The sequence below is a fragment of the Pseudomonas sp. FW305-E2 genome (assembly GCF_058782925.1).
The window spans coordinates 50583-105731 of the sequence record NZ_JBYSYE010000009.1; the positions used below are offsets into that span (position 1 = coordinate 50583).

Here is a 55149-nt window from a genome sequence, read left to right on the forward strand (position 1 = left end):
TCTGGTTGCGGGAGCCGGATTTGAACCGACGACCTTCGGGTTATGAGCCCGACGAGCTACCAGGCTGCTCCATCCCGCGCCTGTGAGATCGAATTCTACGGATTTACGCACTGATGTCAAGCAATTGTTTTGGAAAAACCTTTTTTGTTCAAACCCTTAGCGCTTCATATCCGTGTACAGCTCAGTCACGGCGGGGCTTTCAGGCCGATTATCGTGTAGCAAAGCAGGTGAGCTGTTTCAGAGGAGGGCGCATGCGATACTATCTGTATGAATTTACAGTGCTGACGGTCGTCCATGTCCTTGCGCAAGATCATCCACGTCGACTGCGATTGTTTCTACGCTGCGATCGAGATGCGTGATGACCCGCGCCTGGCCGGTCGCCCCATGGCGGTGGGGGGCTCGCCCGACCATCGCGGGGTAATCGCCACCTGCAACTATGAAGCGCGTGCCTATGGCGTGCGCTCGGCCATGTCATCGCGGCATGCGCTGAAGCTCTGCCCCGATCTGTTGATCGTCAAGCCGCGCTTCGAGGCCTACCGTGAGGCCTCGCGGGAAATCCACACGATCTTTCGCGACTACACAGAGCTCATCGAGCCTTTGTCCCTGGACGAAGCCTATCTGGATGTAAGCGACAGCCAGTGGTATTCGGGCAGCGCAACGCGCATTGCCGAGGATATACGCCGGCGTGTTGCCCGCACCCTGCATATCACCGTGTCGGCTGGCGTGGCGCCTAACAAGTTTCTGGCCAAGATCGCCAGTGACTGGCGCAAACCCAACGGGCTGTTCGTGATTACCCCAAATGAAGTGGAAACGTTCGTTGCAGCCTTGCCGGTGGCCAGGTTGCATGGGGTGGGTAAGGTGACGGCCGACAAACTGACGCGGCTGGGCATCGAAACCTGCCTGCAGTTGCGTGAGTGGTCGCGGCTGGCATTGGTGCGCGAGTTCGGCAGTTTTGGCGAGCGGTTGTGGGGGTTGGCGCGGGGGATCGATGAGCGTGCAGTGCATAACGACAGCCGACGCCAGTCGGTGAGTGTGGAAAACACCTACGACACCGACCTGCCAGACCTGGCCAGCTGCTTGGCGCGGCTGCCAGATCTGCTGGCTAGCCTGAACGAACGCATCGCTCGAATGGACAGCAGTTACCGGCCAGACAAGCCGTTCGTCAAGGTCAAGTTCCATGACTTCAGCCAGACCACCATGGAGCAAGCCGGGGCCGGCCGGGACCTGGAGAGTTATCGGCAATTGCTGGGGCAGGCGTTCGCCCGTGGCGGCAAGCCGGTACGCTTGCTAGGGGTAGGGGTGAGGTTGCGTGACTTGCGGGGCGCACATGAACAGCTGGAGCTGTTCCCGCCTAAATGAAAGGGGCTGCAATGCAGCCCCTTCTATTAATGCACGCCTGGATCCGCCACCAACCGGCCAGTGGCCTTGGTCAGCGACTGCAGGAACTCCTGTTGCAGCTCCGGATCGTTGCGGGTCAGCTCGATCAGGCTCTGTTCCATTTCACTGGCTTCCTCTTCAAGGCCCAGTTCGGACAGGCGCTTGACCCGGTGCACCCACTGGCCGACATCATCATCTTCGAGGTCATCGAAGATCAGCTCATGGGCTTCGAGCAGCTTATTGCGCAGGGTAGCGCTGACCAACAGGCTGGCATCGCCTCGTACCGCATTGTCCTCGTCAAGTACTTGCAGGTGCAGGGTGCCGACGTGGTTGAGGTTTTGCTCGGAGAACGGGCTGTCGAGCAGGTTCAGGCGCAGCACGCCGTTGCGGTCCGTGGTCAGCTCGTGGGTCATCTTGCCGGCCTTGACCTCGACCAGGCGCTCGCTCCAGGGCAGGCTGGTGGATTCCTCTCGCTGGCCTTTCTGCACTTCGCTGATCCCGGCCAGGTTCTGCTGGGCGCGGCCGTTGGATGGCACGTTCATGAACGGATTGAGCCCATCCACGCCATAGCTGAGCCAGTCGTGGGTGATACTTTGCGGCAGGTTGCCCAAGGCGAAGACGTTGACCACATTGGCGCCGACACCCGCCACCACGGCCACTGCACCCAGCGGGATCTCGTAGATCTCCCGCCAGGGTTGGTAAGGCGTGTAGCGGTCATAGCGACGGGTCACTTCGAATTCGGTCACTTCGAAGCGCTTTTGCTCATGCACGCGCACACGTCGCTGCGGAAGCTCCATCACCTTCGGCTCGCCGACATCGATCTGCAGGGTGTGCTCGAGCAGTTTGCGCTCGACGCGCTCCTCATGGTCGCTGCGCTGGGACATCTGGTTGGCGCAGCCGCTGACGAGCAGGGCGCCGCACAGTGCGGCGCCCCCAAGGGTAAAGGTACTTCGCTTGTACATGATCACTCGTGCATTGGTTATCAGCGGCGAACGCGGGCCTGCAGGAAGGTCAGCACTTCATTGAGCGGCAACGCCTGGGCGTCCTGCTCGGTGCGGTGCTTGTACTCCAGGTTGCCTTCGGCCAGGCCGCGATCGCTGACGACGATGCGGTGTGGGATGCCAATCAGCTCCATGTCGGCAAACTTGATGCCTGGGCTGGTCTTCTTGTCGCGGTCGTCCAGCAGCACTTCGAAGCCGGCAGCAGTCAGTTCGGCGTACAGCTTGTCGGTTGCCTCACGGACCACCTCGGTTTCATAGCGCAGCGGCACCAGAGCGATCTGGAACGGGGCCAGGGCGTCGTTCCAGATGATGCCCTTGTCGTCATAGCTCTGCTCGATGGCCGCGGCGACCACGCGGGAAACGCCGATGCCGTAGCAGCCCATCGACAGAACCACCGGCTTACCGTTCTCGCCCAGTACCTGGCATTTCAATGCCTCGCTGTACTTGGTACCCAGCTGGAAGATGTGGCCCACTTCGATGCCGCGCTTGATCACCAGGGTGCCCTGGCCGTCCGGGCTTGGGTCGCCTTCGACCACGTTACGCAGGTCGGCAACCTGTGGCACCGGCAGGTCGCGTTCCCAGTTGACGCCGAAGTAGTGCTTGTCGTCGATGTTGGCGCCAATGCCGAAGTCGCTCATCAGGGCAACCGAGCGGTCGATGATGATTTCCAGTGGCAGGTTGAGCGGGCCGAGCGAGCCGGCGCCGGCGCCAATGGCGTCGCGCAGTTCGGCTTCGGTGGCCATGACCAGCGGGTCGGCAACCTGTTCCAGCTTGGTGGCCTTGATTTCGTTCAGTTCGTGGTCGCCACGGACGATCAGGGCAATCAGCTTGCCCTCTTCGGCACCGCGCACGATCAGGGTCTTGACGGTCTTTTCGATCGGCAGGCCGTGGTTTTCCACCAACTGGGCGATGGTCTTGGCATTCGGGGTGTCGACCAGGCGCAGCTCCTCGGTAGGGGCAGGGCGCACGGTTTCACGCGGGATGGCTTCGGCCTTCTCGATGTTGGCGGCGTAGTCGGAGCTGTCGCTGAAGATCACGTCGTCTTCGCCGGACTCGGCCAGTACGTGGAACTCGTGCGAGTAGCTGCCACCGATCGAGCCGGTATCGGCCTGCACTGGGCGGAAGTCCAGGCCCAGGCGGGTGAACACGTTGCTGTACGCCTGGTGCATGCGGTCGTAGGTTTCCTGCAGGGAAGCCTGGTCGGCATGGAACGAGTAGGCGTCCTTCATGATGAACTCGCGGCCACGCATCAGGCCGAAGCGCGGGCGGATTTCGTCACGGAACTTGGTCTGGATCTGGTACAGGTTGAGCGGCAGCTGTTTATAGCTGGACAGCTCGTTACGGGCCAGGTCGGTGATCACTTCTTCGTGGGTAGGGCCGACGCAGAAGTCACGCTGGTGGCGGTCTTTCAGGCGCAGCAGCTCAGGGCCGTATTGCTCCCAGCGACCGGATTCCTGCCACAGCTCGGCGGGCTGGATGCTCGGCATCAGCACCTCCAGGGCGCCGGCGGCGTTCATTTCCTCACGCACCACGGCTTCGACCTTGCGCATTACCCGCAAGCCCATCGGCAGCCAGGTGTACAGGCCGGAGGCCAGTTTGCGGATCATGCCGGCACGCAGCATGAGCTGATGGCTGATGACCACTGCGTCGGCAGGGGTTTCTTTCTGGGTGGCGAGCAAATATTGACTGGTGCGCATGGTTAGCCGTGTCGATTGCCTAAGACGTTGAAATAGCCCCGCATTGTACGGGGGGGAAACGAAGGCGTACAGGATGCCCCAGGGCGTGACACTTGTCAGCCAAGAAAAAGCCCGGCGTGATTGCCGGGCTTTTTCAGGTGCGGGGCACTGCAAGCCAGGCTTACAGGATGCTCAGCGGGTACTCCACGATCAGGCGCAGTTCGTCGATCGATGGGGAATCGTAGTAGACACCATCGGAAGAACGGTAGGTGGCTTGACGCACGCGGAAGCTCAGGTCTTTCGCCGGGCCTTCCTGCAGCACGTACTTGATGTCGACGTCGCGTTCCCATTCTTTGCCGTTGGTGGTGCCGGCGACGTTGGCGTCGGAACCGCGTACATAACGGGTCATGAAGGTCAGGCCTGGAATGCCGTATTCGGCAAAGTTCAGGTCGTAGCGAGCCTGCCAGGATTTCTCGTCTTCGGCGTTGAAGTCGGAGCGGGCCACGGAGTTGGCCAGGAAGATGGTGCCGCCACCGTCGATACCATAACCATAGTCGCCGTCGCCGGTGACTTTCTGGTAGGCCAGGGTGAAGGTGTGAGCGCCGATGTTGTAGGCGCCCGACAGGCTGAACGCGCGGTTGTCCAGCTTCTCGCCATCGAATGCGCGGTACTCGGCAGAGCCTTCGCTCTTGGTGTCATAGATGTTGAAGTCGAACACCAGGCCTTGATTGTCGGAGATTGGCAGCGCCCAGTTGACGTTGGCGTAGTATTTGCGCCAGTAGTCTTCAACCTTCGAGTAGTACAGGCTGGTGCTGAGGTTGTCGGTGAAGGCGTAGGTGCCGCCGACCACGTTGGCTTCCTTCAGGCCGAAGCTGTCGCGGTTGGTTTGTTCCTGGGCAGTCAGGCTGGTGAAGTGACCAGCGTGCAGGGTCAGCCCTTCGATCTCGTTGCTGGTGATCAGGGTGCCCTGGGCGATTTCTGGCAGCAGGCGGCTGTCATCGGTGGCGAAGACCGGCAGCGCGGTGAACTGGTCACCCACTTTCAGCACGGTGTCGGAGATGCGGAATTTGACCGCGCCGCCGCCCTTGGAGTAGTCATCCTGCGAACGGCCGTCGGAACCGGTCGGGAACAGGCCGGTACCGGCACGGCCCTTGCCGCTGTCCAGTTTCAGGCCGAGCATGCCGATGGCGTCGACACCTACACCCACGGTGCCTTGGGTGAAGCCGGACTCGAAGGTGCCGACGAAGCCCAGGCCGGTTTCTTCGCGACGGCTCTGACCGCCTTCGTTGTTGCGGAAGTCACGGCTGAAATACAGCATGCGGGTCTTGACGCTCAGCTTGCTGTCTTCGATGAAACCTTTGGACTCGTCCTGTGCCGAGGCCATTGCCAACTGCGAGGTCCCTGCCGAAACGGCCAGGGCGATCATGCTCCACTTCATCACGCGCATCGTGATTTGCTCCTTTGGTTTTTAGGAAGAGTACCGCTGCGTCCAAGTCTTTTAGTTATATGGGGCAGCTCTTTCTTGTTATGTCGGCGAAAATGTATAGCACGCAGACTGTTGTTGGCGATATGGCTATAAGCACTCTTTGCGGAACTTTTTCACCGTGTCGCTTTTAAGTATTTCCATGTCGCAAATCACGCCCCGGTGCAGGGGCCGTATAACCTCAGCGCTGTTCCTGTCACCGTAATGAATCGGTAATTGCCGATTCCGGTTGAGGAAACTCCCTGGTCACCCATGTCGCTGTTGTTATTTGTCGCGTACAGCTGCCACTGCAGATGTCGTGCCGACTTGGCGTGAAGGGAATGCAACAAGCGTGCTCAAAATTCGCAACAGTTCATGAAATTTTCACAAAACCTGCTACCGAGGGTCGGAAAGTGCCGTAAATGCGGGACGAAGGCTGCGTGAGTGTTTTTTGGGATCGAGAATCATTAAAATTTAAAAACCTGCCATTAGAGTCAAGGTGTTACCGCAACTTGTTCATCCGGCGTCGTTTGTGGGGTGGTCAGTGTGGGGAGGGCGGGCAGGTGGCCTCATTTTGGTGCGAAAAGTAGCGCTGTGTTACCGGCAGTGTGCAAGGTATCCTTGCTGGCCTGTTTTCCGCCTGAAGCGGGATGGTATTGCCTGAAGGAGATATGCCGTGTTCGTCCTCGATTCGCGTTTGCAGCAGGATTCGCTGGTGTTGGGAGAGTTTTCACTGTGCCAGTTGCTGCTGAGCAAGGATGCCAATTACCCATGGTTCATTCTGGTGCCCAAGCGCGCTGGTGTCAGTGAGCTGTTCGAGCTGGATGCGGCAGAGCAACAGCAGTTGTGGCAGGAAACCACCTTGTTGGCAGAAGCGCTGAAGGCCAGCTATGGGGCCGACAAGATGAACGTGGCTACCTTGGGCAACGTGGTCAGCCAGTTGCACATGCATGTGATTGTGCGCCAGCGCGACGACGCCGCGTGGCCGGCACCGGTATGGGGCAAGTGTGCGCCTGTGGACTACACCGATGATCAACTGCAAGCCGTTCGCCAGCGCCTGCGCGGGCTACAACTTGCTGGTTACCAAGAGGCCTGAGATGACACTGGAAATGCGGATGGTCGAACTGGAAACCCGTCAGGCGTTTCAGGATGACGCTATCCAGGCGCTGAATGACGTGGTGGTGGAGCAAGCGCGTGTGATCGAGCGGCTGCAATTGCAGATGGCCGAGCTGATCAAGCGTCATGAAGAGATGGTTGGCCAGTATGGCAGCGAAGGGGAAGAGGCCCCGCCTCCTCATTATTGAGTTGTTCCAGGCTGCTATCGCCGGCAAGCCAGCCGCCACAGGTATGATGCTGCCTTCAGGTGCAGCACGGCCCTTGTGCAGGCGGGCTTACCGTTGATAGCGTCGGCCGGTCAGCCGTTGGTCAGCGGCGGGTTACTGCAACCACGTCTTCGGCCTGCAGGCCCTTGTCGCGGTGCATCACCGAAAACTCCACGCGCTGGCCTTCGACCAGAATGCGGTGGCCCTCGCCGCGGATGGCCCGAAAGTGCACGAAAATGTCATCACCCGAGTCTCGGGAGATGAAACCAAAGCCTTTCGATGTGTTGAACCATTTGACGGTGCCGGTATCACGGTTGCCGGCATCTTGTGCCACGTGTTGACTGCCGCGTGCCTTGCGCGGGCTGCGGGCAAAGCCCACGGCCAGATGCAGGGCCACGGCCAGCGCCGCACACACCAGGGCTGCCAGGTTGCCCATTTCCGGGCGGGCCAGTAGCGTCAGGGTCTGCAGCACGACGGCGACCACCAGCAGGGCGCAGGCCAGGTGCTGCAGTTGTTGCCGCGCGCCGCGATGATACAGCGGCACGACCGGGGCCAGCACCAGATTGAGCAGGCCGAGCAGGGCCAGGTAGACCGCGTCGGGTTGTTGCAGGAAGGGTGTCGCATCGGTTTTCAGGCTGGGTATGAGCGATAGCAGCAAAGCTGCGACGCCCGTCACCAGATGGACGATCTTGAACATGGGGTTGGCTCACTGTTGATAAGGCCGATCACAGGAAGAGCTGGCAGCACGGTGCGCATGAGATATAGAGCGCGAACACGTGGCGGCCAGCCTATGCACCCGGCAATGACAGTCCGCACGGGTGGCACAGTGCCTATTTAACAGTAAAGCCGCAGCCTACTCAAACCGCGGGCCGCCCAGTGGCGATGTATTGCGCCATGTCACATGCGGGATGCGACAAGTATTGCTACAGTGGTCGGCGCCCGCTTGAGTCTCAAGCCTTATGGAAAGGGGAGCTTCATGGCAATCGATATCGGTATCAGTGAAGAAGATCGCAAGTCCATCGTCGATGGGCTGTCCCGCCTGTTGTCGGATACCTACGTGCTGTATCTGAAAACCCATAACTTTCACTGGAACGTCACCGGCCCGTCGTTCCGCACCCTGCACCTGATGTTCGAAGAGCAGTACAACGAACTGGCGCTGGCAGTCGATTCGATCGCCGAGCGCATCCGTGCCTTGGGCTTCCCGGCACCGGGCTCGTATGCATTTTATGCACGGCACTCGTCGATCAAGGAGGAGGAAGGCGTCCCCCCGGCAGACGAGATGATCCGCCAGTTGGTTCAGGGGCAGGAGGCCGTGGTACGCACTGCGCGCAGCATTTTCCCTGTGGTGGACAAGGTCAGTGACGAGCCGACCGCCGACCTGCTGACACAGCGCATGCAGGTGCACGAGAAAACCGCCTGGATGCTGCGGGTACTGCTCGACGGCGAGTAACCGTTGCTCAAGGCGGAAAGCTTGCGCAACCCCTGTGGGAGCGGGCACGCCCGCGAACACCGGCGCAGCCGGTGCCCAACCATTCATCGGCAGCCGCCTGCCAGGTGCAGTGCGTTATACCTTGGTCGACGGGCACATCTGCCACGAGGCCTGAGTAACGCCTGTGGGAGCGGCCTTGTGTCGCGATAGGGCCGCAAAGCGGCCCCAGCAATCTATGCATGATGCCGAGATCCTGGGGCCGCTGCGCGGCCCTTTCGCGACGCAAGGCCGCTCCCACAGGCTCCGCTTGGCAATCCGGTATTTGCGAAGGAACATTTTGCCGCTGCTTTAAGCTCGCCCGTCAGCGCTTCATAGGCCACCTGGTACCTGTGACGAGGAAGTGTGGCGCATGATGCAAGCGAGCAAACGTATGGCTGGCCAGGGCAGCTGGCCAGGAAAACAGTGCATCGACCCGTTCAAGGCGGACTTCGACATGTTGCAGACGCAGCCGGTGTCACGTTCCGTGCGGCTCAACGGCTTTTCTACCTGTCTGCGCCTGGAGGCTGTCTACTGGGGTATCCTTGAGCGCATTGCTGCTGCCAACCGTTGTTCGGTCAGTGCGGTGTTGTCCTACGTGGACCGTGAAGTGCACCTGCGCCAGGGCGGAGTGCGCAATTTCAGCGGGCTGATCCGGGTAATCTGCGTGGCGTGGCTGCAGGACCCGCCAAGTGTGCGCTGATCGCCAGGCGGGCTGCGCAGTGCTTGCTAACCATATATAATCCCGCTTTTTGCTGCCCCCCGGCAGCCAGCGTTATGGTTGACGAGAGACACCCATGCCCCTTTATGACTATCAATGTGCGTCCTGCGAGCACCGCATGGAAGTGCTGCAGAAGATCAGCGCCGCGCCGCTGACCGATTGCCCGGCCTGTCAGGCGCCGGCACTGAAAAAGCTGCTGTCGGTGCCAGGCTTTCGCCTGAGCGGTAACGGTTGGTACGAAACCGACTTCAAGACCGGGGCGAAAAAGAATCTGGCAGGCGGCGACAAGGCCGACTGAGTTGAATGCTGTGACCGGGTCTTGCAGTATTAGCCCTCCGGGCGGCCAAGGCCTCCACCGAATACACGAATCACGAGAAGCGAAACCACCATCATGATGCGCAGCCATTATTGCGGCCAACTGAACGAGAGCCTGGACGGCCAGGAAGTCACCCTTTGCGGCTGGGTCCATCGTCGCCGCGACCACGGCGGGGTGATCTTCCTCGACATCCGTGACCGCGAAGGCATGGCCCAGGTCGTGTTCGACCCGGATCGCGCCGAAACCTTCGCTGCTGCCGACCGTGTGCGCAGCGAATACGTCGTGCAGATCACCGGCAAGGTCCGCAAGCGTCCTGAAGGTGCAGTGAATGCCAACATGGCATCCGGTGCCATCGAGATCCTCGGCTACCAGCTGAACGTGCTCAACGAAGCGGAAACCCCGCCGTTCCCCCTGAACGAATACTCCGACGTCGGCGAGGAAACTCGCCTGCGTTATCGCTTCATCGATCTGCGTCGCCCGGAAATGGCCGACAAGCTGCGCCTGCGCTCGCGCATCACCAGCAGCATCCGTCGCTTCCTCGACGAAAACGGCTTCCTCGACGTCGAAACCCCGATCCTCACCCGAGCCACGCCGGAAGGCGCGCGCGACTACCTGGTGCCAAGCCGTACCCACGCCGGTAGCTTCTTCGCCCTGCCGCAATCGCCACAGCTGTTCAAGCAGCTGCTGATGGTCGCTGGCTTCGACCGTTACTACCAGATCGCCAAGTGCTTCCGTGACGAAGACCTGCGTGCCGACCGTCAGCCGGAATTCACCCAGATCGACATCGAGACCAGTTTCCTCGATGAAAGCGAGATCATGGGCCTGACCGAAAGCATGATCCGCAAGCTGTTCAAGGAAGTGCTCGACCTGGAATTCGGCGAATTCCCGCACATGACCTTCGAAGAGGCCATGCGCCGCTACGGCTCCGACAAGCCAGACCTGCGTATTCCGCTGGAGCTGGTTGACGTTGCCGACCAGCTGAAGGATGTCGACTTCAAGGTGTTCGCCGGCCCGGCCAACGATCCAAAGTGCCGCGTTACCGCCCTGCGTCTGCCAGGTGGTGCCAGCATGCCGCGCAGCAAAATCGACGAGTACACCAAGTTCGTCGGTATCTACGGTGCCAAGGGGCTGGCCTACATCAAGGTCAACGAGCGCGCCAAGGGCGTCGAAGGCCTGCAGTCGCCGATCGTCAAGAACATCCCTGAGGCCAACCTCAACAACATCCTCGATCGCGTTGGCGCCGTAGACGGTGACATCGTGTTCTTCGGTGCCGACAAGTTCAAGGTGGTCAGCGAAGCCCTGGGTGCGCTGCGTATTCGTCTGGGTCACGACTTCGAGCTGCTGACCTGCGAGTGGGCGCCGATGTGGGTCGTCGACTTCCCAATGTTCGAAGAGAACGAAGACGGCAGCTTCACGGCATTGCACCACCCGTTCACCGCGCCGAAGTGCACGCCGGAAGAGCTCGAGGCCAACCCGGCCACTGCCCTGTCCCGTGCCTACGACATGGTGCTGAACGGTACCGAGCTGGGTGGCGGTTCGATCCGTATCCACCGTAAAGAGATGCAACAGGCAGTATTCCGTCTGTTGGGTATCGAGGCAGAAGAACAGGAAGAGAAGTTTGGCTTCCTGCTCGACGCTCTGAAGTTCGGGGCACCGCCTCACGGTGGCCTGGCGTTCGGCCTGGACCGTCTGGTCATGCTGATGACCGGCGCTCAGTCGATCCGTGAAGTGATCGCGTTCCCGAAAACCCAGAGCGCCGCATGCGTCATGACCCAGGCCCCTGGCATGGTCGACGCCAAGGCCCTGCGCGAGCTGCACATCCGACTGCGCGAACAGACCAAGGTCGAGTAAGCAGTCCCCGGGCGCATCCACATGGATGCGCCTTTGCGTTTCGACGCAGGTATTTTCCCGTCCCGCCCCGTCATGGGGCGGGGCTGTTTGTGATTCAAAGGATTCGGAGTCGTTATGGCTGGTCATTCCAAGTGGGCGAACATCAAGCACCGCAAAGAGCGCCAGGATGCCAAGAGGGGCAAGGTCTTCACCAAGTGGATCCGCGAACTGACGGTCGCTGCCAAGCAGGGTGGCCCTGATCCGGCATCCAACCCGCGCCTTCGCCTGGCGCTGGACAAGGCGTTGGGCGCCAACATGAGCCGCGACATCATCGATCGTGCCGTGGCCCGTGGTGCTGGCACCAATGAAAGCGACAATGTCGAAGAGCTTAGCTACGAAGGTTACGGCCCGGGTGGCGTGGCGATCATGGTCGAAGCCATGACCGACAACCGCAACCGTACCGCCGCGGCCGTGCGCCATGCCTTCACCAAGTGTGGCGGCAACCTGGGTACTGACGGTTCTGTGGCCTACCTGTTCGAGCGCAAAGGCCAGATCAGCTTTGCTCCGGGCGTGGAAGAGGACGCGTTGATGGAAGCGGCAATGGAAGCCGATGCCGATGACGTGGTCGCCAACGACGACGGCTCCTTCGACGTGTTCACCTCGTTCAACAGCTTCTATGCCGTGCGTAATGCCTTGGAAGAGGCTGGCTTCAAGGCCGCTGACGCGGAAATCGTCATGCAGCCGACCACCAGCGCCGAACTCGACCAGGACGGTGCCGAAAAGGTGCTCAAGCTGATCGACATGCTCGAAGACCTGGATGACGTGCAGAACGTTTACTCCAACGCCCAGATTTCCGATGAGATCATGGAAAACCTCGGCTAAGGTGATTTGGCATTTTGTGCCAACTCTGAGCGTTTGATAGCGCCTGTGCCGGCCCTTTCGCGGGTAAACCCGCTCCTACAGGTATTACGCCCATTTCAAATGTGGTGCAGTACCTGTAGGAGCGGGTTTACCCGCGAAAGGGCCGGCGCAGTTTGTAGAGATGCATCATTTTTTTGACGGGCTTTATGACTCTCATTCTAGGTATCGACCCCGGCTCGCGCATCACCGGCTATGGCGTGGTACGCCAGACCGCCCGTGGTTGCGAGTACGTGGCGTCGGGCTGCATCCGCACCGGCAGCGGTGAGCTGCACGAGCGGCTGCAGATTGTTTTTCGTGGTGTCAGTGAAATCATTGCTCAGCACGGCCCGGTGACCATGGGCATCGAACGGGTGTTCATGGCCCGCAACGCCGATTCGGCGCTCAAGCTTGGCCAGGCACGTGGCGCGGCTATCGTCGCCGCCGCCGAGGCTGGCCTGGAGATCGCCGAGTACAGCGCCACCCAGGTCAAGCAGGCCGTGGCCGGCACGGGTGGTGCCAACAAGGAGCAGGTGATGATGATGGTCATGCACCTGCTGAAATTGACGCAAAAACCGCAGATCGACGCTTCCGATGCCCTGGCCATCGCCCTGTGCCACGCCCACACCCGCTCCAGCCTGGTGCCGCATGGCTTGAGCACAGCGCGGCGACGCGGCGGGCGCTTGCGTCTGTAAGCGCTTCATGCGCTGATACACATTTTGTTCGGGTGATGCATTCACCTGCTGCATTTGCTGATAGGGTTGAGCGGTCTTTGACCGGCTCCCCGAGAGGAAGGATCGGAACGTGATTGGACGTTTGCGCGGCACCCTGGCGGAAAAACAACCGCCTCACCTGATTATCGACGTCAACGGCGTGGGTTACGAACTGGAAGTTCCCATGACCACGCTGTACCGTCTGCCCAAAGTGGGTGAAACCGTCACGGTGCATACCCACCTGGTCGTGCGCGAAGATGCCCACTTGCTCTACGGCTTTGCCGAAAAACGTGAGCGCGAGTTGTTCCGCGAGCTGATCCGCCTGAACGGCGTAGGGCCTAAGCTGGCCCTGGCGCTGATGTCCGGGCTGGAAGTGGATGAACTGGTGCGCTGCGTGCAGGCCCAGGACACCTCAGCCCTGGTGCGCGTGCCGGGCGTCGGCAAGAAAACCGCCGAGCGCTTGCTGGTCGAGCTCAAGGACCGTTTCAAGGCCTGGGAAACCTCGCCGGCCATGTTCACCCTGGTGTCCGATGGGCCTTTGCCGGTTGCCAGCGAGTCCAGTGCCGAGGCCGATGCAGTCAGTGCCTTGGTCTCGCTGGGCTACAAGCCGCAGGAAGCCAGCAAGGCAATTGCCGCGATCAAGGACAAGGCCGGCCTGAGCAGTGAAGAGCTGATCCGCCGCAGCCTGAAAGGGATGATTTCCAAGTGATCGAAGCCGACCGCCTGATCGCCGCCAGTGGCCGCGACCGCGAAGAAGTCCAGGACCGTGCGATTCGCCCGCTGAGCCTGGACGAGTACATTGGCCAGCCGGTGGTGCGCGAGCAGATGGCGCTGTTCATCCAGGCCGCCCGCGGCCGCGGCGAATCGCTTGACCACACGCTGATCTTCGGCCCGCCCGGCCTGGGCAAGACCACCCTGGCCAACATCATCGCCCATGAAATGGGCGTGTCGGTGAAGAGCACTTCGGGGCCGATTCTCGAGCGCCCCGGCGACCTGGCAGCCATGCTGACCAACCTCGAGCCGCACGACGTGCTGTTCATCGACGAAATCCACCGGCTGTCGCCTGTGGTCGAAGAAGTGCTTTACCCGGCCATGGAGGACTTCCAGCTCGACATCATGATCGGCGAAGGCCCGGCAGCCCGTTCTATCAAGCTCGATCTGCCACCCTTCACCCTGGTGGGGGCTACTACCCGTGCCGGCATGCTGACCAACCCGCTGCGTGACCGCTTCGGTATCGTTCAGCGCCTGGAGTTCTACAACGACAAGGATCTGAGCACCATTGTCAGCCGCTCGGCCAACATCCTTGGCCTGGCCATCGAAGACCAGGGGGCCTACGAGATCGCCCGCCGTGCCCGTGGCACGCCGCGCATCGCCAACCGCCTGCTGCGCCGCGTGCGTGACTACGCCGAGGTGCGCGGCAAGGGCCAGATCACCAAGGCCGTGGCTGACATGGCGCTGAACCTGCTGGATGTCGACGAGCGTGGTTTCGACCATTCGGACCGTCGCCTGCTGCTGACCATGATCGAGAAGTTCGACGGCGGCCCGGTGGGCGTGGACAACCTGGCTGCAGCCATCAGCGAAGAGCGTCATACCATCGAAGATGTGCTTGAGCCGTACCTGATTCAGCAGGGCTACATCATGCGCACGCCACGCGGCCGCGTGGTCACCCGGCATGCCTACCTGCACTTTGGGCTGAATATTCCCGGGCGCTTGGGGGAGGGGGGCGATTTTTCCGAGCCAGGCGATGAATGACAGATCAAAAGCGACTTTTCGTGGTCCTACCGCTGGCATGCCCTGGGTGCGCTGGCAATAAGACATTAATGAAGAAAAAACAGTTGCCACAGCGGATTGGCAAGCTGAGGAGTAAGCACTAGAGTATGCGCGCGCAAAATCAGCTCGAACCGTTCGCACACCGGTGTCGCGTCTATTACGAAGATACCGATGCGGGCGGCGTGGTGTATTACGTCAACTACCTGAAATTCATGGAGCGCGCGCGCACCGAACGCCTGCGGCACCTGGGCTTTTCCCAGTCGCAGCTGGCTGAAGACAACCTGCTGTTCGTGGTCCATTCCAGCGAAGCGCGCTATCACGCGCCGGCGCGGCTGGATGACGAATTGCGGGTGACCGCGCAAGTACTTGAACTCAATCGCGCCAGCTTGCGTTTCGTACAGCAGGTCTGGCGGGAAAAGGATGAAACGCTGCTTTGCGAAGGGCAGTTCCTGGTGGCTGCCGTGCGCGCCGACACTTTCAAACCCCGAGCCCTACCCCCCCAGCTGCGCGACGCCTTTGCGGCGGACGGCTCGGGTAATCAATCGAATGCAGGAGAATAAGCGTGGAAGCTAACGTCGTCGACCATACCTCCATGTGGAGTCTGGTCAGCAATGCCAGCGTGGTGGTACAGCTGGTAATGCTGACCCTGGTGGCCGCCTCGGTCACCTCATGGATCATGATCTTCCAGCGCAGCACCATGCTGCGCGCCGGTCGTCGTGCGCTGGATGCCTTCGAAGAGCGCTTCTGGTCAGGCATCGACCTGTCCAAGCTGTACCGCCAGGCAGGCAGCAACCCAGACCCGGACTCCGGCGTGGAGCAGGTGTTCCGTGCCGGTTTCAAGGAGTTCTCGCGCCTGCGCCAGCAGCCGGGTGTTGATCCGGACGCTGTCATGGAAGGTGTTGGCCGTGCCATGCGTGTGGCCATCTCGCGCGAGGAAGAAAAACTCGAGCAGAGCTTGCCGTTCCTGGCCACCGTTGGTTCGACCAGCCCGTACATCGGCCTGTTCGGCACCGTATGGGGCATCATGAACTCCTTCCGTGGCCTGGCCAGCGCCCAGCAGGCCACCCTGGCCACCGTTGCTCCGGGCATCGCCGAAGCACTGATCGCTACCGCCATCGGCCTGTTCGCGGCAATCCCGGCTGTCATTGCCTACAACCGTTTCGCCGCGCGCAGTGAAGTACTGATCGGCCGTTACTACACCTTCGCCGACGAGTTCCAGGCGATCCTGCACCGCAAAGTGCACACCAGCGAAGAGTAATCAGGTAGAAGCCCATGGCCCGAGTTCGCCACAAACGCAAGCCCGTCGCCGAGATGAACGTGGTGCCCTACATCGACGTGATGCTGGTGCTGCTGGTCATCTTCATGGTGACGGCGCCCATGCTCAACCAGGGCGTGAAGGTCGACCTGCCCAAGGTTTCCAGCGAAGCCTTGCCGCAGGACAACAACGTCCAGATCCTCACCATCTCCATCAAGGCCGATAAAACCTATTACTGGAACCTCGGCAGTGAAGTCGATACCGACAAGCAGATGGACAAGGCCATGACCTTGCCGGCCATGACCGACGCCGTCACCAAGATCATTGCTGCCGGCCGTGACCAGGGCAAGCAGACCCAGGTGTTCATTCGTGGCGACAAGGCTGTCGACTATGGCGCGGTCATGGGTGCCATGGGCGGGTTGCAGAAGGCCGGTGTCGGTAACGTTGGCCTGATTACCGAGGCGCCCTGATGCAACAGCGAGAGCCATCCGCCTCGGAAAGCTACTTCTGGCCCAGTGTCTGGGCCATCGGCCTGCATGTGCTGGTGTTTGCCCTGCTGTTCGTCAGTTTTGCCATGACGCCTGAGCTGCCGCCTTCCAAGCCGATCGTTCAGGCTACCCTGTACCAGCTCAAGTCCAAGAGCCAGGCAACCACCCAGACCAATCAGAAGATTGCCGGGGAGGCGAAGAAAACCGCTTCGCGCCAGACCGAAGTCGAGCAGCTGGAACAGAAGAAGGTCGAGCAGGAGGCCGTGAAGGCCGCGGAACAAAAGAAAGCTGACGCCGCTCAAAAGGCCGAAGAGGCCCGCGAAGCCGCCGAGGCGAAAAAAGCTGAGGATGCTGCCAAGGCCGCCGAAGCTGCCAAGGCTGCCGAGGCCAAGAAAGCCGCCGAAGCCAAGAAAGCCGACGAGGCGAAGAAAGCCGCCGAGAAACAGCAGGCCGACATCGCCAAGAAAAAGGCTGAGGACGAAGCCAAGAAAAAAGCCGAAGAAGAGGCCAAGAAAGAGGCTGCTGAAGAGGCGAAGAAGCAAGCCGCCGAGGAAGCCAAGAAAAAGGCAGCCGAAGAGGCCAAGAAGAAAGCAGCCGAGGACGCCAAGAAGAAAGCGGCGGCCGAGGACGCGAAGAAGAAGGCAGCTGAAGAGGCCAAGAAAAAGGCCGCTGCAGATGCCCAGAAGAAGAAGGCACAGGAAGCGGCCCGCAAGGCGGCAGAAGACAAGAAAGCCCAGGCACTGGCCGAGCTGTTGTCCGATACCACCGAGCGGCAGCAAGCGCTGGCCGACGAGCAGGGTGACCAGGTGGCCGGCGACTTCGACGACCTGATCCGTATGCGCGCGGCCGAGGGCTGGGCACGTCCGCCTTCCGCGCGCAAGGGCATGACGGTGGTCCTGCAGATCAACATGTTGCCGGACGGTACCATCACCAGTGTCAGCGTGGCCCGTTCCAGTGGTGACGGCCCGTATGACAGTTCGGCGGTGGCTGCGGTGAAGAACATTGGTCGTTTGACCGAGATGCAGGGTATGAAGCCGAGCGATTTCAACCAATATCGTTCGTTCAAGATGACATTTACACCTGAGGATCTAGCGTTGTGATTAAACGTCTGAGAGGACTGCTGGTCATGCTCTGCTGCGTGGCAGGCATGGCGGTGGCAGAAGAAAAGAACATCCTGGTTACCAGCGGCAGCGACCGGGCCACGCCCATCGCGGTAGTACCGTTCGGTCTGCAGGGCGGCAGCGTGCTGCCCGAAGACATCGCCGACATCATTGGCAATGACCTGCGCAACTCTGGCTACTACTCGCCAATTCCGCGGCAGAACATGATCAGCCAGCCGTCGCAGGCCAGCGAAGTGATCTTCCGTGATTGGAAAGCGCTGGGTGCACAGTACGTGATGGTCGGCAGCATTGTGCCGTCGGGCGGTCGCCTGCAGGTGCAGTACGCGCTGTTCAACGTCGCCACCGAGCAGCAAGTGCTGACCGGCAGCGTGGCGGGCAGCACCGACCAGCTGCGCGACATGGCGCACTACATTGCCGACCAGTCGTTCGAGAAGCTCACCGGCATCAAGGGCGCGTTCTCTACGCGCATGCTGTACGTGACGGCCGAGCGTTTCTCCACCAACAACACCCGCTACACCCTCCAGCGTTCGGACTACGACGGTGCGCGTGCGGTGACCCTGCTGCAATCGCGTGAGCCGATCCTGTCGCCGCGCTTTGCGCCAGATGGCAAACGTATCGCCTACGTTTCGTTCGAGCAGAAGCGCCCACGTATCTTCGTGCAGAACATCGATACTGGCCGCCGCGAGCAGGTGACCAACTTCGAAGGCCTGAACGGTGCGCCAGCCTGGTCGCCGGACGGTTCGCGCCTGGCGTTCGTGCTGTCCAAGGACGGCAACCCGGACATCTACGTGATGAACGTGGCCTCGCGCCAGATCAGCCGTGTTACTGCAGGCCCGGGTATCAATACCGAGCCGTTCTGGGGTAAAGATGGCAACACCCTCTACTTCACTTCCGACCGTGGCGGCAAACCGCAGATCTATAAACAGTCGGTCAGTGGTGGTGGTGCCGAGCGCGTAACGTTCGTGGGTAACTACAACGCCAACCCGAAACTTTCGGCGGACGAAAAGACCCTGGTAATGATCCATCGCCAACAGGGCTTTACCAACTTCAAAGTGGCGGCACAGGACTTGCAGCGCGGAAGTGTAAAGATTCTGTCTGAAACAAGTCTTGATGAGTCTCCCACTGTTGCGCCAAACGGCACCATGCTAATCTACGCCACCCGCCAGCAGGGCCGGGGAGTCTTGATGCTCGTGTCGCTGAACGGCCGCGTGAGGCTCCCACTTCCTACCGCTCAAGGCGAAGTCAGAGAACCGTCCTGGTCCCCTTACCTGAACTGATTGCGGCGTAATACATTTTGCTTAACACACTGGGGTTTCATTAGGAGTTTCACGATGGAAATGCTGAAGTTTGGTAAATTTGCTGCGCTGGCTCTGGCCATGGCCGTAGCTGTAGGTTGCTCCTCGAAGGGCGGTGATAACGCAGGCGAAGGCGCTGCTGTAGACCCTAACGCTGGCTACGGTGCCAACACTGGCGCTGTTGACGGCTCCCTGAGCGAAGAAGCCGCCCTGCGCGCAATCACCACCTTCTACTTCGAATACGACAGCTCGGACCTGAAGCCAGAAGCCATGCGCGCTCTGGACGTTCACGCCAAGGACCTGAAAGCCAACGGCAACCGTGTTGTTCTGGAAGGTAACACCGACGAGCGCGGCACCCGCGAGTACAACATGGCTCTGGGTGAGCGTCGTGCGAAAGCCGTTCAGCGCTACCTGGTTCTGCAGGGCGTTTCCCCTGCTCAGCTGGAACTGGTTTCCTACGGCGAAGAGCGTCCAGTTGCTACCGGCAACGACGAGCAGTCCTGGGCTCAGAACCGTCGCGTAGAACTGCGTAAGTAAGTTCTTATGCGTATGTGCCGCCGTGTAGTAACCGTCCTCGCACTCAGCCTGCCGCTTGCGGCTTGGGCTGAGGTCCCTGTAGTAGATGACAACGCAGGCAGCTATCCGCCTGCGGGTTATGGCACGAGCGGCGCCTATGCCGGGTCAGGGGCTTCGGCCCCTGCCTCTGCACAGGGCCAGCTGTTCATGCAGCTGCAACAGATGCAGGATCAGCTTTCCCGCCAGCAAGGCATCATCGAAGAGCTGCAAAACGATGTGTCGCGCATGAAGCAGGAAAACCTGGAGCGTTACCAGGACCTGGACCGTCGCATCAACAGTGGCGCTGCGCCTGCCGCAACCCCTGACAATTCCTCCGGTGGTGGTGCGTCCAATGCCGCCCCCGATGCCGCAGCAGGTGCTGCTGCGCAACAACCGGCCGGCAGTAGCCAGCCCGGTGATCCGGCGAAAGAGAAGCTCTATTACGACGCAGCTTTCGACCTGATCAAACAGAAAGACTTCGACAAGGCCAGCCAGGCGTTCAGCGCCTTCCTGCGCAAGTACCCCAACAGCCAGTACGCCGGTAATGCCCAGTACTGGTTGGGTGAAGTGAACCTGGCCAAGGGTGACCTGCAAGGCGCCAGCCAGGCTTTTGCCCAGGTCAGCCAAAAGTACCCGAAGCACAGCAAGGTGCCAGATTCGCTGTACAAACTGGCTGATGTCGAGCGCCGTATGGGCCATACCGACAAGGTAAAAGGCATCCTCCAGCAGGTTGTCACCCAGTACCCCGGCACCTCTGCCGCTCAACTGGCTCAGCGTGACCTGCAGAAGCTCTAGGCGTTTTCGCTGTACCGCTCGAAAGAAACCCGCGCCAGTCGCGGGTTTTTTCGTTAGAATCACTGCCCTTTTTTCGTAAACACGCTGCTGCGGATAACGCGATGTCGAGTCCGCGACAGTGCCTGACGGAGGCGGACAGCCTGTTTAGCTGTCACGCCCGTGGCGAGCATGCAAGACACATTACGCATCACCGAAGTCTTTTACTCTTTGCAGGGTGAGACGCGAACGGCCGGGCTGCCTACGGTATTTGTGCGCCTCACCGGTTGCCCCCTGCGTTGCCAGTACTGCGACAGTGCCTATGCCTTCAGTGGCGGTACCGTTCGCACCCTTGATTCGATCCTTGAGCAAGTGGCCGGCTTCAAGCCGCGCTACGTGTGTGTCACCGGTGGCGAACCGCTGGCCCAGCCCAACGCCTTGCCGTTGCTGCAGCGGCTGTGTGATGCCGGTTACGAGGTGTCGCTGGAAACCAGCGGCGCGCTGGATATTGCCGGCACCGACACCCGCGTCAGCCGTGTGGTCGACCTGAAAACCCCAGGCTCCGAAGAGTCGCACCGTAACCGCTACGAGAACATCGAGCAGCTGACGCGCAACGACCAGGTCAAGTTCGTCATTTGTTCCCGTGAGGATTATGACTGGGCGGTATCCAAGCTGATCCAGTACAACCTGGCAGAGCGTGCCGGTGAGGTGTTGTTCTCACCCAGCCATCATCAGGTGAACGCCAGTGACCTGGCTGACTGGATCGTTGCTGACAACCTGCCCGTACGCTTCCAACTTCAGCTGCACAAGCTGCTGTGGAACGACGAGCCCGGACGTTGATTGAGGAGCACGTACACATGACAGAAAAACGCGCAGTAATCCTGTTGTCCGGCGGCCTGGACTCGGCCACCGTGGTTGCCATGGCCAAGGCCGAAGGCTACAGCTGCTACACCATGAGCTTTGACTACGGCCAGCGTCATCGCGCCGAGCTGAACGCCGCTGCCCGCGTGGCCCGCGACCTGGGTGTGGTCGAGCACAAGGTGATTGGGCTGAACCTCGACGGCATCGGCGGTTCGGCATTGACCGACAGCAGCATCGACGTGCCGGAAGCCCCGGGTGAAGGCATTCCGGTCACTTATGTGCCGGCGCGCAACACCGTGTTCCTTTCGCTGGCGCTGGGTTGGGCTGAAGTGCTGGAAGCGCGCGACATCTTCATTGGCGTCAACGCCGTCGATTACTCTGGCTACCCGGATTGCCGTCCCGAGTTCGTCGAGGCCTTCGAGCGCATGGCCAACCTGGCGACCAAGGCTGGCGTAGAAGGGCAGGGTTTCCGCATCCAGGCGCCGCTGCAGAACATGAGCAAGGCGCAGATCGTGCAGGCCGGTATGGCCCGTGGTGTGGACTACAGCCTGACCGTTTCCTGCTACCAGGCCGACGATGACGGCCGCGCCTGTGGCAAATGCGACAGCTGCCGCCTGCGCGCCGACGGTTTCAAGGCCGCCGGTATCGAAGACCCGACTCGGTATTTTTGAAAAAATCGTGATGGGGTGTTGAATTCTCGTTAGAAATCAGTATTATACGCGCCATCAAATGGGTCGTTAGCTCAGTTGGTAGAGCAGTTGGCTTTTAACCAATTGGTCGTAGGTTCGAATCCTACACGACCCACCATACGCATTACGTGAGAGCCCGCTACCAGAAATGGTCGCGGGCTTTTTCGTTTGCGCTACGGGTGTTCGGAAAAAAGGGCGCAGAGCGCCCACCAATTACTCGGCCCATTCCGGGTCGCCAGTGAACACCACGGTCAGCCAGCGGTCCGGCCCTTCGCCGCCTACCGCGTCGCCAATCTCGTTGCGCCAGGCATCCCATTCATCGATGGTCTTCGCCGCCATGGTTTTGGGCACGATGAAATACAGTTCGATCTCCCGCGAACGCCCGACCTTGGCGACATAGGCGCGGTAAGACTGCAGGCCGTGGCGAGCGACGAAGGCCTTGGCCACCTCATCTACGTGCAGCTTGAGGTCGCCAGGGGTGACCAGGAAGATTTCAGACAGCGCCTGACGCACCACCGACATCGGCAACGGCACGATCACCAGGCACACCAGCGCCAGCACCGCCGGGTCAATATAGGGTGATACCCATTCCAGCGCAGTGCCTTGCACGGCATAGCCAAAGCAGAAGGCGATCAGCAGTGCGGCCGTGATGCTGGCCGACATCACCCAGCCCTTGACGTCCATGCGCACGAAGTCTGACTTCAGTTTGCGGTTGGCGCGGGCCTCGATGACGGCGATGGTCACGCAGGTGATCACCGTCAGCGCCGCGTAGACCATGGCAATGCCGAACTCCAGGTGGCGCCCGCCTTGCAGCAGGCTGCTGACGGCATTGATCAGCGCGTAGATGGCCACGCCGCCGAGCAGAATGCCGTTGAGCGCCAGTACCATGGGCTCCAGGTGCCAGAAACCCATGGTGAAGCGCTCGCGCAGCTTGCGCGACATCTGCACGCTGGTGGTGTGCGAAGTGATCAGCTTGACCACCACCAGCGACAGCCCGCTCATGCTGGCGTCGACCAGCGAGTACACACCGTCGAAGACGATGGAGAACGAGCCGGAGGCAAGGCCGAAGGCGATGCCGATGGTGGCGATGAACAGGGTGGCGGCGATCGAGGTGCGTAAAAGCCCTTGTTCGCTGGTGATGTCGAAGAAAGTGGATCGGGTTGGATTAGGCATAAGTTGTGCTCAAGAATAACAATGGTGCGGTGCCTGTCAGGGCCTCTTCGCGGGCACGCCCGCTCCCACAGGAACTGCACAGCCCCTTAGGGTTACGCCGAACCTGTGGGAGCGGGCGTGCCCGCGAAGAGGCCCTGACAGGCTAAACGCGAAACTGCTCCATCAGCGCCTGCTGCTGGTTGGCCAGCCGGTTCAGGGCTTGGCTGATGCGTGCTGATTCATCGGCCTGCCCGGCCAGCGATTCTGTCACGTCTCGAATGCCGGCCACGTTACGGTTCACTTCCTCGGCCACCGCGCTCTGCTCTTCCGCCGCCGAGGCTATCTGCAGGTTCATGTCGCTGATCACCGCCACGGCCTCGCCAATACGCTGCAGTGCCGGTAATGCCTGCTCCATGCGTGCGGCGCTGTCCTGGGCGTGGCGTTGGCCTGCATGCATGGCCCCCACCACGTCCTGGGTGCCTTGCTGAAGGCCCTCGATGACCTGGCGAATTTCCTCTACCGAAACCTGCGTGCGCTGGGCCAGGCCGCGCACCTCATCGGCAACCACGGCGAAGCCACGCCCGGCTTCGCCTGCGCGGGCCGCTTCGATGGCGGCATTCAGTGCCAGCAGGTTGGTTTGCTCGGCAATGGTGCGGATCACTTCAAGCACCGAGCCGATTTGCCCGCTGCGGTCTTCCAGTGCACGGGCCTCGTCCATGGCAGTGTTCATGCCGGCGGCCAGGCGGTCGATGCCCTGGCGCGTGCTGTCCACCAGTTGCAAGCCTTCCTGGCTGGCCTGATCCGCGGCGCGTGCGGCCTGGGCCGCCTGCGAGGCGTTGTGGGCGACATCCAGAGCGGTGGCGCTCATTTCATTGGCCGCTGTGGCCACCTGTTCGATTTCGCGATGCTGTTGCTGCATGCCGTTGCTGGTCTGGCTGGCGATGGCGGCCGATTGGTCGGCGGTGTCGCGGGCCTCCTGCAGCGACCCTTTGACCTGGGCAATGACCGGTTGCAACTTGTCGAGGAAGCGGTTGAACCAGCCGGTGAGCAGGCCCAGTTCATCCTGGCGGGCGTAGTCCAGGCGACGGGTAAGGTCGCCTTCGCCACTGGCAATGTCTTCCAGGCGTGCCGCCACGGCCAGGATTGGCCGGCTAACGCCGCGAGCGGTCAGCCACACCAGCAGCAACCCCACGATTGCCGTGCCAAGGCCTATCAGCAGGCTGGTGAGGTTGGCATTCTGGTTATGGGCATCAAGGCGCTGGTTGAGGGCTACGGCAGGGGCCTGCAGCACGCTTTCCGGCACTTCCAGCCATACCTGCCACGGGGCTGTGTCAGGGATTGGCGTGAAGGGGTGGGCCACGCGCAGCAGACCGTCGGCTACCGCATTTGCCATGGGCTTGCCGAGCGTGCTGTCGTCGCGACTGTTGCCCGCCAGCAGGCCGGCGGCGGTGGCGATAATCACCTGGCCCTGGCCGTCGAACAGGTCGCGGCGGCCGTCCACACTCAGTTGCTGCAGGTTGGCCAGGCCGATGTCCAGGCCGACCACGCCGACTACCTTGCCGTGTTCCAGCAATGGCAGAGCGATGCTGGTCATCAGCACCTGACGGCCGTTGACCTCGTCGAGGTACGGTTCGAGCATGCAGGTCCTGGCGGTGTCCTGCGGGCAGGTCAGCCAGCGGTTCTTCGCCGCGCCGTTGCTGCCGATGCTGGTGTCGCCGAGCATCGTTTCCGGCATGGCTTCAAGTTCCAGGGTGCCGGGGCTTGGTTGGGACCAGTACAGCGAGAAACGCCCGCTCTCATTGCTGCCCAAGGCGTCCTGCCCGAGGTAGTGGCTGTCCTGCTGGTCCAGGGCATTGGGTTGGAACACCAGGTACAGGCCAATCACATCCGGGTTGCCGGCCAGGCTGGCACGCGCCTGGCGGGTCAGTTCGGCGCGCAGGTCGCTACCACCACGGTCTTTCAGCACCTGTACCAGGCGGGCAAAGCCATTGCCGTACTGGTAGGCGTCCATGAAGTAGCGCTGGATACGCAAGGCCTGGGTTTCGGCGTGGGCCTGCAGGCGCTGGCGGGCGCTGTCTTCGAGCATGGCAGTGTTGGCCTGGTTGACCAGGGCGGCGCTGCGATGGGCCTGGGTCAGCGAGGTGGCTACCAGCAAGGCGACAATGGCCAGCAGGCACAGGCCGGCGAGGAGTGTGATCTTCCACTGGATGGAGAGGCGACGCAGCGGCATGAGGGCTTTCCTTTTCGAACAAATGCAACGCCCGCGATCAGGCGCGGGCGTTGTTGGCAGCGTGGGTCATTCGGCGACGTAGTTGGGCGGTGCCGCGCGGAAGGCTTTGGTCAGCCAGCCCAGGTAGACCAGCCCGAGCGCAGCCCAGATGCCGCCAAACATCAGCGAATGTGCGTTCAGGTCCAGCCACAGCGAGACGATGATGCAGAAGCCGATGGTCGGCAGCACCAGGTACTTCAACTGGTTGCTCAGGCCTTTGCGATTGCCTTCACGCAGGTAGCAGTGGTTGATCACCGACAGGTTGACGAAGCTGAACGCGACCAGGGCGCCGAAGTTGATGATGGAAGTGGCGGTGACCAGGTCGAAGAAGATCGCCGACAGCGAAATCAGCCCTACGACTGCAATGTTCAGCACTGGCGTCTTGTAGCGCGAATGCAAACGGGCGAAGACGCTGGCCGGGATCACGTTGTCGCGGCCCATTACATACAGCAGGCGTGACACGCTGGTTTGCGAGGCCAGGCCCGAGGCGATGGTGTTGATCACGGTGCAGGCAATGAAGATCGACTGGAAGAGCTTGCCGCCAACGTACAGGGCAATTTCCGGCAGGGCTGCTTCCTGGTCGTGGAAGCGGGCCATGGTCGGGAAGTAGGCCTGGATGAAGTACGACACGGTGATGAACACCACACCGCCAATCAGTGCGGTGAGGAAGATCGCCCGGGGAATGGTCTTGGCCGGATCGCGGGTTTCCTCGGACAGGCAGGTGACCGCATCAAAGCCCAGGAACGAGAAGCACAGGATGGTTGCACCGGCGGCCAGGGCACTGAACTGGGTCTGGCTGTCGGCGAACGGTATCAGGCTCCAGGTGGTACCCAGCCCTTCGCCCTGGTCCAGGCCGCGCACGCACAGGTAGATGAACACGGCGATGATCGCCACCTGTACACCCACGAACAGCAGGTTGAAGTGGGCCACCAGGTTTACGCTGCGCATGTTGATCAGGCTGATCAGGGTGACGAAGCCGGCGACCCACATCCACTCAGGTACTTCCGGGAACATGGCCGAAAGGTACAGCTTGGCCAGTAGCGCGTTGACCATCGGCAGCAGCAGGTAGTCCAGCAGTGAAGACCAGCCCACCAGGAAGCCCACGTGCGGGTTGATCGCGCGCTGGGTGTAGGTGTAGGCCGAGCCCGACTGCGGGAAGCGTTTTACCAGGGTGCCATAGCTCACCGCGGTGAACAGGATGCCGGCCAATGCCAGGATGTAAGCGCTGGGTACATGGCCAGCGGTGATCCCGCTGACGATGCCGAAGGTGTCGAACACGGTCATCGGGGTCAGGTAAGCCAGGCCGATGATGATCACGTGCCAGAGGCGCAGGGTTTTGCGAAGTTGGCCGTTGCCGGAAGCGCTGTGGTCAGGCTGCATGCTGGCATGGCTCCTGCTGCTGGGCGTAAACGACGGGCACGGTGTATTGCGCATGCGGCAAGGGCGAGCGGGTGGGCTCCATATTGTTCACCTTTTATGTTGGAGCGGCGGAAGGCGCGGTGGGGCGCGCAAAGTGGTGAAAATAAAAAACGATGGGTAGGTGGGTGTCAAGTTAAACATGACAAGATGTTGCAAAATTGAAATATTTATCGATTAAATACGGGATTTGTTCGGTTGTTGCGCGTTTTTTTGCGATTCTGATCAATTTGAGTGTTCGTAAAAATTAACGAGTCCTTTGCTTGTTTCACCTGGCTGTCGGATGTGTCCGAAAAATGGCATTTCTCGAGCTGGGCCAGCACTCGGCCCAATCGGGGGTGGTACTCTTCGATTTCTGCGTGGCCTCTGGCCGCCTTCGAAGCCCTTACGGACAGCAATCGGTTCTATTCATGAAGAAATCAGTTGGCATCCTTTCCGGCCTGGCTATCGCCATTGCCGTCGCAACCACCGCAGGCGCCTGGTACACCGGCAAGCAGCTGCCGGCAGAGCTGGACAACGCCCTTGCACGCAGCAACGCCGAACTCAAAAAGGCCCTGGTCAGTACCGGTGGTAGCATGAGCATCGAGCGTGTGTCGCTTGAGCAGCATCTCTTCAGCAGCACTGCCCAGTACCGGCTCAAGGCTCGCGACATCAACGTGGGGCAGGGCGAGGTGATCAATTTTGACGTGGGCGTGACCGACCAGATCGAGCACGGCCCGTTTCCCTGGTCGAGGGTCAGGGCACTGAAGCTGATGCCGGTAATGGCGGTCAGCAACAGCACGCTGCAGAAGGATGAAGCCGTCGCGCCATTGTTCGCCGCTGCGGGTGAAAAGGCCCCGATCAGCGCACAGACCAGCCTGGGTTACGGCGGCAGTGTGGTCAGCCAGGTTCAGCTGGCGCCGCTCAAGTTTGACGAAGCGGATGGCAACACCTTCGACTTCTCGGGTATGCAGTTCGAAGTCAGTGGGGACAAGGAGGGCAAGGCCTCCAAGTTCCGCGGCCAGGCCGACAGGCTGGTGATGAAGCGTGTGCATGACGACCAGCCGCCGGCCACGTTCGAGCTCAAAGGGCTGACGTTTGGCGGTAACCTCGCAGCCACCGCGCACGATGCCATCTATGTCGGTAACGTCGATCTGGCGTTGGCTGAAGCCAAGGTCACACTTGGGCCGAAACAGCAGGTGCTGTTGATCAAGGGCCTGGAACAGAGCGCCTTGCAAACCCTTGAAGGCACGGACACCGTAGGTGGCCGCGCGGCGTACAAGGTCGGCGACATCAGCTGGGATGGCCGCGCGGTAGGCAAGGCGCAGATGGCGGTGAGCGTGACTTCGGTAAACGCCCCGGCGCTGCAGGCCTTGTCGAAGTGGTACCAGTCGCACTTGCCGGAGTTCGAGGCCGCCAGTGCGGCTGGCCAGCCGGTGCCGCAGATCCAGATGGACGACGCCGAAAAGGCCCGCTTCCAGGGTGACTTGCAGAAATTGCTGGCCGCCAAGCCCAAGCTGGCGGTGGAAAACCTGTCGTTCAAGACCGCCAATGGCGAGAGCCGCTTCAACCTGTCGATGGACCTCGCCGCGCCGGCCAGCTTCGACCTGCCGCCGGATCAGCTGAGCAAGCAGATCATCACGGAGGTGAAAGGCAAGCTGTCACTGTCCAAGCCGATGATCGGTGACCTGGCGACCTTGCAGGCCTTGCTGGATGGCCAGACCGATGCGCAAGCGATTGCCATGCAGTCGAGCCAGGCGGGGGAGATGGTCGGTATGATGGCGCTGCAGAGCGGCATGGCCACCGTGCAGGGCGATGATGTGGTCAGCAGCCTGCACTATGCCGATGGCATGGTCGATTTCAATGGCCGAAAAATGACCGTGGAAGAATTTGCCATGTTCATGGCGGCGCATCTGGGGGCCCTGTCGCCGCAGGGGTGATGGTTTCTCCTGTTGCGGCCTCTTCGCGGGTGAACCCGCTCCTACCAGGATTTCACAGTGTAGGAGCGGGTTTGCCCGCGAAGAGGTCAGCACAGGCAACACAAAAACCCCTTTAGTAATCGCTGGATTGTCTGTAGCCTTCGGCCTCCGATAATAATCCGCGCCCGCAGAGGGCCGTGGCGGTCACCCTGCCGTCCGGCACCCTTAGCCGATCTGCCAGGGCCGGGTGGTACACTCGATTTGACGCGCAAGCGCGCCTGCAGGTCCAGCGATCATGACCCAGATTTCCGAACGCCTTTTGGTTCAGGCCCACCTCGACGCCAAGCAGCCCAACCCGCTGACAGCCGAGCAGGAGGCCGAATACCGTGCGGCCATCGCTGCCGAGCTCAAAGCCCAGAATGCCGTGCTGGTTGCCCATTACTACTGCGACCCGGTCATCCAGGCGCTGGCTGAAGAAACCGGCGGCTGCGTGTCCGACTCGTTGGAAATGGCCCGTTTCGGCAAGAACCACCCGGCCGAAACGGTCATCGTGGCCGGTGTGCGCTTCATGGGCGAGACGGCAAAAATCCTCACCCCGGAAAAGCGCGTGCTAATGCCGACACTGGAGGCCACTTGCTCGCTCGACCTGGGCTGCCCGGTAGAAGAGTTCTCGGCCTTCTGCGACCAGCACCCTGAACGCACCGTGGTGGTCTACGCCAACACGTCCGCAGCGGTAAAGGCGCGCGCCGATTGGGTGGTGACTTCGAGCTGCGCGCTGGAAATTGTCGAAAGCCTGATGGACAACGGCGAAACCATCATCTGGGGCCCGGACCAGCACCTGGGCCGTTACATCCAGAAGCAGACCGGTGCCGACATGCTGCTGTGGGACGGTGCCTGCATCGTTCACGAAGAGTTCAAGTCGCGCCAGTTGGCTGACATGAAGGCGCTGTACCCGGATGCTGCGATCCTGGTGCACCCCGAGTCGCCGGAAGCGGTGATCGAGTTGGCCGACGCGGTGGGTTCCACCAGCCAGCTGATCAAGGCTGCCCAGACCCTGCCGAACAAAACCTTCATCGTCGCCACCGACCGCGGCATCTTCTACAAGATGCAGCAGCTGTGCCCGGACAAGGAATTCGTCGAAGCCCCCACCGCCGGTAACGGCGCGGCATGCCGCAGCTGTGCGCATTGCCCGTGGATGGCGATGAACACCCTGGAGCGGGTGCTGGATTGCCTGCGTAACGGCACCAACGAAATTTTCGTTGACCCGGCGCTGGTGCCCAAGGCGATCAAGCCGCTAAACCGTATGCTGGACTTTACCCAGGCGGCGCGGCTGAAGCTTTCCGGTAACGCTTGAGGTTGCCGGGGCCGCTTTGCGGCCCAATCGCGACACAAGGCCGCTCCCACAATGATCGGCGTATGCAGGGTCATGTGGGAGCAACTGTCTTGCTCAATTTCTAAAAGCTGGCGCGATTGAGCGGCCTTGTGTCGCGATTGGGGCGCAAAGCGCTCCCAAAATCCTCAGCGCCCCATCATTTCCTGAACCATGCGCCGTTGCTCCATGATCTCGCGCTGGCGCTGGTCAATCTGTGAGGCCAGCGGGAAATTCCCACCCGCCCGGCGCTTGGCGTAATCCAGCTGCTGGATTGCCTGATCAAAGTCGCCGACCAGCGTGAAGTACTCGGCACGCGCCCGGTGCAAGCCAATGGTATTGCCCGACAAGCCACGCACCTCGGCCATGTCGTACCACACATCCGGGTCATCCGGCCGACTCTTCACCAGCTCGTTCAACACCTTCTCGGCCTCAGCCGGCTTGTTCTGTTTCACCAGCAGGTCGGCACGCACCTGTTTCAACGGGTAGTTGCCCGGGTACAGCCCCTGCATCCGTTCGGCGCGCTGCTGGGCGTCGGCAAGACGGTTGTTGGTGATGTCCAGGTCGATCTGCGCCAGGTTGTAGGTGATGTCGTTGGGCGCCTTGGCCAGCAGCGGCTTGAGCATTTCACGGGCCTCGTTCAATTGCCCGCCCTTGATCTGTGCCAAGGCCAGGCCATAACGTGCGGCATCCAGTTTTGGGTCTTCGTCCAGCTGGGCGCGGAAGCGCTTGGCGGCAAGCCCCGGCGTGCCTTCGTAGGTCAGTGCCACCCGGGCGCGGATCAGCTGGTAGCGCATGCTGTCTTCGATACCACCCTGGGGCGCCTGATCGGCGCGGTTACGGGTGTCGGCAATACGTGATTCGGTCACCGGGTGGGTCAGCAGGAACTCCGGCGGTTTGGCGTCATAGCGATACTGGCGTGCCAGGCGCTCGAACATGGTCGGCATGTTGCGCGGATCGTAGCCGGCCTTTTCCAGGTTCTGGATACCGATGCGGTCGGCTTCCTGTTCATTCTGGCGCGAGAAGCGCCGTTGCTCCTGAATGGCCGCCGCCTGGGTGCCGGCAATCATGCCGATGCCCGCATCGCCGGCGCCACCTGCGGCCAGCACGATGCCGGCCAGCAGCGCCGCCATCATCGGCAACTGCATACGCTGCTGGGCCTCGACACCCCGCGCGAAGTGGCGTTGCGACAAGTGCGCCAGTTCGTGGGCCAGTACCGAGGCATATTCACCCTCGGTCTGAGCGTTGAGGAACAGCCCGCCGTTGACCCCGACAATGCCACCCGGGGCGGCAAAGGCGTTCAGCTCGCGGCTGTCGATCAGGATGAACTCCAGGCGCCGGTCCTGCAGCTGGCTGGTTTCGGCCAGCTTGTACACGCTGGTTTCGACGTAGTCCTTGAGCTGTGGGTCGTTGAGCTGATTGACCTGGCCGCGCAGCAGGCTGAGCCAGGCGCGGCCCAGTTGGTGCTCCTGTTGCGGCGAGACGATCGCAGAACTGGCATCACCCAGTGATGGCAGGTCGTCAGCATGGCCGGGAAGGGCCATCAGGCAGGCCAGCGTCAGCAGGGTAGGGCGCAGTAGATTCATGCATGAAGCTCGCGTCGGATCAAAGATACCTACTGTAGCGGGCTCACACGTTGGCGACCAGTGGCGCTATCCTAGCCAGCCATGCCAAGAAGCACCCTGGCGATGCCTTTGGAGACCCTGCGATGAGTAACACCCTGACCTGCGACGCCGAACTGGACGCCAGCGGGCTGAATTGCCCTTTGCCACTGCTCAAGGCCAAGATGGAGCTCAATCGCCTGGCCAGTGGCGCGGTGCTCAAGGTTATCGCCACGGACGCAGGCTCCCAGCGCGACTTCCGCACTTTCGCCCAGTTGGCCGGTCATACCCTGCTGCAAGAAACGGCCGAGGCCGGTACCTATACTTACTGGCTGCGCAAGGCCTGAGTCTTTTCCAAGGATCGTCAATGTTCAAAGTGCTTCGCGACTGGGTGCAGCGCTACTTCTCCGATGAGGAAGCGGTGGTGCTGGCGGTCCTGTTGTTCCTGGCTTTTACCGCCGTGCTCACCCTGGGCGGCATGCTCGCGCCGGTGCTGGCGGGCATGGTGCTGGCGTTTCTGATGCAGGGGCTGGTCAACGCCCTGGAGCGCGTGCGCGTACCTACACGGCTGGCGGTGATGCTGGTGTTCGCCTTGTTCATGGGCGCACTGGCGGTGTTCATGCTGGTGCTGGTACCGCTGCTGTGGCATCAGCTGATCACGCTGTTCAACGAGCTGCCGGGCATGCTCGGCAAGTGGCAGTCGTTGTTGCTGCTGCTGCCGGAGCGCTATCCGCACCTGGTGTCGGACGAGCAGGTATTGCATGCCATCGAATCGGTGCGCGGTGAAATTGGCAAGTTTGGTCAATGGGCGCTGACCTTCTCGTTGTCCAGCCTGCCACTGCTGGTCAATGCCATGATCTATCTGGTGCTGGTGCCGATTCTGGTGTTCTTCTTCCTGAAGGATCGCGAACTCATTGGCCGCTGGGTCAGCGGCTACCTGCCGCGCCAGCGCACCTTGCTGAACCGGGTGGGCAGCGAGATGAACCGGCAGATCGCCAACTACATCCGCGGCAAGGGTATCGAGATTCTGATCTGCGGCATTGCCACTTACATTGCCTTCATCAGCCTGGGGCTCAATTACGCAGCGCTATTGGCGTTGCTGGTGGGGCTGTCGGTGGTGGTGCCTTACGTGGGCGCGGTGGTCGTGACCGTGCCGGTGACCCTGATTGCGCTGTTCCAGTGGGGCTGGGGCGACCAGTTCATCTACCTGATGACGGTGTACGCGATCATCCAGGCGCTGGATGGCAACGTGCTGGTACCGCTGCTGTTCTCCGAAGCGGTGAGCCTGCACCCGGTGGCGATTATCTGCGCGGTGCTGCTGTTTGGCGGGCTATGGGGGTTTTGGGGGATATTCTTCGCCATCCCCCTGGCGACGCTGATCAAGGCCGTGCTGGATGCGTGGCCCAAGCAGGAGCCTAGCGTTTCACCGATGCTTTGAATGTCATTGGGGCCGCTCTGCGGCCCTTCGCGGGCACGCCCGCTCCCACTGGGCCCTGCACAATTCCTGTGGGAGCGGGCGTGCCCGCGAAGGGCTGCAAGGCAGCCCCATTCAATTTCAAGCCTTGTTCAAGGCTTGGGCGGCCGCCAATACGGCATCCACATGCCCGGGCACTTTCACGCCACGCCATTCCTGGCGCAGCACCCCGTCCTTGTCGATCAGGAAGGTGCTGCGGTCAACGCCCATGTACTCCTTGCCATACAGCTTCTTCAGCTTGATCACGTCGAACAGCTGGCACAGGGCCTCGTCCTTGTCGCTGATCAGCTCGAACGGGAAGCCTTGCTTGGCCTTGAAGTTCTCGTGCGACTTGATGCCATCACGCGACACACCGAATACCACGGTATTGGCCGCGGCGAAGGCGTCGTGCTGGTCGCGGAAGCCCTGGCCCTCGGTGGTGCAGCCTGGGGTGCTGTCCTTGGGGTAGAAGTACACCACCACCTGCTGGCCCTTTAGTTCGGCAAGGCTGACGGTTTGCCCGCTGGTGGCCTGGGCCTGGAAGTCGGCGACAGGTTGGTCGAGTGCTACAGCCATGATCGGTTTCCTTACATTGGGTTCTGGGGACGCCATGGCTCGATCAGTGCGTCGAGGTTCAGGGCATCGGCAAAGTCCAGGAACTGGTCGCGTAGCCAGCTGATCTGCGTGCCGGCCGGCAGAATCACGGTGAACTGGGCGTTGAGCATGCTGCTACCGGTTTGCGGCGCCAGGTAGGTGTCGCAGGTCATGGCTTCCAGCTCGACGCGGTGGTCAAGGAAGAACTGGCACAGCTCGTTGATGATGTCCGGGCGGTAGGCAGCGCTGACGTAGGCTACATACGGAAGGGCCTGCGGGCGCACTTCCTGGTCCGCGCTGCGGACCACGTCGAGGGTCAGGCCGTGCTTCTTGCCCAAGCCTGGCAGGGTGGACTCGAGACGTGCCAGGGCGTCCCAGCTGCCGCCCACCTGCAGCACCAGGGCGCTGGTCTCGCCGTGGCGGCTCAGGCGCGAGGTGACCACCGCGCAGCGGTTTTCGAAGGCAGCGCGGCTGAGGACGTTGGCCAGCTCCATGGGGTTCGGGCCCAGGGCACTGATGACAAGGAATTGTTCGCGGACGGTGGGGGTGGACATGCAGCATTCCTAAAGCGATGAGCGGTCGGCACAGGACGGGCAAAAGCCTCCTGTCGGCAGGGCCCGGGGCTCGCATGCGAGGTCTTGGACGCTGGCGGGGAGCAAGGTCGACGGCCCGGCGGGCCGCGCTGCACCGATCAAAGGGCCAAGGGTAGCGAAATAAGCCGCCGAGGGGAATGCTCCACCCGCCTGCTTCGCTTGTGCAAGGTCGATGCCCCCAGTACCATTACCGCTCTCTTTTTCCGGCAGGAGCAGTTACATGATTGCGGGCAGTATGGTGGCATTGGTCACACCCATGGATGCACAAGGGCGTGTTGACTGGGGCAGCCTCGACAAACTTGTAGACTTCCACCTGGAAAACGGCACCCATGCGATCGTCGCTGTCGGCACCACCGGTGAGTCGGCCACGCTGGATGTCGAAGAACACATCCTGGTCATCAAGCACGTGGTCGAGCGCGTCAAACGCAGCGCCAAACCGATTCCGGTCATCGCCGGCACCGGTGCCAACTCCACCGCCGAAGCCGTGCACCTGACCCAGAACGCCAAGAATGCTGGCGCCGACGCCTGCCTGCTGGTTGTGCCGTACTACAACAAGCCAACGCAAGAAGGCCTGTACCAGCACTTCAAGCACATTGCCGAAGCCGTCGACATCCCGCAGATCCTCTACAACGTTCCCGGCCGTACCTCCTGCGACATGCAGGCCGAGACCGTGATCCGCCTGTCGACCGTGCCGAACATCATCGGCATCAAGGAAGCCACGGGCGACCTGGCCCGCGCCAAGGCCATTCTCGATGGCGTCAGCAAGGACTTCATCGTCATGTCCGGCGACGACCCGACTGCCGTCGAGCTGATCCTGATGGGCGGCAAGGGCAACATCTCCGTCACCGCCAACGTCGCTCCGCGCGAAATGGCGGACCTGTGCGAGGCCGCCCTTGAGGGCAATGCCGAGAAGGCCCGCGCAATCAACGAAAAACTCATGCCGCTGCACAAAGACCTGTTCTGCGAGTCCAACCCGATCCCGGTGAAATGGGCGCTCGTCGAAATGGGCCTGATGCAAAAAGGTATTCGCCTGCCACTGACCTGGCTGAGCGAAGGCTGCCACGAAAAAGTCCGTACTGCCTTGCGCCAGTCCGGCGTACTGGTTTAAGAGGAAGTACACCGCATGAAGCGACTGGCTGGTCTTTCCGCCCTTGCCCTGATTATCTCCACCACCAGTGGGTGTGGCTGGCTGTGGGGCGAGGATGGCTATTTCCGCGACCGCGGCAGTGACTACCTGCAGGCGCACCCGACCGCGCCGATGCAGCTGCCGCCGGACGCCAGCAACGTCAAACGCCTTGACCCGCTGCTGCCGATTCCGCGTAACGTCGCTGACGATACCGTCAAGGGTGAGTTTGAAGTGCCTCGCCCGCAACCGTTGACGGGCGGTGCCGCCCAGGTCACCGACTACAGCCTGCAGCGCAGCGGCAGCAGCCGTTGGGTGCTGGCCCAGCATTCGCCAGCCGAAGTGTGGCCGGTAGCCCGGCAGTTCTTCGAGGATAACGGCTTCCGCATTGCTGAAGAGCGCCCGCAGACGGGTGAGTTCAACACCACCTGGCAGCGTTTCGACGAACTGTCGGCATCGCTTGGCCAGCGTCTGGCCAGCACTGCCAGCAGCGGCGACAGCGAGGTGCGTGTCCGTGTGCGCATGGAGCCTGGCGTGCAGCGCAACACCTCCGAAGTGTATGTGGTCAGCGTCGAGCGCCCGGCCGGCAGCACTGCCGAGCCTGCGTTCCCGTCCAGCTCCAGCAATACCGGCACCGATGCCCTGCTGGTCGACGAAATGCTTGCCAGCATGAACCGCAGCGCCGAGAAGGGCGGTTCGGTGTCGCTGCTGGCCGCGCGCGATTTCGACGCCCCAAGCCGCGTCAGCCTGAGCGAAGACGGCAGCGGCAACCCGGTGCTGTACCTGGGCTCCGACCTGGACCGCGCCTGGTCTGGCGTGGGTCGTGCGCTGGAGCAGGGCGGCGAATGGCGTGTTGAGGACATCAACCGCAGCCTGGGTCTGTATTACATCAACCTGTCCGAAAAGCCTGACGACAAGCAGAACCAGCCTGGCTTCTTCAGCCGCCTGTTCGGCAGCGAGCCGACCAAGGAAGAGCGTGAAGCCCGTGCCGAGCGTTACCAGGTTCGCCTGAGCAAGGTGGGTGAGAGCGTGCAGGTCACGGTCGAGAAAAACATCAACACCGTGGCTCCGGCCGATGTCGCCCGCCGTGTGCTGAGCGCCATTCAGGACCACCTGGGCTAAGTGCGCTTCGCGGTAATCGGAAGCGGCAGCCAAGGGAACGGCACGCTGATCGCCAGTGGTGACACGTTCATCCTGGTCGATTGCGGCTTTTCCCTGCGTGAAACCGAGCGGCGCCTGGCGCTGCTCGGGGTTTCTGCCGCTCAGCTCAGTGCAGTGCTGGTCACCCACGAACATGCCGACCACGTGCATGGGGTCGGCTTGCTGTCACGGCGCTACAATGTACCGGTCTACCTCAGCCAAGGGACTTTGCGCGGCATGCGCAAGCCGGTGGAGGTGGCCGGTTTTCTCGCGTGTGGCCAAAGCCTGCGTATCGGCAGCCTGGAAGTAACCGCAGCGCGGGTCGAGCACGACGCCTACGAGCCGTTGCAGTACGTGGTCAGCGACGGCAAGCGGCGCTTTGGCATGCTGACCGACCTGGGCTCTTACGACGCGCTGTTGCTGGAGCGTTACCAGGGCCTGGATGCACTGCTGATCGAGGCTAACCACTGCCGCGACCTGCTGGCACGTGGTCACTACCCGGCTTTTCTGAAGCAGCGGGTGGGTGGCATGCAAGGGCATTTGAACAACCACCAGGCTGCGCGCCTGGTGCACGAGTTGGGCTGGAGCAACCTGCAACACCTGGTGCTGGCCCACCTCAGCAGCAAGAACAACCTGCCACACTTGGCCCGCCAGTGTTTTGTCGACACCCTTGGGTGCGACCCGGACTGGCTCCAGGTGGCGAATCAGGAACACGGGCTCGACTGGCGCGAAATCGCCTAGCCCAACACCTCAAGCAAGCGGAGCCCAATCATGGAAAAACGCGAAGAACTTTACCGCGGCAAGGCCAAATCGGTTTACAAGACCGACGACGCCGACCGCTTGATCCTGCTGTTCCGTAACGACACTTCGGCGTTCGACGGCAAGCGTATCGAACAACTCGACCGCAAAGGCATGGTGAACAACAAGTTCAACGCCTTCATCATGCAGAAACTGGAAGAAGCCGGCGTGCCGACCCAGTTCGACAAGCTGCTTGGCGACAACGAGTGCCTGGTGAAGAAGCTGGACATGATTCCGGTCGAGTGCGTGGTGCGCAACTACGCTGCCGGCAGCCTGGTCAAGCGCCTGGGCGTGGAGGAGGGCATCAAGCTGGAGCCGTCCACCTTCGAGCTGTTCCTGAAGAACGACGAGAAGGGCGACCCCTTCATCAACGAATCCCACGTTGTCGCGTTCGGCTGGGGCACCGCCGAGCAACTGGTAGAAATGAAGAAGCTGTCGTTGAAGGTCAACGAAGTGCTGAGCAAGCTGTTCGATGACGCCGGCCTGCTGCTGGTCGACTTCAAGCTGGAGTTCGGCGTATTCCACGGCCAGATCGTGCTGGGCGACGAGTTCAGCCCGGACGGCTGCCGCCTGTGGGACAAAGAAACCCGCAAGAAGATGGACAAGGACCGCTTCCGTCAGGGCCTGGGCGACGTGATCGAAGCCTACGAAGAAGTTGCCAAGCGCCTGGGCGTGCCGCTGTAAGCGACGCGTTCACGCAAGCGCCTGATACCACGTGGTTTTTTTGAAAAAAAGATTTGCGTTTTAAAAGAACGCTGGTATGATGCGCGGCATTGGAGAGATGCCGGAGTGGTCGAACGGGACGGATTCGAAATCCGTTGTACTGGCAACAGTACCTAGGGTTCAAATCCCTATCTCTCCGCCATTATACGTGAAGCCCCGCAGATCAAGGTCTGCGGGGCTTTTTCGTTTTTGAGTTGTACGTAGCATTTGTACGTAGTCACCTCGCTATGTTCGGCTCCCCTTTGCCATTCTGTGCGGTAGAAACCCGCTTGACGAGCCGATCGCTCGTAGTGGTCAGCCAGCACAGGTATTTTGCATACTGACGATCGCTAGTCGATTCGGTTAACATCCGCTAACTGTTCGAGCGATTTTGTGTAGTTTCCAAAGGCTGCCAAGCAGCTGTACTACCAGTTGAAGTGCAAAGGATCATTTCCATATGGCAGTTAAAGTCACGGCTCATTTGGTTCAGCTTTGCTACGAAGCTGCTCTCAAGTCTTTCTGGCGAAGAGAATCACTTCGCAAGTTTCTGAGGCAATCGCATGTTGCAGAGTCGCATCTGGCAACTTGGTCATCGGAAGAGAGCAAGCGTGACTTTCTAGACCGTACGTTTGCTGCGTTGCAACGGTCTGATAAGGGTAAGGCAGTTATTGGCGCTATGGCTATCTCGTTAGCTGAACAGTCGTCATTTCCTGATCTTCGGAATTGGGAAGATTCTGCCATAAAAATTAAAGAGGCACATAACGCTGTCGCGGAGCTAAAAGCATATATTGCCCGCCAAACTGAAGAGGTTCGTACCCAGCGTGAACGTGATGCTATAAAAGCTCGAGTTAGAGAGGAGCGAGAAGCTGCCCAGAAACAGCGAGTAAGTATTGATGTTCTGCAGCAGCGTCTTAACGATTTAGCCCCGCAGATGGGTACATCAGATGGCGGGTACGCATTTGAAAACTGGTTTTACGATTTCTTGACCTTTTCGGAAATTGAGAATAGGCGCCCTTATAAGGCCAATGGTAGACAAATTGATGGCTCGGTTACAGTAGATGGGACTACCTACCTTGTAGAGTTGAAGTTCACAGCATCTCAAAGTGGGTCGCCAGATATTGATGTTTTTCGAGGAAAAGTCGAGAGTAAGGCCGATAATACAATGGGGGTGTTCCTGTCTATGGCTGGTTACTCTTCTGTAGCGGTGTCCGAGGCATCGGGAAAGAAAACTACATTGCTACTACTTGACGCCTCTCATGTTTATCTGGTGTTGGGTGGGGTTATGCAACTAGTTGATGTTATACGCCGGGTCCGTCGTCACGCCTCTCAGACCGGCGAAGCCTTCCTGCCCGTTTCATCTTTTAGTGGTTGACGGGATGTAGCGCGTCAGCTGCCCGTAGGCGATGAGTTCGAAACTGGTGATACTTACGTAGCGTCAACTCCCCACTGCGGGATAGTTCGCTTCCAGCCAGCGCCACAAGGCGATGCAAGTGCTGACAAAGCCCAATAGCAATGGGGCAATGTAATCAGTGAACCAGGGAGTGACGAAGGCGCCTTTTGTTACTGCATAGGCCTTCGCCGTCCAAGTTAAGGCCTTACCGGGCTGATAGTTCGTGCTAGTAAACAACGGAAACGGAATCCATTCCTTGCCTTCAGTGTAACTGTAGCCAACAGATATATACATCTGAGTCCGATATGCCCGACTAATCTGATGAAGGTCCGGGGCTTCATCACCGTTTTGATACTGAGCTTGGGCTAAAGACTGCCTGCCTGTAGCTTCACCCTTGTACCAACCTATCATCGTCTTATCTGGCTGAGGGGTTATCGCTGCAAGTTTTTCCTCTGCCAGTTGCTTCAGTTCGCGACGCTTCCACCTGACCGAAAGCCACACCAATGATTGGTCATAAAGATCGTGCATCGGCCCGTCAAAGTAGAGGGCATTTCGAGGTAGGCGCTGGTAGAAGCGGAACCAGAAGTAGGCGTTGACTAGTGCGACCACCAGCCAGATGCTTTCTTTGCGATGGGCGAAGGCAAGGGTGACGCCCATCAGGTTGAACTGGGTTAGCTCGGCCTTGAAGTACCATGGCCGACCACCAGGCACGAGTACGTGAACAGGAAGCCTCGGGCCTTCTTGAAATCACCTTCATCATCCATCGGCAACCCTCTATTCTAGTGAAGGCGATATGATAGCACGACGGCCTTCTATCTCATCTGAAGTAACCACTGGCCAACTATCCACGCAGACCATCGCCCACAGCCGAATATCGGCTATGAATCAGGGCGGGAATATCAGCTGGAATGAACCAAATCTGGTTCATCAGTGCATCGGTGCTTAATGCTACATGCCCGCCCACAGCGAGCTGCACAGTACAATTGCCGAATATCCACGACGGCACAAAGCCGCCCGAAGGCGGCTACGTGCGAAGGCGTTCAATCGCTGAAGTGATGGCATCAGCGTTGGCATCGAGGGCCTGTAGGCAGTTCATGATGTTTTCGTTGGCATTTACAGACCCACGCTGCCTGATCCATGTACTTACTTCCTCGATGGCTGCCCTCAAGGCCGTCTGGTTCATATGCAGCAGCTCTAGGGCGTCGGCTGTAGCTGAGAAATCAGCCGTGGCTTTATCATCCATGTGGCGTTCTCGTTATAGGGCAGATACCGCAGCGTAGGGCCTTACAGCGCCTTGTTCCAGTGCCGCTTGACGGTGGCGATACCGATGTCGAGTTCGGCTGCCACTTCCGCCTGTGTCATATTCTTGGCCTTGGCCTTCTGCACAGCCTTGGTGGTATCAACGGCTTCAGGGCGCCCCAGCTTCTTGCCTTCTGCTTTGGCACGCTTCAGGCCGGACTGTGTACGCTCGATCAGCAAATCCCGCTCAAACTCTGCGACAGCACCAAGCACCTGCATCGTCATCTTCCCTGCTGCACTGGTCAGGTCTACGCCGCCAAGGGCAAGGCAGTGAACGCGGATACCAGTTGATGCCAGTTGCTCTACTGTCTGCCGTACATCCATGGCGTTACGGCCAAGGCGATCCAGCTTGGTAACGATCAGTACATCACCTGATTCCATCCGCTCAAGCAGCTTCTGGAAGCCGGGACGTTCACTGGCAGGGACGCTACCGGATATCGTCTCTTCTATGACCCGGCTAGCCTGTACATCGAAGCCAGCGTTCTTAACGTCCTGTACCTGGTTCTCGGTGAACTGATTGGAAGTGCTGACACGGCAGTAAAGGAAGGTACGAGACATCGGCATCACCAAAGGGATCATTTAACGTGGGATCATTGTATCGGTATCACAATGGCCAGTAAAGCCTATTTTGTTGATACCTAAACGAGCCGGATTTGAAGGCATCGTTTAACGGTCGTTTTCTGATACCAGCTGAACCCACTGAAGCCTACTTTCGAGCCAGTTACCAAGACCCCGCCGGGCGTAGCGGCAAAGGGCGGAATCTCTACCATCACCAACAGGGGATGGCGCTATTTCCATACAAATCATGTGGAATACGCGGGAAAGTGGCTGCTCGCTTGACCCCGTATAGTGCAAGTCCCCGGAAACACTGGGCTGTAGCCGTGTAGCGGCATCCAGCAGGCCCGAAATGACGGTCAACTGGATTAGTTATGGCGTTAGTTTTCCATTAGTTATCTGGCGGCTGCTCGATCTGCTCTGTAAGCCCGAAACTCTTCCATGGTTAGCTCTGGTAGACCGTACCTTCGCTGGAAAAAATTATGAAACCTCAGGTCGTAGTCTTCCGGGGTGATCTTGTATTCCACCCGCATTGCATCAAGGTCCAGATCGGCAGGCCAGTACTTCAGCCGCTTCTGCTCAAACCACCTGTGTATGCACCCATTGGTGCCGGACATATCCACTCGCTCTACAGAGCAGTTGACCATCCCCTGTGACACCAGAGCTTTCAATGTACGGGTCAGGTTGGCTAGATCGAAGTCACCGTAGCCCAGGCCGTCTCTCAGCACAGCCTGAAGGCGTGCAGCGTTATACGGCGGGTACAGGTTATCGGTGGGGTCAATGTGGGCGAGTGCTTCGAGCACCCGCGCCTTGTTCTGGGTCATTCTCATGGAGTTGTTTTCGTTGTTACTGACAAGTAGCGTGGATCATCATCGGTTCAGCCCACTCCTACGCCGCAACAGCTACTGGCTCTGCTGCGACTGGCGGGAACTCAAGGTGTGCCGGGTAGCCTTTAAAGCCCCATTGGTCGTAGTAGCGGTCTCGATACATCCGCTTGAATCGGGGTTGTGCCAAGTAGTCTCGACGGCCCTTTTCGATGGCTGCATGTAGGCAATCAAGTAAGCCGGTACGGGCAGCTTCAACCTGCTCAGCGGTACACAGGGATAGTGCAAGCAATGGCTGCCATACCTGCTCGGCATCGGCGTTCAGAGCAGCGATGTAATCACGCCATGTACCCATCTTCTTAAAACGTTGTTCATCAGGCACAAGCACTGTAGGCACCAGTGTGGCCACATCAAGCCGCTTCAGCAGGCGAGCACGTAGCAAACCCTTGGGAATGTCTGCACCCGATAGTGCGTGGTAGCAGTGGTCGGTGATGCTCTCGATCAGCAAACTGTGGTCATCGTCTATAAGCTGCTGGTTGGGCGTGCCCCACGGCTGCTGCCAGTTCATATAGGTCAGCGGCTGCCATTCGATACCCCGTTGTGGCAAGAAGCTTTTGTGGTTGCCATCTACCGGGCACTCGCCCTGTGCGATGTAAATGCCAAGTACCCGTACCAGACCAAGCATAAAGGTGCAGTTGTCTCGGTGGCGCTGTGATGGCGATACCGCTGCCATCCGCTCTAGCTCATCTGCATATACGCAAAGAGCAGCACGGGTGTGCAGTTCGGGCTTAAACCTGGCGACTGAATCTTTGCCACGCTGGTAGGCGTCCATAAGCTCTAGCTGCTCAAGCGGCAGCTGTTCAAGCTGGCCAAGCGTATAGCGGTCATCTAGTTCCCGCACTGCTGTACCTTTCTGCTGCCGGTTGTAGATTTGCCGGGCTAAGGTGTGCAGCGTATCCAGCTTCAAAGCACTGGATTGGGCCAGATATTCAACGAACTCTTCACCCAGCAAGGCACGTACCTTCTTTGCTACCTGCTTGGTGGTATCGCCTACGTCTACTTGCCACTTCTTTAGCAGCTTGTGAGCTGGAATGCTCAGCCCAGCATCGGTAGATATCAACTTATTACCGGCTTGCTGATTGGGCCGCCATTGGCCGATGAACAGGTTAAGCGGGTGTAACACACCTACTGACCCATCTACGCCTATACGGGCTTGGATGTGGCAACGGTGGTACACAGACTTCCGCTCATCAGGGTTGAAGCCATAGCACTTGTAGTACCGGTTGTGGAACTGCTCTAGCTCGAATAGCGAAGCGGTGGTGTGGGTCATCATGATGCAGACGGTGTTCGCCTTGATACATTCTCTGACTACCCACTGCCCGAAGCTGCTCTTACAGAACCGGGTGAACTGATCTTCTATGCGGGACTGCCGCTTTGCGGCCTTGTCGGGCTGTCTTGACTTGGCCTTTCTACAACTATCTTTGCAGAAGCGCTTTGTCCTGTCCGCCTGTTCCCGGCGTCCTGTGTAAGGGGTCTTGCAGGTGTAGCAGATGTAACTGTAGTTACGAGTGCTGCTCTTCTTGCTGTTGCTCGTTGACATTCGTTCCGCTCTCTAGGGAATCAAGCCGCATGGCAGCTTCTTCAATCAATTGTTCTACCACTCGGGTAGGGTTAATGGCGCCTGTGTGTTCCATTAAGCGAAGCAACTTCGCTTGGTGTTCAGGCCGGTATACTGAGATTCGCATATGGGTTCCTGCTGAAATTGTTTATGGGGATTGGGCTGAAGCCCTAGTGCCATGCGGGCTTGAACAATTAAGGCGGACAAGTTCTATACTACCTGCGGCCTTCACCGATGTTGCCGGGCGAGTCGGAAGGGGCGACTACTTCGCCCGATCCGTGTCTTCATTTGGCACAGAGTTAATGAAGCACTTGACCATCCAGCTTACGAACTTGCGAACGGGCAGCTTGTGCTTGCGTGCCTGGGCACAAAGAACTTCAAACTCGGCAGGGGTAAACGTTAGCCGCATCCCTTCACCATGTACGTATTCGTCGTTCATGCTGCTTTCTCTTCTGCTGTGGCTTCTGCCGGTGCGGCGTAGGCTTTAAGCAGGTCAGCCAAGGCCGCTGCTTCTTGAACCTGCTTCAGTGCTTCCGCTGCTTTTGCTGCTTCTTCTGCTACCGCTGCTTCTTTTGCACGCTTCACTTGATCTACGCTGAACTTCACCTGGCGTTCAGTTTCAGCGATATTCAATTCAAGGCGAGATTGGTCATATTCTTTGCGAGCAGACTTCGCCACTTCAACAAGTTCGGCTTTAATTATCTTCTCTGGCTTACGCAGTACAGCAAATACATCCAGCGGTGGGTTGAATGCCAGCTTCACCAATGTATACCCCTTCGCCATTTCTTCAAAAAGTTCCATGGCGGCAGGCTCTAACGGTTTGCTGCGATGCCAGTGGATATGGGCCGCTTTATCTTTGTAGTAAAGAGTCTCGCTGCCTCGGTTATAGCTATCTTGCTTGGCTGCAATTAACTTCTGCAAGTCATCATCAGAGTGCGGGTGAATTTCAACAACATTAACGCCGTATTCGTATTTCGTGGTCATAGTTACTTCCTTGGTTTGCTCACCGGTTTGAGTCCGGCTTTAAATGTACGTGCTTTATCTTGCGTGTCTTTGTTGGTGGCCGCTGTAACGCTCTGGGAAGGCTTCTGAGCGGCCTTGGGGGCTGCTTCTATATGCTGGGCTGTCTTGACTGCTTTCGCTTCTCTAACGCGGCTCCTGTGGGCTTCTAGGTGGGCTAGAGTAACTACTGTGCCGGCGGGCAGGATATGGTCAACCAATGCTGACAGGTAAGTAAGCTCTTCCCTTGTCGCTTCGACATAATCCACCGCGATTGACTGGGTGGTTGGCAGCTCTAGGAAATAGCTCAAAATTGCTCCGCTTCCCTTGAGCACTTCTAGGTATATGTTGTTGCTTGGCATTAAGCTGCTTCCTTTACGTGTTCTTCTTGCTCTTGAGTCATGTAGAGCTGCTCAAGTTCTGCTTGTGTTTCTTTGTTCTTGCTGCGCCAGTTGCGAGACTGGCAAGCTGATCCGCAAAAGCGGGTTAGTGGACTTCTTGAATAGTGTGTTCTTCCACAAACTTCGCATGTGCTACGACGTAGCGGTCTTTGCATATATTGTTACCTGCATGAGTTAGAGTTTTTCAGTGGGCGAAATAAGCCCGTCACTCGATACAGAGCTTCGGGCTAATTAAGTCTTGAGCTGTAGTGTTGTGTGCTTGCGTGAACAAGCATTGTGCCGCCCCTTGCGGGCAAGCCTATAAATAAGTGGCCAGCTTCGCTGCACCCACTGGCCGTGGGTATAACCATGATATCAAGGTGGAATTACTGATCTTGATAAGCCGGTGCAACTGGTAATCGCATTTTCAAATCTTCAGTCATATACCCGGACTGAAAACGGGGTAACACACGAGCTGGACCATTCCGAGTCAGTCGAGTATTGGCATTTATAGATGGTCAAGCGGGGGTACTTCTAGGAAAGTTGGATGCAACACCAAACTTGTGACGCAATTATACCATATATCTGTATTTGTCAATAGCTCAGGCATGCGTTTGTAAGATTTATTTTTGCCACTTTACGGGGTAAGCCTTGCCCCGCTGTGAGCGGGGCAAGTTTTTCAAGCCTCGATAATAGGCAAGGTCGGGAGTTTTGAGATGGCCGTGAGCTTTTGAACAGCGCTGGCGCCTTGGCTATATATGTCGAAGGTTACTAGGCGTGTCTCGTGACCCACCAGTTCCGCGATTAGTGGGGCGGCTACTTCGGCACGCCAAAGCTGGGTAATGGCGGTCATTCGTATGCTATGGAAGACATGGCGGGAGCCGAACCCCTGCGATTTCTTGAGCCTGCCGAACGCTTTGCTATGCAGGTCTGACCGATTGCCGTACTGGTTCTTTGAATTGGATGGTACGAGATAACCATCTTTTGAGTCCGCCATAAGACGCTGCACCACGCTAGTCAGGGCGGGGTGTACCGGTACGACACGAATCCCCGCTACAGTCTTACTATCTACAATGTCAAAACTCTGCACGCCGTCATCTGTTATAACGTGCTCGGTGCGAAGCTGGCAAAGTTCTTCGATTCGTGCGCCAGTGTATGTGCCCAACAGGATCAGATCAGCGAGTGCATTATTCCCCTCGGTGACAGCGGCAGAGTACAACTGAGCCAGTTCGCTGAGCGAGAAGTCCACCCGCTGGGTATCGGCCCTCGCCCTGCCCCTGAGCTGCGGAAGCTCATGGTGTTCAAACGGGTTAACGGCACCCTTGTAGTCTTCTCTCCACTGGGCATCGTACTTCATAGCCCACTTCCAGAAAGTGGCACCGGCAGTGATGTATTGTGCTTTCGTCTTGGACTCGACACCCAGCGAATCGAGCCACTTGGCCACCGTGTCGAAGTCCAACGGTTTGCCTGTCTCTGCGAGGAATGCTGATAACTTCTTGAGCTTAGATTCTTGCTGATCAACGTTTCTCAGGGCAACACTCTGTTCTCGGATCTCACGAAATGCCGCTAGTCGGGCCTTCGTGATCGGTGATTTGGGTTTATAGCTGCTTGGCTCAAATGCTATTGCCTTGGCTTCTGCTGCTTCAACGTCGTTCAGGTCGTAGTGCGAGGCGGTCATCATCACCATTAGCTCGCGATTAAATTCAGCGGTATGTTGAACACGCTCTAACGGACTATCTGGCATCTCTAATCGCTTATTGTCGATAAAAGCAATGACGCCGGGAACACCTTTGGCTTCCAGTGCTGCTGCTAGTTCGTACAGCTCATCTAGGACCTTTTGCTTCCCTGCTTCACGTTCTACCGAGGCGATATCCTTGGTGTTGCGCGTGCCCTTTGCAACTTCCATAAAGCGTCCACTGGTTTCTTTGTCGACCTCGTGACCCCATGCTGCTAGCTGAGGCTTCCAGCCTTCCTTGTATTGATGCATCTGCACCTTGGCTTCAGCGAGCTGTGCCCTGGCTGCTGCAATGTCAGCCTTCCACTTGGCGAGATAGGGTAGGCGAAGATTGATGGCCTCGGAACGGTGGCCGGTGCCTAGTGACTTGCTCAGGATTCTTCTACCGCCGAACGACTTGCGGACATCGGCGGGAATTTCCAGCCGCACGTGCCATGTGCCGCCTTGAAGCTGTAGGTTGTCTGCCATCGGGTGCTAGCTCAGGAATATGCTGTTGTACGTAGGGATTGTACGTAAAACGTGTCTGAAAGCCAATGATTACGGTGTTTATTGGGGCTGAAGGTCGTTTGTGTCGAGTCCCTATCTCTCCGCCATACAAGATCAAGCCCCTGGAAGCGAAAGCTTTCGGGGGCTTTTTCGTTGCGCCTTACTTTTTCATCATCCCCAACTCAGCATCATCCAACAGCGCCTTGGCCATCGCGCTCAGGTAATGCGAGGCCCAGATCAGTTTCTGGTCGCCGTCCATCAGGCCGGTGATGATCAGGTCGCGCACGTAACCCATCAGTTCGGACGCCTGTTCGCGGGCGTCCTGGCAGGGGATGCCGGGTTCGATGCGGAACAGCGGGTGGGTGTTGTTTTCGCCTTGGTAGAAGCAGGTCTTGCCGACTGTGGTGGGTTCTGTTGTGTTGTCGGTGGGCATTGTTTTGTTTCCCTGGATTCTGGGTTGCCTGGGCTGGCCTCTTCGCGGGCACGCCCGCTCCCACAGGTACTGTGCAGTGCGTGACGGCTGTGGTGACCTGTGGGAGCGGGCGTGCCCGCGAAGAGGCCTGACCTGCTAATGCAAGGTGTGAGGCTCTGTGGGTAAATGCGGCCGCATCTGCAACTGCATCAACGCCGACTCGACCAGCCCCTGTACCGCTTCCATTTCATGGATCACGGCCTGCATCACGATCGAGCTGTGGGCGGTGGGTTTGAGTTGCACGGATTGGCGGGCCACGGACAGGGCGCAGAGTACGTATTCTGAGGACTGGACCAGGGTGTCTTGCAGGATCTGGGTGGAATGGGGGGAGTAGGGTGGATCGGGGACTGTCTTGCGCATGTAAGCTCCTTGGGTAGTGGAGCCGCCTGGCAACGCTGTCAAACGAATGGAGGCAGCTATACATGGGTTGACAGACCGGTACCCAAGGACCCGGCGCACACGAATGTGCCCCATGCACAGCTGCCATCAAGCGCTGCAACGGAAACTTGAGTAGTCGGCCTGTCAAAGCCGGTCGCTGATTTCACAACGACGAGCCGAGACTAGAGCGCGACCGAATCCGTCGCAACCGTTTGAGCGGGTTGGCAGTATGTTTGGGAAACGCCCTACAAGGAAGGGGATAATTCTGAGTAGAAGTTGTAGGACGGATTTCTACTAATCAATCAGACAGGCTTCCTGCAACATTTTGTCTTGAACTGACAATGGCACCTTGGGCTACAATGCGGCGCTCTGATACGCCTCTCACGCCCAGGCCACACGCCGTAATGATTACGCGCGCTGGGCGATGAACTCTTCCTGACATGGATTCGTTGGATGCTTTGCGCCGTACTGGTCTCCCCCTGCGCCCCTCGCTGGACGGCTGAATTGTCGTCTGCGGCCAGTGCTGCACAATTTCTGAAAACCCCGCACAAACTCGAATGCTGCCGCCAACCATTGGCTGCGGTACGCGGCTGTGCGCCCCACCGAAAATGGAGTGCTCCACTTGCGTAAGAAATTCGTCGCGTCCCTTCTGGCGGTCGCCATCGCCTCTACCACGGCCTGTGCACAGCTCGGGATCAGCAAAGAGCAAGCGGGCACCGTGATCGGTGGCCTGGCCGGTGTGGCCATCGGCTCGACCATGGGCAGTGGCAACGGCAAGATCGCCGCCGCGCTGATCGCAGGTGGCATTGGCGCCTACGTGGGCAACCGCATCGGCCACATGCTCGATGAAAAGGACCAGCAAGCCCTGGCGCTGCGTACGCAGGAAGTGCTGAGCCAGCAGCAAACTACTGCCAGTGCCCAGCCAGTGACCTGGAAGTCCGACCATTCCGGCGCCACCGCGCAGATCGTGCCGGGCAAGGAATACACCAAGACCAAGCAGGTCGAGGTCAAGCGCGCGCCGAAGATCCAGGCGGTGCCGTCGATGAAGCTGATCAACGAGCCGTATGTGACCATCAGCGACAACCTCAACGTGCGCGCCGCGCCTAACCAGGCTGGCGAGAAAGTCGGCAGCCTGAAGAACCACACCGAATTCACCGCCGTGGGCTCCACCGGTGACTGGATTCTGGTCGGCCGCAAGGGTGTGACCGTGGGCTATGTGCACAAGAACTACGTCGAGCCCAAGGCGCAAGCGGTTGCCAAGCGTGTAACGCCAGCCGTCAACCTGGACGAGCTGGACGTTGCCGCCAGCAAGGAAACCCAAGGCTTCGACCTGGACTCGGTGCAGTCGCTGCCGACCCAGACAGTTGCCGCCGAAGCGGCCTGCCGCCCGGTCACCGTCAGCCTGAAATCGCAAAGCGGCCAGACCGAACAAGAGCAGAACACCTTCTGCAAACAAGCCAACGGCACCTGGGAACTGATCTGAGGAACTCCATGAAAAAGCACGCGCTCGCGCTGGCTGTGATCGGCGCTTGTGGTCTGGTACCGCAGGCGTTCGCCCACGAGCTGGCCTTTTCCAAGAAAGACAACATCAAGGTCGAAGTGCCCGGGGATGCCACCACCTGGTGCAAACCCCAGGTCGACCTGACCATCACCCGCCCGGCCTGGGATAACCAGGAACTGCTGTCAGGCCTGCTGACCAAGCTGCCGTTCGTGTTCGCCAAGGACTGCTCGACTGCCAAGGTGAGCTGGAAGGCGGTCGATGCCAAGGGCAACCTGTACGCCAGCGGCTCGGGCAATGCCAGCAACCTGGGGCTGGTAACTCTGGCTGCTGCGCCTGCCACTGCCGCCCCGGCGCCGGCTGCAGCAGTTGCCCCCGCTCCGGCACCTGCACAGCCAGAAGCACCGGCTGCTGCTGCACCGACACCGGCACCTGCTCCGGCCCCAGCCCCAGCCCCTGCTGCTGCAGCGGCGCCGGCAGTGGTCGAAGCCGCACCTGCGCAGGCAAAACCCGCTCCGGCCCCCGCGCCCGCGCCAGCCGTAGCCGCAGAGCCAGCTCCAACCCCCGAAGCCCCTGCAGCAGCCCCTGTTGTGCCGCCCGCTCCGGCACCTGCCACAGCAGTCGCCGCAGCCCCCACTTCGGACTTCGGTCGCTCGGTGGTCCTGGAAAACCGCAACCTGATGCAGGTAACGGACGGCACCGGCTGCAAATGGGTGCTCAGTACCTCGATCATCGGCGATGGCGATACCCTGTCGTTCGGCACCACCCCGGCCATGCCGTGCCCAGCGTCCGGCTTTGGTGAAGGCAGCTTCGACAAAATCAGCTGGAAGGCTGTGGGTACCTACCGGGGTGATAACTGGACCCGCGTTTATGCTCACCCGAGTGGTTTGATCTTCAACAAGCACCTTGAGCCTGCGGTAAAGGACAAGGCCGTTTCTTATCTCACGCCGCAAGCTGACCAGGCCGCGTTCCTGGTCGGCGAGATCCCAGGCCGGCAGATGAAGGTGTACCTGACGTTCACCCGCTCCAGCTACGGCGTGCTCCGCCCGTTCGGCAGCGACCCTTACTACGTCGCGGTCACCCCGGACGAGTCGTTTGCCCTGGACGCGACCAAGTACAAGGAAGCTGCGCTGGAAATCTTCGACCTGATCAAGACCACCTCGCCGACCACCACCGATGTGGCCAACCTGTTCATCGTCAAAGACCTGTCGGCGATCTCGAACAACATCTGGGGCAACGACGCGCAGAAAATCACCCGCAACCGCATCGGCATCAACCGCCAAGGCCTGTTCTTCGATGTGCGCGACGGAGCCAACTGGGCGGTACAGCGCGAGCAGCAGCGTGTGCGTGAGCAGCGTCAGCGCCAACAGGAACTGGCCCGCGTGCACACCCGTGTGCTGGAACGTTACCAGCAGTTGCAGGACGGCATGAGCGACTTCAAGGGGCGCGAAACCGAGGCGTTGGCGCAGATGGCCGGTATCAAGGTGCGCTTCGCTTCGCCACTGGAGCAGCAAAACCCTGCGACCTCGGCCAGCGTAGTGCCGATGATGGTGCACGTTACCGGCAAGAAAGGTGACTTCTACAGCATCGACTTCCCGAGCAACGGCCGCCTGGTTGCGGACGAGGAATACAGCGAAGGCTGGTACGTGACCCAGGTGGCCAACGCCACGCCGTACTACCCGCTGGACGACGGCCGCGCCGTGCCTACCTACCGTGCCTACAGCGCCGGTGAGCCGGAGGCCTGCAAACAGGACCACTGTGCCGACCGCGTGTCGTTCGGCGCCGTGCTGGCCAAGGAATTCCCCAACGCCGGTATCGATTTCAGCTGGACCCCCGAGGTCTCCCAACAGTACGTGAACGACTGGAACAACGCTTCCGCCATGGTCCAGTGAGGCAAACACCATGATCAAACAGATGAACAAGAAGCAGCTGCTGATTGGCGGTGTGGCCGCAGCGGTGCTGGTGCTCGGTGGTGGCTATGCGATGGTCGCCAGCTCGGGCAAGAAGGCTGCGCTGGCCTACTACGACGACTTCAAGGAGCGCTATTTCCTTGAGGATGTGCTGTCTGAGGGGGACATTTCCTACTCGGCGTTTTCCGGCAACCTGACGGTAGCCGACCCGGAGATCCGCGTGGCGGCGGCGCAGACCAATGGCGCCCAGCAGTTCATGCGCGGCCTGTCGGGCTTGATGGAGTCCGTACAGGGTGGTTCGGCTGAAGAAGGCCTGGCGGGCTGGGCCAAGTACCAGCTCAATGTCAGCCGCAATGTGGCCGGGGTGTACCTGAAGGCTGATGCGCTGAAGCTGGCCCATGACGGAGACAGCAAGGATGGCAGCATTCATATCCAGTTGCTGGGCATGCAGATGGGCAACCCTTACGTTGCCAGCAAGGGGGCCGAAGTCGTGCTGGTGGCGGATGTCAGCGACGAAGTCCAGCCACGTGCCGAGCTGGCCGCCAATGGTCGGGCCGTCCCGTCGAACTTCACCTGGGGCGCCAACATGGCGGTGCGCCAGCCAGTAACCGGCGCGTTTCTGGTCAGCAGTACCGGTGACTTTGGTACCACGGTCGACCTGGACTTCACCATCAAGCGCTCCAGCGATGGCGAAGGCTCGATGGCGTTCGTGGTCACCCACCGCAACGACGGCTCCAAGGTGGGGGAGATCGTGCGCAAGGCCGACTTCCAGTCGCTGCCGGAACTGGACGATGTCGAAACCCAGCTCAAGAGTGCCCTGAGCGCGATGCTGATTGGCGCGTACAGCCCGTACACCGGCCAGGCGGTGTTGGCTGAAGCGGTGAGCGGCTTTGCCCGCAAGGCCAAGGTCGAGAACTACTCGGTGAGCTACAGTGGCTTCAAATCGCTGAAAGAGGCTTTCAGCGATTACCAGCAGCAAGTCCCCAAGGCGAAGTTCGCAGCCTTCTGCCAGGAGGTTGGGCTGTCGTCGTGGAGCAGTGACTTTGGCGCCAAGGCCAAGAACCACAGCGACTCGGAGTGCGCCATCGGGCAGAAGCTGGTCGAAGACGGCAGTTTCGAAGAGCAGTACACCTTCAAGGAAGGCAAGAGCCTGTTTGCGGCGTTGTTCGTGAGCAAGGCGTATCAGCTGGAAACCAATTGACTGGGTAATGGCTGAGTGAACAAGCCCCCGGGAACCCTGAGTTGCCGGGGGCTTTTTTTGCTGTCAGGTGTGCCCGGACACTGTCGGGCTTGGGATCAGCGCATCGCCGCCAGTTTGATGCCGAATCCCACCAGGCAAGCCCCCGCCAGCCGCTCGAACATATTGGCAATTCGCGGGTTGGCGCGCATGCGCTCGGCCAGTTGATGGGTCAGCACCACGGCAATCAGCCCATACAGGAAGGTCACCACCGCCACGGTCGCCGCCATGAAACCGAACGTCACCAGCCCTTGGTGCTTCACCGGGTCGACGAACAGCGGGAAAAACGCCATGTAGAACATGATCGCCTTGGGGTTCAGCAGGGTGATCATCATGGTCTGGCGCAGGTACTGGCCGTTGTCCATGCGGCAGGTGTGTGCTGCACCACCGGGTTTGCTCAGCAGCATGCGCAGGCCCAGGTAGGCCAGGTATGCAGCCCCCGCCCACTGCACCATATGAAAGGCGGCAGGGTAGGTGGCCAGCAGGGTGGCGACGCCGGCTACCGCCAGCCACAGCAGCACCTGGTCACCCACGATAACGCCACAGGTCGCGGCCAGGCCTGCCTTGATACCGCCCTTGCCGGTGGCGGTGATCAGGGCGAAATTGCCCGGGCCGGGGATGGCCAGAAGAATAAGGAAGGCGATGACGAATGCGCCGTAGTCGGTGACGCCAAGCATGGTGAGTTCCTGTTGGGCATTGCGAAGGCAGTGCGCTGAACTATCGTCGCCAACGGCGCGCTTTTCAACCTGTTGTTGCACAGTTGCAAAGAACCTGTGCCAAGTGCGGCTTGGATCCAATGCCTGGAGTCTGTATGATTCCGCGGCCATCAGACGATGGTCGAAGATGATTCATTTAAAGGACTGAGTAATGAAAAAGCTGTTCAAGGCCACCGTTGCCGTTGCTGTCGTTTCGGGTGTTGCCCTGCTGTCGGGTTGCACTGGCCAAGTTTACAACCAACCGAAAAACTGCACCTACGACTACCTGTTCCACCCTTCGGTTTCCATCTCCAAGATCATCGGTGGCTGCGGCCCAATCGATAAACTGCCTCAGCAGCAGTAATCTTGGCGGTACCCTGATCGCGACGCTTGCGGCGTGATCCAAGGCCCCCGGTCATGCACATGGCCGGGGGTTTTTGTTTTTGACGTGACAAACTGCCGCTGGGGCAACCGGTCGCCTTGACGCTCCGGCCTGCAATTTGTTTGTGCTGGCATTTCAGATACAATCGGAAAAACGATTCAGCCTTGTCGGTCAATTCGACCAAAGGCCGAGCCGTTTTCTGGTTCTCTGGCTGCTGAACAATGATCAACAAAAAGCCTGCGCTGAAGAACACGCTTTACCGGGGCCAGCCACAGGCCCTCCCTCTGTTCTCCTGACTGGAATTGATCAATGTTCAAGAAAGCTGGCAAGACCTTGCTGGGTCTGGCGGTCGCTGCAAGCGTCATGCAAGCGCACGCTGCAGAAACCAAGAAAGTAGATGTGCTGCTGGTCGGCGGCGGCATCATGAGCTCCACCTTGGCCGTGTGGCTGCACGAGCTGGAGCCAAGCTGGTCGATGGAAATGGTCGAGCGCCTGGATGGCGTGGCCGAAGAAAGCTCCAACGGCTGGAACAACGCCGGTACCGGCCACTCCGCGCTGGCCGAGCTGAACTACACCCCGGAAGACAAGGACGGCAACGTCAACATCTCCAAGGCCATCGAAATCAACGAAGCCTTCCAGATTTCCCGCCAGTTCTGGTCGTGGCAGGTACGCCAGGGCGTGCTGAAGAACCCGCACTCGTTCATCAACACCACCCCGCACATGAGCTTCGTGTGGGGCGATGACAACATCAAGTTCCTCAAGAAACGCTACGACGCACTGCAGGCCAGCCCGCTGTTCCGTCCGATGCAGTACTCCGAGGACCACGCGCAGATCGCCAAGTGGGTCCCGCTGATGATGGAGGGCCGCGACCCGAACCAGAAGCTGGCCGTGACCTGGACGCCAATCGGCACCGACGTGAACTTTGGCGAGATCACCCGCCAGTTCGTTGGCCACCTGCAGACCCAGAAAGGCTTCGACCTGAAGCTGTCCAGCGAAGTGCAGGACATCACCCGCAACAAGGACGGCTCCTGGCACGTCGAGTACAAGAACCTGAAGGACGGTACCGAGTCGGCCACCGACGCCAAGTTCCTGTTCATCGGTGCCGGCGGCGGCGCGCTGAAGCTGCTGCAGAAGTCGGGCATCCCGGAAGCCAAGGAATACGCAGGCTTCCCGGTGGGTGGCTCGTTCCTGGTGACCGAGAACCCGACCGTTGCCATGCAGCACATGGCCAAGGCCTATGGCATTGCCTCGACCGGTGCGCCACCCATGTCGGTCCCGCACCTGGACACCCGTGTGCTGGACGGCAAGCGCGTCATCCTGTTTGGCCCGTTCGCTACCTTCTCGACCAAGTTCCTGAAGAACGGTTCTTACCTGGACCTGCTGAGCAGCACCACCACCCACAACGTGTGGCCGATGACCAAGGTGGGTATCGACCAGTATCCGCTGGTCGAGTACCTCGCTGGCCAGCTGATGCTGTCTGACGATGACCGCTTCGAAGCCCTGCGCACCTACTTCCCGAATGCCAAGAAGGAAGACTGGCGCCTGTGGCAGGCCGGCCAGCGTGTGCAGATCATCAAGCGTGATGCCGACAAGGGCGG

Annotated in this window: 56 protein-coding genes, 3 tRNA genes and 2 pseudogenes (1 of these 61 cut by a window edge); 37 read left to right on the top strand and 24 right to left on the bottom strand. The window is 59.8% G+C overall.

Features of this window, described 5'->3' with window-relative positions; all coding sequences use genetic code 11:
• Positions 1-2: 2 nt before the first annotated feature.
• Positions 3-79: transfer RNA gene (locus AC3WLP_RS10595), tRNA-Met, on the bottom strand.
• Positions 80-300: 221 nt separating this feature from the next.
• On the opposite strand from AC3WLP_RS10595, the gene dinB reads away from it, so the two are divergent.
• Positions 301-1359 (top strand): DNA polymerase IV, encoded by a 1059-nt coding sequence (gene dinB, locus AC3WLP_RS10600; RefSeq protein WP_167398639.1) that lies wholly within the window; start codon positions 301-303, stop codon positions 1357-1359.
• A gap of 26 nt (positions 1360-1385) precedes the next feature.
• Here the strand turns inward: dinB and AC3WLP_RS10605 are convergent, their stop codons facing one another.
• The 3 genes from AC3WLP_RS10605 to AC3WLP_RS10615 all read right to left on the bottom strand — a co-directional run bounded on the left by AC3WLP_RS10605 (position 1386) and on the right by AC3WLP_RS10615 (position 5501).
• Complete coding sequence (locus AC3WLP_RS10605; protein ID WP_003254789.1) at positions 1386-2339, bottom strand: hypothetical protein; 954 nt, start codon at positions 2337-2339, stop codon at positions 1386-1388.
• 20 nt (positions 2340-2359) lie between these two features.
• Entirely contained in the window at positions 2360-4075 is a 1716-nt protein-coding gene (locus AC3WLP_RS10610; protein ID WP_004575745.1) for a proline--tRNA ligase, read from the bottom strand.
• Between the two features lie 160 nt (positions 4076-4235).
• Positions 4236-5501, bottom strand: coding sequence for an OprD family porin (locus tag AC3WLP_RS10615; protein ID WP_012051471.1), 1266 nt, complete (start codon positions 5499-5501; stop codon positions 4236-4238).
• A gap of 691 nt (positions 5502-6192) precedes the next feature.
• On the opposite strand from AC3WLP_RS10615, the gene AC3WLP_RS10620 reads away from it, so the two are divergent.
• A complete protein-coding gene (locus tag AC3WLP_RS10620) occupies positions 6193-6612 on the top strand; it encodes an HIT family protein (protein ID WP_012051472.1) in 420 nt (139 codons plus the stop codon).
• Between the two features lies 1 nt (position 6613).
• The gene (locus AC3WLP_RS10625; RefSeq protein WP_012051473.1) at positions 6614-6820 is read left to right on the top strand and encodes a SlyX family protein; all 207 of its coding nucleotides are present in this window, start codon (positions 6614-6616) and stop codon (positions 6818-6820) included.
• A gap of 121 nt (positions 6821-6941) precedes the next feature.
• Here the strand turns inward: AC3WLP_RS10625 and AC3WLP_RS10630 are convergent, their stop codons facing one another.
• Positions 6942-7535 carry a cold-shock protein gene (locus tag AC3WLP_RS10630; protein ID WP_003254784.1) on the bottom strand — a complete coding sequence of 198 codons (594 nt, stop codon included), beginning with the start codon at positions 7533-7535 and terminating at the stop codon, positions 6942-6944.
• A gap of 279 nt (positions 7536-7814) precedes the next feature.
• Here AC3WLP_RS10630 and AC3WLP_RS10635 point away from each other — a divergent pair, with 279 nt between their 5' ends.
• The 19 genes and pseudogenes from AC3WLP_RS10635 to AC3WLP_RS10725 all read left to right on the top strand — a co-directional run bounded on the left by AC3WLP_RS10635 (position 7815) and on the right by AC3WLP_RS10725 (position 21703).
• Positions 7815-8288 carry a Dps family protein gene (locus tag AC3WLP_RS10635; RefSeq protein ID WP_012051474.1) on the top strand — a complete coding sequence of 158 codons (474 nt, stop codon included), beginning with the start codon at positions 7815-7817 and terminating at the stop codon, positions 8286-8288.
• Positions 8289-8337: 49 nt separating this feature from the next.
• Positions 8338-8442: pseudogene (locus tag AC3WLP_RS10640) on the top strand (dihydroorotase); the annotation flags it as partial.
• Positions 8443-8676: 234 nt separating this feature from the next.
• A complete protein-coding gene (locus tag AC3WLP_RS10645; RefSeq protein ID WP_003254778.1) occupies positions 8677-9006 on the top strand; it encodes a ribbon-helix-helix domain-containing protein in 330 nt (109 codons plus the stop codon).
• 94 nt (positions 9007-9100) lie between these two features.
• A complete protein-coding gene (locus AC3WLP_RS10650; protein ID WP_003254776.1) occupies positions 9101-9322 on the top strand; it encodes an FmdB family zinc ribbon protein in 222 nt (73 codons plus the stop codon).
• A gap of 93 nt (positions 9323-9415) precedes the next feature.
• Positions 9416-11191, top strand: a complete 1776-nt coding sequence (gene aspS / locus AC3WLP_RS10655; protein WP_004575741.1) for an aspartate--tRNA ligase — start codon at positions 9416-9418, stop codon at positions 11189-11191.
• Between the two features lie 114 nt (positions 11192-11305).
• On the top strand, positions 11306-12052 hold the full coding sequence (locus AC3WLP_RS10660; protein WP_003254770.1) for a YebC/PmpR family DNA-binding transcriptional regulator: 747 nt from the start codon (positions 11306-11308) through the stop codon (positions 12050-12052).
• Positions 12053-12237: 185 nt separating this feature from the next.
• Positions 12238-12762, top strand: coding sequence for a crossover junction endodeoxyribonuclease RuvC (gene ruvC / locus AC3WLP_RS10665; protein WP_003254769.1), 525 nt, complete (start codon positions 12238-12240; stop codon positions 12760-12762).
• Between the two features lie 109 nt (positions 12763-12871).
• The gene (gene ruvA, locus AC3WLP_RS10670; RefSeq protein ID WP_003254768.1) at positions 12872-13489 is read left to right on the top strand and encodes a Holliday junction branch migration protein RuvA; all 618 of its coding nucleotides are present in this window, start codon (positions 12872-12874) and stop codon (positions 13487-13489) included.
• The gene (gene ruvB / locus AC3WLP_RS10675; protein ID WP_003254766.1) at positions 13486-14532 is read left to right on the top strand and encodes a Holliday junction branch migration DNA helicase RuvB; all 1047 of its coding nucleotides are present in this window, start codon (positions 13486-13488) and stop codon (positions 14530-14532) included. Before ruvA ends, ruvB begins: the two co-directional genes overlap by 4 nt.
• Before the next feature lie 125 nt (positions 14533-14657).
• Positions 14658-15110, top strand: a complete 453-nt coding sequence (ybgC, locus tag AC3WLP_RS10680) for a tol-pal system-associated acyl-CoA thioesterase (protein ID WP_003254764.1) — start codon at positions 14658-14660, stop codon at positions 15108-15110.
• A gap of 2 nt (positions 15111-15112) precedes the next feature.
• A complete protein-coding gene (tolQ, locus tag AC3WLP_RS10685; RefSeq protein WP_010952367.1) occupies positions 15113-15808 on the top strand; it encodes a protein TolQ in 696 nt (231 codons plus the stop codon).
• 14 nt (positions 15809-15822) lie between these two features.
• Positions 15823-16275, top strand: coding sequence for a protein TolR (gene tolR / locus AC3WLP_RS10690; RefSeq protein WP_003254760.1), 453 nt, complete (start codon positions 15823-15825; stop codon positions 16273-16275).
• Positions 16275-17393 carry a cell envelope integrity protein TolA gene (gene tolA / locus AC3WLP_RS10695; RefSeq protein WP_012051476.1) on the top strand — a complete coding sequence of 373 codons (1119 nt, stop codon included), beginning with the start codon at positions 16275-16277 and terminating at the stop codon, positions 17391-17393. The genes tolR and tolA overlap by 1 nt, the downstream gene beginning before the upstream one ends.
• 26 nt (positions 17394-17419) lie before the next feature.
• The gene (gene tolB / locus AC3WLP_RS10700; protein ID WP_012051477.1) at positions 17420-18691 is read left to right on the top strand and encodes a Tol-Pal system beta propeller repeat protein TolB; all 1272 of its coding nucleotides are present in this window, start codon (positions 17420-17422) and stop codon (positions 18689-18691) included.
• Between the two features lie 54 nt (positions 18692-18745).
• Positions 18746-19246: a peptidoglycan-associated lipoprotein Pal gene (gene pal / locus AC3WLP_RS10705; protein WP_003254755.1), complete on the top strand. Its 501-nt coding sequence runs from the start codon at positions 18746-18748 to the stop codon at positions 19244-19246.
• 6 nt (positions 19247-19252) lie between these two features.
• Positions 19253-20059, top strand: a complete 807-nt coding sequence (gene ybgF, locus AC3WLP_RS10710) for a tol-pal system protein YbgF (protein ID WP_012051478.1) — start codon at positions 19253-19255, stop codon at positions 20057-20059.
• 168 nt (positions 20060-20227) lie between these two features.
• A complete protein-coding gene (gene queE, locus AC3WLP_RS10715; protein ID WP_003254753.1) occupies positions 20228-20875 on the top strand; it encodes a 7-carboxy-7-deazaguanine synthase QueE in 648 nt (215 codons plus the stop codon).
• Positions 20875-21567 (top strand): 7-cyano-7-deazaguanine synthase QueC, encoded by a 693-nt coding sequence (queC, locus tag AC3WLP_RS10720; RefSeq protein ID WP_076403786.1) that lies wholly within the window; start codon positions 20875-20877, stop codon positions 21565-21567. The genes queE and queC overlap by 1 nt, the downstream gene beginning before the upstream one ends.
• 60 nt (positions 21568-21627) lie before the next feature.
• Positions 21628-21703, top strand: a tRNA-Lys gene (locus tag AC3WLP_RS10725).
• 95 nt (positions 21704-21798) lie between these two features.
• On the opposite strand, the gene AC3WLP_RS10730 is transcribed toward AC3WLP_RS10725, so the two are convergent.
• From AC3WLP_RS10730 to AC3WLP_RS10745, 4 genes and pseudogenes are all read right to left on the bottom strand, one after another.
• Complete coding sequence (locus tag AC3WLP_RS10730) at positions 21799-22758, bottom strand: cation diffusion facilitator family transporter (protein WP_010952370.1); 960 nt, start codon at positions 22756-22758, stop codon at positions 21799-21801.
• 142 nt (positions 22759-22900) lie between these two features.
• Positions 22901-23656 (bottom strand): methyl-accepting chemotaxis protein, encoded by a 756-nt coding sequence (locus tag AC3WLP_RS10735; RefSeq protein ID WP_370588377.1) that lies wholly within the window; start codon positions 23654-23656, stop codon positions 22901-22903.
• A gap of 102 nt (positions 23657-23758) precedes the next feature.
• Positions 23759-24967 (bottom strand): annotated as a pseudogene (gene mcpU, locus AC3WLP_RS10740) (methyl-accepting chemotaxis protein McpU); the annotation flags it as partial.
• Between the two features lie 66 nt (positions 24968-25033).
• Positions 25034-26386, bottom strand: coding sequence for an APC family permease (locus AC3WLP_RS10745; protein ID WP_012051481.1), 1353 nt, complete (start codon positions 26384-26386; stop codon positions 25034-25036).
• Between the two features lie 446 nt (positions 26387-26832).
• Between AC3WLP_RS10745 and AC3WLP_RS10750 the strand changes: the two genes are divergently transcribed.
• Together AC3WLP_RS10750 and nadA are read left to right on the top strand one after the other, a co-directional pair.
• A complete protein-coding gene (locus AC3WLP_RS10750; RefSeq protein ID WP_012051482.1) occupies positions 26833-28341 on the top strand; it encodes a YdgA family protein in 1509 nt (502 codons plus the stop codon).
• Between the two features lie 274 nt (positions 28342-28615).
• A complete protein-coding gene (gene nadA / locus AC3WLP_RS10755; RefSeq protein WP_003254747.1) occupies positions 28616-29674 on the top strand; it encodes a quinolinate synthase NadA in 1059 nt (352 codons plus the stop codon).
• A 164-nt stretch (positions 29675-29838) separates the two neighbouring features.
• Here the strand turns inward: nadA and AC3WLP_RS10760 are convergent, their stop codons facing one another.
• The gene (locus AC3WLP_RS10760) at positions 29839-31275 is read right to left on the bottom strand and encodes a M48 family metalloprotease (protein WP_003254746.1); all 1437 of its coding nucleotides are present in this window, start codon (positions 31273-31275) and stop codon (positions 29839-29841) included.
• A gap of 122 nt (positions 31276-31397) precedes the next feature.
• On the opposite strand from AC3WLP_RS10760, the gene AC3WLP_RS10765 reads away from it, so the two are divergent.
• Together AC3WLP_RS10765 and AC3WLP_RS10770 are read left to right on the top strand one after the other, a co-directional pair.
• The gene (locus AC3WLP_RS10765) at positions 31398-31637 is read left to right on the top strand and encodes a sulfurtransferase TusA family protein (RefSeq protein ID WP_003254745.1); all 240 of its coding nucleotides are present in this window, start codon (positions 31398-31400) and stop codon (positions 31635-31637) included.
• Between the two features lie 20 nt (positions 31638-31657).
• Positions 31658-32728, top strand: a complete 1071-nt coding sequence (locus tag AC3WLP_RS10770; RefSeq protein ID WP_003254744.1) for an AI-2E family transporter — start codon at positions 31658-31660, stop codon at positions 32726-32728.
• Between the two features lie 117 nt (positions 32729-32845).
• Here AC3WLP_RS10770 and AC3WLP_RS10775 read toward each other — a convergent pair whose 3' ends face one another.
• Both AC3WLP_RS10775 and AC3WLP_RS10780 read right to left on the bottom strand, forming a co-directional pair.
• Complete coding sequence (locus AC3WLP_RS10775; protein ID WP_003254742.1) at positions 32846-33319, bottom strand: peroxiredoxin; 474 nt, start codon at positions 33317-33319, stop codon at positions 32846-32848.
• Between the two features lie 11 nt (positions 33320-33330).
• Positions 33331-33891 carry a glycine cleavage system transcriptional repressor gene (locus AC3WLP_RS10780; RefSeq protein WP_003254741.1) on the bottom strand — a complete coding sequence of 187 codons (561 nt, stop codon included), beginning with the start codon at positions 33889-33891 and terminating at the stop codon, positions 33331-33333.
• A 259-nt stretch (positions 33892-34150) separates the two neighbouring features.
• Between AC3WLP_RS10780 and dapA the strand changes: the two genes are divergently transcribed.
• The 6 genes from dapA to AC3WLP_RS10810 all read left to right on the top strand — a co-directional run bounded on the left by dapA (position 34151) and on the right by AC3WLP_RS10810 (position 39065).
• Positions 34151-35038, top strand: coding sequence for a 4-hydroxy-tetrahydrodipicolinate synthase (gene dapA, locus AC3WLP_RS10785; protein WP_003254739.1), 888 nt, complete (start codon positions 34151-34153; stop codon positions 35036-35038).
• A gap of 15 nt (positions 35039-35053) precedes the next feature.
• On the top strand, positions 35054-36175 hold the full coding sequence (bamC, locus tag AC3WLP_RS10790; RefSeq protein WP_003254738.1) for an NlpB/DapX family lipoprotein: 1122 nt from the start codon (positions 35054-35056) through the stop codon (positions 36173-36175).
• Positions 36176-36934 carry an MBL fold metallo-hydrolase gene (locus AC3WLP_RS10795; RefSeq protein WP_088513439.1) on the top strand — a complete coding sequence of 253 codons (759 nt, stop codon included), beginning with the start codon at positions 36176-36178 and terminating at the stop codon, positions 36932-36934.
• A 30-nt stretch (positions 36935-36964) separates the two neighbouring features.
• Positions 36965-37675: a phosphoribosylaminoimidazolesuccinocarboxamide synthase gene (gene purC, locus AC3WLP_RS10800; protein ID WP_003254733.1), complete on the top strand. Its 711-nt coding sequence runs from the start codon at positions 36965-36967 to the stop codon at positions 37673-37675.
• A 91-nt stretch (positions 37676-37766) separates the two neighbouring features.
• Positions 37767-37856 (top strand) — tRNA-Ser (locus AC3WLP_RS10805).
• 294 nt (positions 37857-38150) lie between these two features.
• Complete coding sequence (locus tag AC3WLP_RS10810; RefSeq protein ID WP_256596069.1) at positions 38151-39065, top strand: hypothetical protein; 915 nt, start codon at positions 38151-38153, stop codon at positions 39063-39065.
• Positions 39066-39128: 63 nt separating this feature from the next.
• Here AC3WLP_RS10810 and AC3WLP_RS10815 read toward each other — a convergent pair whose 3' ends face one another.
• The 11 genes from AC3WLP_RS10815 to AC3WLP_RS10865 all read right to left on the bottom strand — a co-directional run bounded on the left by AC3WLP_RS10815 (position 39129) and on the right by AC3WLP_RS10865 (position 47811).
• Positions 39129-39740, bottom strand: coding sequence for a hypothetical protein (locus tag AC3WLP_RS10815; protein ID WP_143516729.1), 612 nt, complete (start codon positions 39738-39740; stop codon positions 39129-39131).
• A gap of 367 nt (positions 39741-40107) precedes the next feature.
• Positions 40108-40326, bottom strand: coding sequence for a hypothetical protein (locus tag AC3WLP_RS10820; protein ID WP_088513437.1), 219 nt, complete (start codon positions 40324-40326; stop codon positions 40108-40110).
• Positions 40327-40367: 41 nt separating this feature from the next.
• Positions 40368-40940, bottom strand: coding sequence for a recombinase family protein (locus tag AC3WLP_RS10825; protein WP_088513459.1), 573 nt, complete (start codon positions 40938-40940; stop codon positions 40368-40370).
• 392 nt (positions 40941-41332) lie between these two features.
• On the bottom strand, positions 41333-41767 hold the full coding sequence (locus AC3WLP_RS10830) for a hypothetical protein (protein WP_088513436.1): 435 nt from the start codon (positions 41765-41767) through the stop codon (positions 41333-41335).
• A gap of 58 nt (positions 41768-41825) precedes the next feature.
• Complete coding sequence (locus AC3WLP_RS10835) at positions 41826-43361, bottom strand: hypothetical protein (protein ID WP_088513435.1); 1536 nt, start codon at positions 43359-43361, stop codon at positions 41826-41828.
• Between the two features lie 280 nt (positions 43362-43641).
• Positions 43642-43818, bottom strand: a complete 177-nt coding sequence (locus AC3WLP_RS10840; protein ID WP_158249201.1) for a hypothetical protein — start codon at positions 43816-43818, stop codon at positions 43642-43644.
• On the bottom strand, positions 43815-44363 hold the full coding sequence (locus AC3WLP_RS10845; protein WP_088513434.1) for a hypothetical protein: 549 nt from the start codon (positions 44361-44363) through the stop codon (positions 43815-43817). Before AC3WLP_RS10845 ends, AC3WLP_RS10840 begins: the two co-directional genes overlap by 4 nt.
• Positions 44364-44365: 2 nt before the next feature.
• Complete coding sequence (locus AC3WLP_RS10850; protein WP_088513433.1) at positions 44366-44740, bottom strand: hypothetical protein; 375 nt, start codon at positions 44738-44740, stop codon at positions 44366-44368.
• Positions 44741-45437: 697 nt separating this feature from the next.
• Positions 45438-46961 carry a tyrosine-type recombinase/integrase gene (locus tag AC3WLP_RS10855; RefSeq protein ID WP_088513432.1) on the bottom strand — a complete coding sequence of 508 codons (1524 nt, stop codon included), beginning with the start codon at positions 46959-46961 and terminating at the stop codon, positions 45438-45440.
• 178 nt (positions 46962-47139) lie between these two features.
• The gene (locus tag AC3WLP_RS10860) at positions 47140-47412 is read right to left on the bottom strand and encodes a DUF3077 domain-containing protein (protein WP_012051485.1); all 273 of its coding nucleotides are present in this window, start codon (positions 47410-47412) and stop codon (positions 47140-47142) included.
• Positions 47413-47547: 135 nt separating this feature from the next.
• The gene (locus AC3WLP_RS10865) at positions 47548-47811 is read right to left on the bottom strand and encodes a hypothetical protein (protein WP_003254728.1); all 264 of its coding nucleotides are present in this window, start codon (positions 47809-47811) and stop codon (positions 47548-47550) included.
• A gap of 640 nt (positions 47812-48451) precedes the next feature.
• Here AC3WLP_RS10865 and AC3WLP_RS10870 point away from each other — a divergent pair.
• From AC3WLP_RS10870 to AC3WLP_RS10880, 3 genes are read left to right on the top strand one after another with little or no spacing between them, the layout of a single operon-like run.
• The gene (locus AC3WLP_RS10870) at positions 48452-49312 is read left to right on the top strand and encodes an SH3 domain-containing protein (RefSeq protein WP_003254727.1); all 861 of its coding nucleotides are present in this window, start codon (positions 48452-48454) and stop codon (positions 49310-49312) included.
• Positions 49313-49320: 8 nt separating this feature from the next.
• Entirely contained in the window at positions 49321-51219 is a 1899-nt protein-coding gene (locus AC3WLP_RS10875; protein ID WP_014755665.1) for a hypothetical protein, read from the top strand.
• 10 nt (positions 51220-51229) lie between these two features.
• The gene (locus AC3WLP_RS10880; protein WP_088513430.1) at positions 51230-52438 is read left to right on the top strand and encodes a hypothetical protein; all 1209 of its coding nucleotides are present in this window, start codon (positions 51230-51232) and stop codon (positions 52436-52438) included.
• Between the two features lie 95 nt (positions 52439-52533).
• On the opposite strand, the gene AC3WLP_RS10885 is transcribed toward AC3WLP_RS10880, so the two are convergent.
• A complete protein-coding gene (locus tag AC3WLP_RS10885) occupies positions 52534-53151 on the bottom strand; it encodes a LysE family transporter (protein WP_003254721.1) in 618 nt (205 codons plus the stop codon).
• Between the two features lie 190 nt (positions 53152-53341).
• On the opposite strand from AC3WLP_RS10885, the gene AC3WLP_RS10890 reads away from it, so the two are divergent.
• Together AC3WLP_RS10890 and mqo are read left to right on the top strand one after the other, a co-directional pair.
• The gene (locus AC3WLP_RS10890) at positions 53342-53533 is read left to right on the top strand and encodes a YhfL family protein (protein ID WP_003254720.1); all 192 of its coding nucleotides are present in this window, start codon (positions 53342-53344) and stop codon (positions 53531-53533) included.
• A 327-nt stretch (positions 53534-53860) separates the two neighbouring features.
• A protein-coding gene (mqo, locus tag AC3WLP_RS10895) for a malate dehydrogenase (quinone) (RefSeq protein WP_012051487.1) crosses the window boundary here: on the top strand, positions 53861-55149 show its 5' portion. 349 nt of this gene lie beyond the right edge of the window; 1289 of the gene's 1638 nt are visible here — the first part of the coding sequence; its start codon is at positions 53861-53863; the stop codon falls past the right edge of the window.

What these genes read in the sequence shown, in the direction of transcription:
- AC3WLP_RS10605 (WP_003254789.1), bottom strand. Translation starts at nt 2,339, where the DNA reads ATGTACAAGCGAAGTACCTTTACCCTTGGGGGCGCCGCACTGTGCGGC.
- AC3WLP_RS10610 (WP_004575745.1), bottom strand. Translation starts at nt 4,075, where the DNA reads ATGCGCACCAGTCAATATTTGCTCGCCACCCAGAAAGAAACCCCTGCC.
- AC3WLP_RS10615 (WP_012051471.1), bottom strand. Translation starts at nt 5,501, where the DNA reads ATGCGCGTGATGAAGTGGAGCATGATCGCCCTGGCCGTTTCGGCAGGG.
- AC3WLP_RS10625 (WP_012051473.1), top strand. Translation starts at nt 6,614, where the DNA reads ATGACACTGGAAATGCGGATGGTCGAACTGGAAACCCGTCAGGCGTTT.
- AC3WLP_RS10630 (WP_003254784.1), bottom strand. Translation starts at nt 7,535, where the DNA reads ATGTTCAAGATCGTCCATCTGGTGACGGGCGTCGCAGCTTTGCTGCTA.
- AC3WLP_RS10635 (WP_012051474.1), top strand. Translation starts at nt 7,815, where the DNA reads ATGGCAATCGATATCGGTATCAGTGAAGAAGATCGCAAGTCCATCGTC.
- AC3WLP_RS10645 (WP_003254778.1), top strand. Translation starts at nt 8,677, where the DNA reads ATGATGCAAGCGAGCAAACGTATGGCTGGCCAGGGCAGCTGGCCAGGA.
- AC3WLP_RS10650 (WP_003254776.1), top strand. Translation starts at nt 9,101, where the DNA reads ATGCCCCTTTATGACTATCAATGTGCGTCCTGCGAGCACCGCATGGAA.
- aspS (WP_004575741.1), top strand. Translation starts at nt 9,416, where the DNA reads ATGATGCGCAGCCATTATTGCGGCCAACTGAACGAGAGCCTGGACGGC.
- AC3WLP_RS10660 (WP_003254770.1), top strand. Translation starts at nt 11,306, where the DNA reads ATGGCTGGTCATTCCAAGTGGGCGAACATCAAGCACCGCAAAGAGCGC.
- ruvC (WP_003254769.1), top strand. Translation starts at nt 12,238, where the DNA reads ATGACTCTCATTCTAGGTATCGACCCCGGCTCGCGCATCACCGGCTAT.
- ybgC (WP_003254764.1), top strand. Translation starts at nt 14,658, where the DNA reads ATGCGCGCGCAAAATCAGCTCGAACCGTTCGCACACCGGTGTCGCGTC.
- tolR (WP_003254760.1), top strand. Translation starts at nt 15,823, where the DNA reads ATGGCCCGAGTTCGCCACAAACGCAAGCCCGTCGCCGAGATGAACGTG.
- tolA (WP_012051476.1), top strand. Translation starts at nt 16,275, where the DNA reads ATGCAACAGCGAGAGCCATCCGCCTCGGAAAGCTACTTCTGGCCCAGT.
- tolB (WP_012051477.1), top strand. Translation starts at nt 17,420, where the DNA reads ATGCTCTGCTGCGTGGCAGGCATGGCGGTGGCAGAAGAAAAGAACATC.
- pal (WP_003254755.1), top strand. Translation starts at nt 18,746, where the DNA reads ATGGAAATGCTGAAGTTTGGTAAATTTGCTGCGCTGGCTCTGGCCATG.
- ybgF (WP_012051478.1), top strand. Translation starts at nt 19,253, where the DNA reads ATGCGTATGTGCCGCCGTGTAGTAACCGTCCTCGCACTCAGCCTGCCG.
- queE (WP_003254753.1), top strand. Translation starts at nt 20,228, where the DNA reads ATGCAAGACACATTACGCATCACCGAAGTCTTTTACTCTTTGCAGGGT.
- AC3WLP_RS10730 (WP_010952370.1), bottom strand. Translation starts at nt 22,758, where the DNA reads ATGCCTAATCCAACCCGATCCACTTTCTTCGACATCACCAGCGAACAA.
- AC3WLP_RS10735 (WP_370588377.1), bottom strand. Translation starts at nt 23,656, where the DNA reads ATGCAGCAACAGCATCGCGAAATCGAACAGGTGGCCACAGCGGCCAAT.
- AC3WLP_RS10745 (WP_012051481.1), bottom strand. Translation starts at nt 26,386, where the DNA reads ATGCAGCCTGACCACAGCGCTTCCGGCAACGGCCAACTTCGCAAAACC.
- AC3WLP_RS10750 (WP_012051482.1), top strand. Translation starts at nt 26,833, where the DNA reads ATGAAGAAATCAGTTGGCATCCTTTCCGGCCTGGCTATCGCCATTGCC.
- nadA (WP_003254747.1), top strand. Translation starts at nt 28,616, where the DNA reads ATGACCCAGATTTCCGAACGCCTTTTGGTTCAGGCCCACCTCGACGCC.
- AC3WLP_RS10760 (WP_003254746.1), bottom strand. Translation starts at nt 31,275, where the DNA reads ATGAATCTACTGCGCCCTACCCTGCTGACGCTGGCCTGCCTGATGGCC.
- AC3WLP_RS10765 (WP_003254745.1), top strand. Translation starts at nt 31,398, where the DNA reads ATGAGTAACACCCTGACCTGCGACGCCGAACTGGACGCCAGCGGGCTG.
- AC3WLP_RS10770 (WP_003254744.1), top strand. Translation starts at nt 31,658, where the DNA reads ATGTTCAAAGTGCTTCGCGACTGGGTGCAGCGCTACTTCTCCGATGAG.
- AC3WLP_RS10775 (WP_003254742.1), bottom strand. Translation starts at nt 33,319, where the DNA reads ATGGCTGTAGCACTCGACCAACCTGTCGCCGACTTCCAGGCCCAGGCC.
- AC3WLP_RS10780 (WP_003254741.1), bottom strand. Translation starts at nt 33,891, where the DNA reads ATGTCCACCCCCACCGTCCGCGAACAATTCCTTGTCATCAGTGCCCTG.
- dapA (WP_003254739.1), top strand. Translation starts at nt 34,151, where the DNA reads ATGATTGCGGGCAGTATGGTGGCATTGGTCACACCCATGGATGCACAA.
- bamC (WP_003254738.1), top strand. Translation starts at nt 35,054, where the DNA reads ATGAAGCGACTGGCTGGTCTTTCCGCCCTTGCCCTGATTATCTCCACC.
- purC (WP_003254733.1), top strand. Translation starts at nt 36,965, where the DNA reads ATGGAAAAACGCGAAGAACTTTACCGCGGCAAGGCCAAATCGGTTTAC.
- AC3WLP_RS10810 (WP_256596069.1), top strand. Translation starts at nt 38,151, where the DNA reads ATGGCAGTTAAAGTCACGGCTCATTTGGTTCAGCTTTGCTACGAAGCT.
- AC3WLP_RS10815 (WP_143516729.1), bottom strand. Translation starts at nt 39,740, where the DNA reads ATGGGCGTCACCCTTGCCTTCGCCCATCGCAAAGAAAGCATCTGGCTG.
- AC3WLP_RS10820 (WP_088513437.1), bottom strand. Translation starts at nt 40,326, where the DNA reads ATGGATGATAAAGCCACGGCTGATTTCTCAGCTACAGCCGACGCCCTA.
- AC3WLP_RS10825 (WP_088513459.1), bottom strand. Translation starts at nt 40,940, where the DNA reads ATGTCTCGTACCTTCCTTTACTGCCGTGTCAGCACTTCCAATCAGTTC.
- AC3WLP_RS10830 (WP_088513436.1), bottom strand. Translation starts at nt 41,767, where the DNA reads ATGAGAATGACCCAGAACAAGGCGCGGGTGCTCGAAGCACTCGCCCAC.
- AC3WLP_RS10835 (WP_088513435.1), bottom strand. Translation starts at nt 43,361, where the DNA reads ATGTCAACGAGCAACAGCAAGAAGAGCAGCACTCGTAACTACAGTTAC.
- AC3WLP_RS10840 (WP_158249201.1), bottom strand. Translation starts at nt 43,818, where the DNA reads ATGAACGACGAATACGTACATGGTGAAGGGATGCGGCTAACGTTTACC.
- AC3WLP_RS10845 (WP_088513434.1), bottom strand. Translation starts at nt 44,363, where the DNA reads ATGACCACGAAATACGAATACGGCGTTAATGTTGTTGAAATTCACCCG.
- AC3WLP_RS10850 (WP_088513433.1), bottom strand. Translation starts at nt 44,740, where the DNA reads ATGCCAAGCAACAACATATACCTAGAAGTGCTCAAGGGAAGCGGAGCA.
- AC3WLP_RS10855 (WP_088513432.1), bottom strand. Translation starts at nt 46,961, where the DNA reads ATGGCAGACAACCTACAGCTTCAAGGCGGCACATGGCACGTGCGGCTG.
- AC3WLP_RS10860 (WP_012051485.1), bottom strand. Translation starts at nt 47,412, where the DNA reads ATGCCCACCGACAACACAACAGAACCCACCACAGTCGGCAAGACCTGC.
- AC3WLP_RS10865 (WP_003254728.1), bottom strand. Translation starts at nt 47,811, where the DNA reads ATGCGCAAGACAGTCCCCGATCCACCCTACTCCCCCCATTCCACCCAG.
- AC3WLP_RS10875 (WP_014755665.1), top strand. Translation starts at nt 49,321, where the DNA reads ATGAAAAAGCACGCGCTCGCGCTGGCTGTGATCGGCGCTTGTGGTCTG.
- AC3WLP_RS10880 (WP_088513430.1), top strand. Translation starts at nt 51,230, where the DNA reads ATGATCAAACAGATGAACAAGAAGCAGCTGCTGATTGGCGGTGTGGCC.
- AC3WLP_RS10885 (WP_003254721.1), bottom strand. Translation starts at nt 53,151, where the DNA reads ATGCTTGGCGTCACCGACTACGGCGCATTCGTCATCGCCTTCCTTATT.
- AC3WLP_RS10890 (WP_003254720.1), top strand. Translation starts at nt 53,342, where the DNA reads ATGAAAAAGCTGTTCAAGGCCACCGTTGCCGTTGCTGTCGTTTCGGGT.